Raw genomic sequence first — 45,248 nt, 5'->3', positions numbered from 1 at the left:
TAGTTCACTAGCACACTGTTGAGTTCTCAAGCAACACACCGCAACCCAGCCCGCCCAGCAGGCAAACCAGATCACCGCGTTGTTTCAAGCTTTTTTGTTCCGGAGAGCTACAGTACACCCTGGCGAAACTCGCGCTTCGCGGGGGGGCTGGTTCAGCTCCGGAGGTTTGGGACCACCCACTCTACCACCAGAGGTGGGAGCTTGGTTCGTGTTCCCGGCGGCCGCTCGGTTTCCCTGGCGACTTGGAGAACTTTACATGGCCGAAAACCGGCCCGAACAGGGGGGTCCCCTTTTTGCGCGCCAGCCCCCTGACCTGCACCGACATGCCGCTCAAGCCGACGGAGGCCACGACCGGCCCGAGCACGCCGCAGCAGACCCACCGGCCCCGCTCAAGCCGACCGCTGCCGTCCGTGGGTCGCGAGCACCGTCAACGCCACCAACGCGGCCGCGAGCACCGCCGCGACGTGGATGGGCGCCGGCCCGAACGAAGCCGCCAGCACGAGCACCGCCGTGACCGGGTACCCGATCGCGATCTCCCGGCACTCGTTCGTCGGCCCGATGTGCAGCAGCCACACGCTCAGCAGGAAGACCGCGACCGGGACGGTCACCACCAGCGCCGTGGCCAGGCCGCTGATCGCGCTGTGGTGCGTGTCGTAGTCCACCGCCAGCTCGAGTCCCGTCCCGACTGCAGCAGCCGAAGCGAAGATCAGATAGTGCCCGTACCCCCAGCTCGAGGTGCTCAGCAGCGACGGGTGACGCACGAGCCGCAGGTGCCCCGGCTGGTCGAAGTAGAGCCACCACATCGAGAACACCAGCACGAGCCCCGCCGCGGCGAGCCCGATGAGCGTGCCGACGTGCTCGCCCTCGGACACGCCCTCCTTCACGGCGGTGGTGGCGCTCAGCACCACCTCACCGAGCACGATCAGCGTGAAGAGCCCGTAGCGCTCGGCGATGTGGTGCGGATGCCACGACGTGCCGCCCCGTGACTCGGCGATGCTCGGCACCGCGAGCTCGCAGACCACCAGCACCGCGAACAGGACCACCGCCGTGGTCTGGGGGAAGCCGATCAACGCGTCGGCGACCCACAACACCTGCACGACGGTGATCCCGCCCGCGTACCAAAGCGCCGTCGTGCGGCGTTCCGGATCCGATTTCGCGGCGCGCAGCCACTGCGTCACCATCGCGAGGCGCATGAGCACGTAGCCGACCATCACCACGCGGAAGTCGCCGTTGAACGCGCGGTCCACGCCGGCCGCGACGGTGAGACCGCCGGCGATCTGCACGAGGGTGGCCAGCCGGTAGGGCACGTCGTCGGTGTCGAACGCCGAGGCGAACCAGCTGAAGTTCAGCCAGCCCCACCAGATCGCGAAGAACACCATCGCGTAGCTCAGGATCCCGTGGCCGATGTGCCCTTCGACCAGCTCGTGGTGCAGGTCCGCGCTCGCGGCACCCACCGCGACGACGAAACACAGGTCGAACAGCAGTTCCAGCGGGGTGGACACGCGGTGGTTCTCACCGCTGTCGCGCGACCGCATCGGCCGGTACCACACCCGGATCCGCTGGACCGGAAAAATCCCCTGGGACATCGACGCTCCCCGCACTCACCCGACGAACGCCGTCATCCCAACACGGCCAAAGCGCTCAGGCGAGTACGACTCCCACCACAGGGTGAAAGGGGAGAAATCCGAGGTGAAGGAGGGCGGGCCCGGTTCCCCCTCTTCCGGGCCCGCCCGAATGCCTTCGCCGCACTCCCTCGCCACCCCGGGGCACTGCTCCCGGCGGTCGCCGTACGGTCCCCCGCGGACGCCGACGATCCGTTGCCTGGGAGGTGACCAAGAGTGTCCATTCCGTGGAACTCCGGAACTCTCAGCCGCTCGGCCGATCGACCCATCCCCGGTCGATCGATCGAAATGCCACTGTAGGTAGCCAAAGTGTCGTGCTGAAGGCTCCATAAGGTCTACCTGGTCGCTCTGAGTAGCACCAGGGTCAAACGTAGCGTGTCACTCGGATGGAGCAGCCCCGGATAGCTGAAAGTAGTTCACCAATACTGCTGAGTGAGCGTGATCATCTCACAGTCTGTGAACACCCGCGGCCTGCTCGGCCGCCTCGTGCTCCTCACTGCGAGCCGCCCGGACGCGCCGCGCACGCAGCTCCAGGATCGCCAGCAGCAGCGCGACGCACGTCAGCGCCGCCGAGCAGCACATCGCGATGGTGAGCGAGCGCGGGTAGTCCCGGTCCGACGCCACCACCGCCGATTCGAACACCGAAGCCAGCACCGCCGTGCCGATCGCCGTGCCGATGCGCTGCCCCGTCTGCAACGCACCACCGGCGGCGCCCGCCATGTTCGTGGGCACGCACTCCAGCGTCAGCGTGGTGTTCGGCGAGATCACCATGCCGCCACCGATTCCGCCGAGCAGCAACGGCAGCGCGACCGCCCAGCCCGCGGCCAGCGGCGGCACGAGCTCCACCACCGCCGCGACGACCAGCAGAGCGAAGACCACCAGGCTCAGGCCGGTGACGGACAGTCGCCTCCCGAACCGCGGCACCAGCCGCCCCGCGACGGCGGCCGACACGGCCGAGCCGATCGCGAACGGCGTGACCGACAACCCGGACTGCAACGGCGTGTAGCCGAGGCCCTGCTGGAAAAAGAGGGCGAAGACCAGCCAGACGCCGGCGAACCCGCAGAAGTACAGCGCCCCCACCGCGACGCCGGGCGCGTACCCCGGCGTGCCCGTGAAAAGCCGGATGTCGAGCAACGGCGCCCGGCCGCGCGCCACCACCCGGCGTTCCCACCGCACGAACCCGACGAAGCACACCGCCGCGATCGGGAAGAGCCACCACAGGCGCCGCAGGCCACCCTGCTGCGATTCGACGAGCGGCAGCAGCACCCCCAGCACCGCGATCGCCAGCAGCAGAATACCGGCGACGTCGATCTCGGACCGCAGCCGGATCCCGCGCCCCTCGGTCTTCGGCAGGAGCCGCATCGCGAGCCCGAACGCCAGCGCGCCGACGGGCACGTTCACGTAGAACACCCACCGCCAGCCGCCCGGATCGCCGAACACGGCCAGGATCACGCCGCCGAGCACCGGCCCGACGGCCGTGGAGATCCCGACCACCGCGCCGAACATGCCGAACGCACGGGCGCGTTCGGCGCCGCGGAACAGGTCCTGGATCAGGCCGGTGTTCTGCGGAGTCAGGAAACCCGCGGCACAGCCCTGCGCGAGCCGCGCGATCACCAGCGTCGTCGGGTCCTGCGCCGCGCCGGCCAGCGCGCTCGTGGCGACGAACGCGGCCAGCGCGAAGAGGAACATCCGCCGCCGGCCGAGCGCGTCGCCGAGCCGCCCGCCCGTGACGAGCACCAGGCCGAACGTGAGCGCGTAACCGGACACGACCCACTGGATCGTGCCACTGCCGGTGTTCAGGCCCCGCTGCATCGCAGGCAGGGCCGTGTTGACGATGCTGACGTCGAGCAGGGTCATGAACCCGGCCGTCAACGTGACAGCGAGGGCACGCCACCGGAGCGGGTCCGGAACGTACTCCGTCATCAGGTGTTGGCGGTGATCCCGGGGATGCCCTTGAGCTCACCGATGAGCATCGAGCTGACCTTCACGGGGTAATCGTAGAGCGCGAACACGGTCTGGTTCTTGCCGACGAGTTTCAGATGCACGGGGGTCTCGCCCTTGTGCGCCAGCAGTGTCGACTTGAGCTCGCTCACCACCGACTGGTCGATCTTCTCCGCGGCGGCCAGCAGCATCAGCGGTGGTTCCTCGTCGCCGTTGCCGATCTCGGACAGGTCCAGCGGCACGAGCCCGCCGCCGAACACCGACATCTTGTCCTCGCGCCAGTTGACCCGGCCCTTGACCAGCACCGCGTTGTCCTCGACGAGGTCCGCGGCGAACATCGAGTACGCCTTGGCGAAGAACAGCACCTCGATGGCGGCGTCCATGTCCTCGACCGTGCAGATGGCCCAGGGCTCGCCCTTCTTGTTCACCCGCCGTTCCAGCGAGGTGAGCAGGCCCGAGATCACGACCTCGCCCTCCTTCGGCGGGTCGGCGAGCAGGCCGGCGATCGGCTTGGGCGCGTGCTTGCGCAGGATGCGCTCGGCACCGTCGAGCGGGTGCGCGGACACGTACAGGCCCAGCATCTCCCGCTCGTAGGCGAGCAGCTGCTTGCGCGGGTACTCCTCCTCGCCGAATTTCAGGTGCGCGAGCGGCGACGAGGACGGCGTGGCCTCGGCCGAGTCGTCGTCCCCGCCGAAGGAGCCGAAGAGGTCGAACTGGCCCATGGCCTCCTGGCGCTTGAGCGGCACGACAGCTTCCACCGCGTCCTCGTGCACCTGGATCATCGACAGGCGGGTGTGGCCCATCGTGTCGAACCCGCCGGCCTTGATCAGCGACTCCATGACCCGCTTGTTGCAGGCCACCAGCTCCGACTTGTCGAGGAAGTCGGTGAACGAGGAGTACTTGCCCTTCTCCTCGCGGGTCTTGATGATCGACTCCACCACGTTGGCGCCCACGTTGCGGACGGCACCCAGCCCGAAGCGGATGTCGTTCCCGACGGCCGCGAACCGCAGTGCCGACTCGTTGACGTCCGGCGGCAGCACCTTGATGCCGAGGCGACGGCACTCCGACAGGTAGATGGCCGACTTGTCCTTGTTGTCACCCACCGACGTGAGCAGCGCGGCCATGTACTCCGGCGTGTAGTTCGCCTTGAGGTAGGCCGTCCAGTACGCGATCAGGCCGTACGCGGCCGCGTGGCTCTTGTTGAACGCGTAGCCGGCGAACGGGAGGATCGTGTCCCACAGCGCCTTGACCGCTTCGGGCGAGAAGCCGCCGGGCAGCAGGGGGCTGGCCTTCATGCCCTCTTCGAAGCCCTCGTACTCCTTCTCGAGGACTTCCTTCTTCTTCTTGCCCATGGCCCGGCGCAGCGTGTCCGCTCGGCCCATCGTGTAGCCCGCGACCTTCTGCGCGATCTGCATGATCTGCTCTTGGTACACGATCAGGCCGTAGGTCTCGGAAAGGATCTCGCGCAGCGGGTCTTCGAGCTGCGGGTGGATCGGTGTGACCTTCTGCCGGTTGTTCTTTCGGTCGGCGTAGTCGTTGTGCGCGTTCATGCCCATCGGGCCGGGGCGGTACAGCGCGAGCACCGCGACGATGTCCTCGAACCCGGTCGGCAGCATGCGGCGCAGCAGGTCGCGCATCGCGCCACCGTCGAGCTGGAACACGCCGAGCGTGTCACCGCGGCCCAGGAGCTTGTAGGCCTCGGGGTCGTCGAAGCCGAGACGGTCGAGGTCGATCTCCTCGCCGCGGTTGGCCTTGATGTTGGCCAGCGCGTCGCCGATCACCGTGAGGTTGCGCAGACCCAGGAAGTCCATCTTCAGCAGGCCGATGTTCTCGCACGACGGGTAGTCCCAGCCGGTGATGATCGAACCGTCGTCGCGCTGCCAGACCGGGATCGCGTCGGTGAGCGGCTCGCTCGACATGATCACCGCGCAGGCGTGGACGCCGGCGTTGCGGATCAGGCCTTCGAGTCCGCGGGCGGTGTCGAAGATCGTCTTGCACTCTTCGTCGGTCTCGACGAGGGCGCGGACCTCCGCGGCTTCGGCATAGCGCTCGTGCTTCGAGTCGACGATGCCGGACAGCGGGATGTCCTTGGCCATGATCGGCGGCGGCAGCGCCTTGGAGATCTTGTCCGCGATCGAGTAGCCCGGCTGGCCGAAGTGGACGCGGGCCGAGTCCTTGATCGCCGCCTTGGTCTTAATGGTGCCGAACGTGATCACCTGGGCCACGCGGTCGGCGCCGTACTTCTCCGTGGCGTAGCGGATCATCTCGCCGCGGCGGCGGTCGTCGAAGTCGATGTCGATATCGGGCATCGACATGCGCTCCGGGTTCAGGAACCGCTCGAACAGCAGCTTCTGCGGGATCGGGTCGAGGTTCGTGATGCCGAGCGCGTACGCGACGAGCGCGCCGGCGGCGGAACCACGGCCGGGGCCGACCAGGATGCCGACCTCGCGCGCGTGCTGGATGAGGTCGGCGACGATAAGGAAGTAGGCCGGGAAGCCCTTCTGCTCGATCACGCCCAGCTCGTAGTCGCAGCGGTCCTCGTAGCCGTCGGGCACGCCGTCGGGGAAGCGCCACTTGAGGCCCTCGGCCACCTGGTGGCGCAGCCACGTCGCCTCGGTGTGGCCCTCGGGCACGTCGAAGACCGGCATGCGGTCCTTGTGCGAGTAGACGTCCTCGTACGACTGGACGCGCTCGGCGATCAGCAGCGTGCTGTCGGCCGCGCCCGGGACCTCCTTGTCCCAGTACTGCCGCATCTCCTCGGCCGACTTGAGGAAGTAGCCGTCGCCGTCGAACTTGAACCGGGTCGGGTCGTTGAGCGTCTTGCCCGCCTGCACGCACAGCAGCGCCGAGTGCGTGTCCGCCTGGTCCTTGGTGACGTAGTGCGAGTCGTTGGTCGCGAGCGGCTTGAGGTCGAGCAGCTTGCCGACCTCGAGCAGGCCCTCGCGCACGGACCGCTCGATCGGCAGGCCGTGGTCCATCAGCTCGAGGAAGAAGTTGTCGGCGCCGAAGATGTCCTTGTAGTCCGACGCGGCCTGGATCGCGGCCTCACGCTGGCCCAGCCGCAGGCGGGTCTGCACCTCGCCCGACGGGCACCCGGTGGTGGCGATGATGCCTTCGTGGTTCTCCGCGATCAGCTCGCGGTCCATGCGCGGCTTGCGGTAGTAGCCCTGGATCGAGGCGATCGACGAGAGCTTGAACAGGTTCCGCAGCCCGGTGGCGTTCTCCGCCAGCATCGTCATGTGCGTGTACGCACCGCCACCGGAGACGTCGCCGCCCTCACCGAACTCGTCGGAGCCGCGCTGGCTGGCCTGGCCCCAGAACACCGGCTTCTTGTGGAAGCGGCTCTCCGGCGCGATGTAGGCCTCGATGCCGATGATCGGCTTCAGGCCGTGCTTCTTGGAGGTCTGGTAGAACTCGTCGCCGCCGTACATGTTGCCGTGGTCGGTCATGCCCACCGCGGGCATGCCCAGCCGCGCCGCCTCGGCGAAGAGGGGTCCGATCTTCGCCGCACCGTCGAGCATCGAGTACTCGGTGTGGACGTGCAGGTGGACGAAGGAATCGTTCGACACCAGCGAAAACCTCCCCTAGGCAGACGGCTTCCCGGTTGTTGCTGCGGCGCGGCCCGGGGTCCTCCACCCTAGTCCGCGCTCGCGCTGTGCGGCTCGGTAGGGATCCTCTCTCCTCACCCGCCCGCCGCGCCCGCCGACATGCCGCCCGGGGCCCGACGAAACCTTCGCGGGTGACGCCACGGCGCCACCTTCGCACGCCCCACCGACAGAACCGGCGCGAGTGAACCGGCCCACAGGATTCCGGTGATTCCCCCAGTCCGGGTGCGGGAGTCCTCCACCTGACTTGACACCGGTTCGGCGGAACTTCACGATCTCGTCCCATGAACCTGTCTGACAGCCAGACAGCCGGACAAGGCCCCCGTCGCGTGAGCGCCATGGAGGCTGTGCTGGCCTACCTGCGCCGTGCCATCGAGCGCGGCGAGTACGCCGTGGGCGACAAATTGCCGTCCGAAGCCGCGCTGAGCAAGGAGTTCGAGGTCAGCCGGTCGGTGATCCGCGAGGCGCTGCGCGGGCTGCAGGCACTCGGGCTCACCGTCTCCCGCACCGGCAAGGGCACGTTCGTCACCGCGACCGGCCCGGCCGAGAACCCCACTTTCGGTGGCTATTCGGCCCGCGACCTCATCGAGGTGCGCCGGCACGTCGAAATCCCAGTGGCGGGGTACACGGCCTTGCGCCGCGACGCCGACCACCTCGACCTGCTCGACCACCTCGTCGAACGGATGGAGCTCGAGACCGACAACACGGCGTGGGTGGCGCTCGACTCGCTGTTCCACATCACCATCGCCCAGGCCTCCGGCAACCCGGTGTTCGCCAAGGTCATCGAGGAGATCCGCGACGCGCTGGCCCGCCAGTCGGCCTTCCTCAACCAGCTGGGCGACCGCCGCGCGGAGTCGAACGTGGAGCACCGGCGGATCGTCACGGCGATCACCGAGGGCTCGCAGGAGGAGGCCGTGGCCGCGATGACGGCGCACCTCGCGCGCGTCGAGCAGGCGCTGACCACCATCGTGCGGCCGGGCCGCACGGCGAAGCAGAACAGGAACGACTGAAAACGTGAGTGAACAGACCCTTCCGTCGTCCGGCGAAACGGAGAAGCACGCCGACGCCGGTGACGCCGGCTACAACAAGGCGCTGAAGTCCCGCCACATCTCCATGATCGCGATCGGCGGCGCCATCGGCACCGGCCTGTTCCTCGGCGCGGGCGGCCGGCTCGCGCAGGCCGGGCCGGCGCTGGCGATCGTGTACGCCGTGTGCGGGCTCTTCGCGTTCTTCGTGGTGCGCTCGCTGGGCGAGCTGATCCTGCACCGCCCGTCCTCGGGCGCCTTCGTGTCCTACGCGCGGGAGTTCATGGGCGAGAAGGGCGCATACGTCGCGGGCTGGATGCACTTCCTCAACTGGTCCACGACGGGTATCGCCGACATCACCGCGATCGCGCTGTACGCGCACTTCTGGTCGTTCTTCGCGCCGATCCCGCAGTGGGTGCTGGCGCTGATCGCGCTGGCCGTGGTGCTGACGTTGAACCTGGTCTCGGTGAAGCTGTTCGGCGAGATGGAGTTCTGGTTCGCGATCGTCAAGGTCGCGGCGCTGGTGCTGTTCATGATCATCGGCATCGTGCTGCTCGTGACGCAGCACCCGGTCGACGGCCTCGCGCCGGGCCCGCAGCTGATCGCCGACCACGGCGGGATCTTCCCGGCCGGCGTGCTGCCGATGATCCTCATCGTGCAGGGCGTGGTGTTCGCGTACGCGTCGGTGGAGCTGGTCGGCGTCGCGGCGGGCGAGACGGAGAACCCGCAGAAGATCGTGCCCAAGGCGATCAACTCGATCATGTGGCGCATCGCGGTGTTCTACGTCGGTTCCGTGGTGCTGCTCTCGATGCTCATGCCGTGGAACTCCTACACCGGCGACGAGAGCCCGTTCGTGACGGTGCTCTCGCACCTGGGCGTGCCGGCGGCGGGCAGCGTGATGAACCTCGTGGTGCTCACCGCCGCGATGTCGAGCCTGAACTCGGGCCTGTACTCCACCGGTCGCATCCTGCGGTCGATGTCGGCCGCGGGTTCGGCGCCGAAGTTCACCGGCGTGATGAACCGCAACCAGGTGCCCTACGGCGGCATCCTGCTCACCGCCGCCGTCTGCGTCCTCGGCGTGGGGCTCAACTACGTGGTGCCGAAGGACGCGTTCGAGATCGTGCTGAACTTCGCCGCGATCGGCATCCTCGCCACGTGGGCGATCATCGTGCTCTGCCACCTGCTGTTCGTGCGCAAGGCGAACCGCGGCGAGCTGACGCGGCCTTCGTTCCGGGTGCCGGGCTCGCCGTGGACCGAGCTGACGACGCTGGTGTTCCTCGCCGCCGTGGTGGTGCTGATGGCGTTCGACAAGACCGGCCGGATCACGCTGCTCGCGCTGCCGGTGATCGTCGTGGCGCTGGTGATCGGCTGGTTCTGCGTGCGCAAGCGCATCGACATGAGCGCGTTCGAGAAGGCCGAACAGTGAGTGCCCCCGAACAGCGCGCGCCGCGGCACGTCCCCCTGGTCCACCTCCTGCGCGACGGCATGGTCGAAGGCGTGCACCACGGTTCGGTGATCGCCCTGGCGCCGGACGGGTCCACGCTCTTCGCCGCCGGCGACCCGGACGTCGCGATGTACCCGCGCTCCACGGCGAAGCCGCTTCAGGCCACGGCGATGGCGCGGCTGGGCCTGAAGCTGCCGCCGGCGGGGTTCGCGATCGCCGCGGCCAGCCACTCGGGCGAGCGCCGGCACCTCGACGCCGCGGCCGCCGTGCTGGCCGGCCGAGGCCTCACCGCCGAGGACCTCGGCAACCCGGCCGACTACCCGTTCGACCCGGTCGAGCGCGACGCGTGGGTTGCCGCGGGCCGGCCGCCCGAGCGCCTCGCGCACAACTGCTCCGGCAAGCACGCCGCGATGCTCGCCACCTGCCGGGAGCAGGGCTGGGACCCGCGCACGTACCTCGATCCCGGGCACCCGCTGCAGCTCGCGATCCGGGACACCGTCGAAGACCTCACCGGACAGACCGTGGCGCGCGTGGCCGTGGACGGGTGCGGCGCGCCGCTGTTCGCGCTGTCGCTGCGCGGGCTCGCCCGGGCGGCCTCGCGGCTGGCCACCGCCGCACCCGGCACGCCGGAAAGCCTGGTGGCCCAAGGTATCCGGCAGCACCCGGACCTCGTGGGCGGTACCCGGCGTGACGTCACCGCGGTGATGCGCGCGGTGCCCGGGCTCCTGGCCAAGGACGGGTTCGAGGCCGTGCAGCTCGCCGCGCTGCCCGACGGCACGGCCGTGGCGCTGAAGATCGCCGACGGCGGCGACCGCGCGCGGCCCGCCGTGCTCGCGGCCGCGCTGGAGCTGTGCGGGGTCGACGCCGGTGTGCTCGACCCGTTCACGAGCCCGGCGCTGCGGGTCACCCCGGAACTCGAAGGCCGCCCGCGCGCTGCGTGACCCCGCTCACGCGAGACGGGTAGCTTCGAAGTCGTCCGGCTTGGTGAAAGGGGCAAACCTGTGCTGCAGCGCGTCGCGGACCTCCTGCTCGGTCTTCCGAAGGCGGAGGGCCCGGCCCCCGTCGCCACCAAGGGCCTGCGGATACCCATGCCCGACGGGGTCCACCTCATGGCCGACCGCTACACCCCGGCCGGCCAGCGCTCGGGGCCGGTGGTGCTCGTGCGCACGCCGTACGGGCGCAGCGGGCCGATCGCCGCGCTCTTCGGCAGCGTCTTCGCGCGCCACGGCCTGCAGACGGTGGTGCAGAGCACGCGCGGCACGTTCGGCTCAGAGGGCGAGTTCCGCCCGTTCCACCTCGAACGCGAAGACGGCATCGCCACCGCCGAGTGGCTGCGCGCGCAGCCGTGGTGCGACGGGCGGCTGGCGACGGCGGGCCTGAGCTACCTCGGGCACACGCAGTGGGCGATCGGGCCCTACCTCGACCCGCCGCTCGAAGCGATGGCGCTGGGTGTGACGGCTTCGGAGTTCGTGAGCACGTTCTACCCGGGCGGGGTGCTCGCGGCCGACAACATGGTGTCGTGGTCGGCGATGATCGGCCGGCAGGAGGAACGGTTCGCGGGGCTGCCGAACCCGGTGCAGAAGCGCAAGACGCGCCGCGCCATGGCGCACCTGCCGCTCAAGGCCGCCGACGTGGCCGCGATCGGCAAGCAGGTGCTGTTCCTGCGCGACGTGACCGCCCACGCCGAACCGGACGACGGCTACTGGGCCATGTCCGACCACAGCGCCGAGGTCGCCGGGCTCACCGTGCCCGTCAGCATGGTCACCGGGTGGTACGACCTGTTCATCCAGGGCCAGCTGCGGGACTTCCGCACGCTGCAGGACGCCGGGCGCGCGCCGCGGATCACGATCGGGCCGTGGGCCCACGGCGACCCGGCCAGCCTGCGGATCTCCGTGCAGGACCAGGTCGGGTTCCTGCGTGCGCACCTGCTCGGCGACCGCGCGCAGCTGCAGCGCTCCCCCGTGCGGCTGTACCTGCAGCAGGCGGCGACCTGGCTCGACTTCGACGCGTGGCCGCCCGAGTCCACGGCCACCGACTCACACCTGCGGCCGATCGGCGGTCTCGGCGAGGTGGTCGACGGCGAAGCCCGGCCCACCGCGTTCACCTACGACCCCGCCGACCCGACGCCCGCGGTCGGCGGTCCGCTGCTGACGGGCACGAACAAGCAGCAGGACAACAACGCGGTCGAGGCGCGCGACGACGTGCTCGTGTTCACCGGCGAACCGCTGATCGCCGACCTCGACGTGATCGGCGAGGTGAGCGCGACCGTGTTCGTGCGCACCGAACTGGGCCACGCCGACGTGTACGTGCGGATCTGCGACGTCGACCAGGACGGGCGCTCCCGCAACGTCACCGACGGCATCCTGCGGCTGCGCCCCGGCGCGCCCGAGGCGGACTCCGACGGCATCGTGACGGCGCAGGTTCGGCTCGACCCCACGGCCTACCGGTTCCGCCGCGGCCACCGGCTGCGCGTGCAGGTCGCGGGCGGCGCGTTCCCGCGCTTCGCCCGCAACCACGGCACAGGCGAACCGGTGGCCAGCGCAGTCGACGGCAAGGCGAACCGGTTCGAGATCTTCCACGACGCGGCGCACCCTTCGCGGGTCACGCTGCCGGTCTTCAGCCGCTGAACGCCACCACCCGCTGGTGGGTGGTGAGCCGGCCGTCGTCGTGCAGCACGTGCAGCAGCAGTGACGGCGGCCGCTCGAGGTCGATCGGGCCCCCTTCGTCCCAGCCGCGGTCGGCACCGGGCTCGACGGGCAGCAGCCCCCCGGAGACCACGCCGGGAGCGACGCGCACAGGCACGCCCGCGAACGTCGTGGCGGCGCCGGTGTGGACGTGGCCGCAGAGCAGCGCGAGCACCCGCGGGTGGCGCCGCAGGACCTCGGCGAGGCGGTCTTCGCCGGTCTGGCGGATGGCGTCCACGAGCGGGATGCCGACCTCGACCGGCGGGTGGTGGAAGGCGACGAACGCGGGTCCGTCGTGGGCGGTGAGCGCTTCGTCGAGCCACGTCAGCGTCGCGTCTTCGAGGTAACCGGCGCCCCGGCCGGGGATCGTCGAGTCGCACATGGCCACGAGGACGCCGTTCACGTCGGTGGCGACGTTCACCGGCGCGGCGCTCGCCGGCTCGCCGAGCAGGACCTCGCGGAAGGCCTCGCGCACGTCGTGGTTGCCGGGGCACGTGAGCACGGGCGCGGGGTGTTTGAGCAGCTCGGTCGCGCGGCGGTACTCCTCGGGCAGGCCGTGGTCGGCGAGGTCGCCCGTGACGAACACGGCCTCGATCGGGCGCGCGAGGGCGCGCAGGTAGTCGAGCACCGCGGTGGTGCGCGCGTCGGCGCGGTCGCCGCCGTCGAGATGGATGTCCGACAGGTGCGCGAAGACCTTCATACGTTCAGCTCCGTTCGAGGTATGCCAATGCCTTGACCCAGTTGCGCACGAGCAGCGCGGTCGCGCCGGGCCCGTCGCCGGAGCGCAGCGCGTCGGCGATCGCCCGGTGCTCGGCGATGCTCTCGGCGGCCCGCTCCAGGCCGCCGAAGTACACGGATTCGTAGCGCTTGAGCAGGGGTTTCGTCTGCTCGATCAAGCGCAGCAGATGCGGGTTCGTACAGCGGGAGAGCAACAGCTCGTGCCAGCGATCGTCCACAGCGGACAGATCGGCGCCGGCGGGCAGGGCCGTCATCTCGTCGGCGATGGCGTCGAGCGCGTCCGGCAGCAGAGTCAGGTCCAGCGGCGAGGTCCAGCGCAGGGCGAGCGACTCCAGCTCGGCGACCAGGGGGTAGAGCCGCCGGGCCTCCTCCGGGTCGAGCGGCGCGACGAGGAACCCGCGCCCAGGCGCGGCGACGAGCAGCCCGCGGTCGGCGAGCCCGATGAGCGCCTCCCGCAGCGGCGTGCGGCTCACGCCGAGCTCGCGGGCGAGGTGCACCTCGTTGATGCGGTCGTCCAGCCTGCCGTCGAGCACGCGCGCGGTGATCTCCTCGATGAGCTCACCCCGCAGGAGTCGCTTGGTCATCCGCGCAGTATTGCATACAGACTGGCCCTACTGTATTCAGTTCACATGGTCATCCAGCCCGCCGACGTGGCCCGCGCCCGCGCCGAGACGCCCGGTTGCACCGGCGTCGTCCACTTCAACAACGCCGGTTCGGCGCTCCCGCCGGCCCGCGTCACCGACACGATGGTCGACTACCTGCGAGCCGAAGCGCTGGTCGGTGGCTACGAGGCCGCCGCGGCGGCGGCCGAGCGCACCGAAGCCGTGTACACGTCCGTGGCGAGGCTGATCAACGCCGCGCCCGAGGACATCGCGATCACGGACAACGCGACGCGCTCGTGGCAGGCGGTCTTCTACGCGCTGCGCTTCGGCCCCGGCGAGAGGATCCTGACCTCCCGCGCCGAGTACGCGAGCAACGCGATCGCCTACCTCCAGGTGGCGCGCCGCACCGGAGCACGCGTGGAGGTGGTCGCCGACGACGAGACCGGCCAGCTCGACGTGGCCGACCTGCGCCGCCTGATCGACGACGACGTGAAGCTCATCGCCGTGAGCCACGTGCCGACGCAGTGCGGCCTGGTGAACCCGGCCGAGGAGATCGGCAAGGTCGCGCGCGAGGCCGGGATCCCGTTCCTGCTCGACGCGTGCCAGTCGGCCGGACAGCTCGACCTCGACGTCGAGCTCCTGCAGTGCGACGCACTGTCGGCCACCGGCCGCAAGTACCTGCGCGGGCCGCGCGGCACCGGCTTCCTCTACGTGCACTCGCGGCTGCGCGAGCGGCTGGAGCCGGCGACGCTCGACCTGCACTCGGCCAGCTGGGAGTCGCCGGACGAGTTCGTGGTGGACCCGACGGCGAAACGGTTCGAGGTCTGGGAACGCGACTACGCGGCCGTGCTGGGACTCGGTGCGGCCGTCGACTACGCGCTCGAATGGGGCCTGCCGGCGATCGAGCACCGCGTGACCGAGCTGGGCGCGACACTGCGCGGCCGCCTCGGCGAGCTCGACGGCGTGCGGGTGCACGACGTCGGCGAGCGCAAGTGCGGGCTCGTCGCGTTCAGCCTCGACGGGCTCGGCGCGGAGCAGGTGAAGGTGCGGCTTTCGGCCGCGAAGATCAACACGAGCGTGACCCACGCGACCTCGGCGCAGTACGACTTCACCGCCCGCGGCCTGCCCGACCTCGTCCGCGCGTCCGTGCACTACTACAACACCGACGGCGAGATCGACCTGCTGACGAGCGAGGTGGCGAAGCTGGCCCGGGAGTCACGCTGACGGGCTAGCCGGCGAACCAGCCGGCGACGTCGAGCCGGAAGCCACCGCCGGTCATGGTGCGCAGGTCGGCTTCGAGGGCGCGGACGCGGTCGGCGCCGAGCTCTTTCACCCAGTTCGCACGCAGCGTTTCGAAAATCGCGGCGGAGCGGGCGAGCGAGTCGATGCCGCGCGGGGTGAGCCGCACCAGCTTACGGCGGGCGTCGTCGGGGTCGTCGGCGCGCTCGGCGTACCCGAGCTGCTCCAGGCGGTCGACGGTCTTGCCGGCGGCCTGCTTCGAGACGCCGAGCCGTTTGCCGAGCTCCGAAGCCGTGGCCCCGCGCCCTCCGATGGCCTGCATCGCGAAGCCGAACGCGGGGCGCACGTCGGGGTGACCCTGGCGGGCGAGCTCGGCGTGCAGGTCGTCGATCAGCGTGCGGAAGCCCGCGAACAGCAGCAACGGCAGCTCGAAGCCGGGCGCGTCAGCCATGCCGCTTGCCAAATTCGACAACCAGGTTTACCTTCTGGAATTCGACAACCATGTTGACGACTTTACCCCAGGAGGGTCCCGTGCCGCACTTTCCCGAGCACACCGCCGAGAGCGCCCCGCCGGCCGCCCGCCGCGCACTGGCAGCGACCGAAGCCCAGTTCGGCTCGCTGCCCGCCGCCGTCGCCCGGTTGGCGGCGTCGCCGGAGCTGCTGACCGGGTTCCTCAAGCTGAGTGCGCTGTTCGAAACGACCACGCTGTCGCCGCTGGAACGCGAGACGCTGATCCTGGTGGTCTCCACGCGCAACCGCTGCCACTTCTGCGTCGCACTGCACACCGCGAAGCTGGTGCAGCTCGACGCGCCGGCTTCGCTGATCGCGGCCCTGCGCGCGGCGGAACCGCTGCCGATCCCGAGACTGGAGGCACTGCGCCGGTTCGCCTTGACCACGTTCGCGACGACCGGTGACGTGCCTGCCGCCGACCTCGAGGCGTTCCTCGCCGCCGGCTACACGCCGCGGCAGGCGCTCGAGGTGGTGCTGGGCATCGGCGCGTACACGCTTTCGACGTTCGCCAACCGGCTCGTGGCCGCTCCCCTTCACCCGAGCCTGGCCGAGCACTCGTGGACCGCCGCCTGACCGTCACCGGACCCGGAAGATCACCCGTTTGCCGCAGTCCCCGACGTATCCACGTGGCCCCGCCGGGCCTCCTGCTCCACGTTCACCCGCGACGCGCACCACGCGGCCGGGCCTGTCGAGGGGGCAGGCCCGGCCCCGGGCGTCCACCGTCAGAACGGCGGCGGCTCCGCGCGGCTCGGTGGCTCCACCGAGGTCCACTCCCGGTAGTGCTTGACCGCCTCGCGGCTCGTGTAGGCCGCGGCCAGTACCGCGATGATCCAGCCGGTGACGCCCTGCGGGAGGTCGTAGTCGCCGTTCGGGGCGGTGAGGTAGCCGTAGACGTAGTTGCCGGCGAGGTACAGCAGGCCCATCCACGGCTGGGCGCCGCGGGTCATGATGTTCAGGCAGGTGGCCGAGCCGAGCAGGGTGCCGCCGACGCCGAGGACGGTCCCCACGACGGTGAGGCCGGCGCCGCTGTCGAGCGCGTAGCCGAGCAGCACGAGGCCGATGGCCGTGAGGGAAGCCGGGTGCAGCAGCGCCCGCAGCGCGGATCGGCGCGTCGACCAGTTGGCCAGCATGAGCAGCAGGATCGAGAAGCTCACGACCGCCGGTCCCGCGACGACGTTGAAGCCGCCCGTGGTGAGCTCGTCCGAGGTCGGGCGATCGTCGCCGGACAGCAGCCGGGGCACGATCGCGCCCGCGAAGAGCAGTGCGTCGACGAGCGTGCCGACGAGCCACATCCGGGTGACCTTCATCGGCCGCGGCGGCTCCGGTTCGACCAGGACCGCGATTCCCGCCGCCTGCAACGTGAGGAGCTCGTGGCGTTCCCGGAAGCGCCACGAGTAGTAGCCCGCGGCGGCGAGGACCAGGAGGCTCGTGAAGAGCACCAGGATCGGCCGGGAGAAGTCCACGACCGCCTGCAGGTGTGCGCGCGAGTCGGCGTCGCCGAGGTCGGCGGCCACGACCGCGGTACCGGCGAGCGCGCCGAAGCCCACACCGCCCAGCACCCACGTGACCAGCGTGAAGGGGAACGCGGGCGAGAACCCGGCTCGGCCGCGCCGCAGTGCGTTCTCGACGTAGCGCCGTGACGCCGCCTTCCGCCCGGCCCGGAGCACGACCACCCCGACCACCGCCACGAGCGCCAGCACGAGCACCGGCACCCACGACACGCCCGGCCCGCGCAGCGTCCCCTCCGCGACGACCGCGATGCCCAGGGAAGTGGACATGAGCAGGGCGAAGAACCCGAACGTCCAGCTCACCCGCCGATACGCACGCTGCGCGTCCACCCGTTCCCCCCAGCGCGGACCGGCGCCGCCCGATCACGCTCGAACCAGGGTAGGGCCGCCCCTTCGCCCCGGACGCTCCCCGCACCCGACCGATCGCCAACCGTTACTGATCGACCGAAGCCGACCACCGCAGCACTCCAGGCGCGCAACCACCCACAGACGACCACCCTGGGGATCCGGACGCGAAGCCACCCAAGGCGACCAAAATGGGATGCGGACGCGAAGCGACCCAAGGCGACCACCGTGGGGGTCCGGGGGCGAAGCCCGCCGGGCGGGGTTTGGGGGTTGCACCCCCAAAAGACACCGCGGGGCGACCCGGTTCGCGCTTTCCGCGAACACGGCTCGCCCAGAGAACCGCGTGGGCGCAGCAGGGTTCGAACCTGCGACCGCTCGGGTGTAAACCGAGTGCTCTTCCGCTGAGCTATGCGCCCGGCGGCGGAACTCCGCGTCGGAAGCCGGAGCGGGGTTCCGCCGGAAAGTCAGGCCAGTTCGGCCACGGCCTTCTTCCACGCCGACTGGTCGCGGGCTTCGCCGGGCTGGTTGACCTCGGCGAAGCGGACGATGCCGTCGGTGTCGATGAGGAACGTGCCGCGCAGGGCCATGCCGGCCTTGTCGTTGAAGACGCCGTAGGCCTGGGCGACCGCGCCGTGCGGCCAGAAGTCCGAGAGCAGCGGGAACTGGTAGTTCTGCTGCTCGGCCCACACCTTCAGCGAGAAGACCGCGTCGACGGAGACGCCCAGGATCTGGACGCCCTGGGTGTCGTAGTCGGCGAACTCGTCACGCAGCTGGCACAGCTCGCCGGTGCAGGTCCCGCTGAACGCGAACGGGAAGAAGACCAGCAGCACCGGCTTGTCGCCCTTGAACGACGACAGCGTGACGGGCTGCTTGTTGTAGTCGTTGAGCGTGAAGTCCGGGGCTGGCGTACCGACCTCGACGGCCATGCGGCGAATCCTCTCCGAAAGCGATCACGAAACCTGCGCCGACAACCCTATCGTGTCAGTTGCGCAGGCCCCGGTTCACCGCTGTTTCGCCTTCGAGGACTTCGGCGACACCAGGCGGGTCCCGAGCCAGTCGGCTCCCACGCTGATGTTGGCGGTCTGCGACAGACCGACCTGCGGCACGGCTTCGGCGATCTCACTGGGCTCGACGTGCCCGGGCTGACCCGTCTTGGGCGTCAGCACCCAGATCACGCCGTTCTCGTCCAGCGGACCGCGGGCGTCGACCAGGGCGTCGCCCAGGTCGCCGTCGTCTTCGCGCCACCAGAGCAGCACGACGTCGATGACTTCGTCGGCGTCCTCGTCGAGGAGTTCGGCGCCGATCGCCTCCTCGATCGCCGCGCGGACGTCGTCGTCGACGTCCTCGTCCCAGCCGATCTCCTGGACCACCATGTCCGGCTTGATGCCAAGGCTCTCGGCGACGCCGGCAGTGCCTGCGTCTCCCGCGGCGACCACTGCTTCCACTCCTCCAACTACGACGGAGCGCGGCGGTCGGTGACGCAGGTGAAGCTGCGCCGGCCACCACACTCGGGTACACGGTTGTCGATAGCGAACACTGGCGCGGCGCTGCGCGCAACCGTCCACACCGGATCTTTGACAAGTCGTGTCGCAGCGTGGAGGCCCCCCGGGGTCTTCGGTGACCCCGGGACAGGTGTCTGTGGGCAGTGTCGCACGACCGCTCCGGCAACCCCCGGAAACCTCTCCTCTAGGGTTGTGGAGAAGAAAACGCGCGCGCGATACACCGCACGCGGGGAGTGGTGCACTCGGGGCGACCCTTGTTACCGGACAGTAAAGGTGACGGGAGCCGGGCCGGGGACGACGATGGAAATCGGCGTGCACTCCCGCCCAGCAGCTACAACGGCTACAACCAGCTACAAGGAGACCCCTTGGCCCCGCAGAACGACGGCGCCTCCGGCAAGGAGACCCCGGCACGCGTACGCGTCATCCGTGACGGACTCGCGGCGCACCTGCCCGACATCGACCCGGAGGAGACCGCCGAGTGGCTGGACTCCTTCGACGAGGCGCTGGCCAGGGGTGGCCAGCAGCGCGCGCGTTACCTGATGCTGCGCATCCTGGAGCGCGCCCGCGAGCGCAACGTCGGCGTGCCCGCGCTCACGTCCACGGACTACGTGAACACCATCCCCACGGAGAACGAGCCGTGGTTCCCCGGCGACGAGGAGATCGAGCGCCGCTACCGCCGCTACATCCGCTGGAACGCCGCGATCATGGTGCACCGCGCGCAGCGGCCGGGTGTCGGCGTCGGCGGGCACATCTCGACCTACGCCTCGTCCGCGGCGCTGTACGAGGTGGGCTTCAACCACTTCTTCCGCGGCAAGGACCACTCCGGCGGCGGTGACCAGGTCTTCTTCCAGGGCCACGCCTCCCCGGGCATGTACGCGCGGGCGTTCCTCGAGGGCCGCCTGTCCGAGCAGCAGCTCGACGGCTTCCGCCAGGAGTACAGCCACGCCGGCGAGGGCGGCGGCCTGCCGTCGTACCCGCACCCGCGGCTGATGCCGGACTTCTGGGAGAACCCCACGGTGTCGATGGGCCTCGGCCCGATGAACGCCATCTACCAGGCCCGGTTCAACCGCTACCTGCGCGACCGCGGCATCAAGGACACCAACGACCAGCACGTGTGGGCGTTCCTCGGCGACGGCGAGATGGACGAGCCGGAGTCGCGCGGCCTCATCCACGTGGCCGCGGGCGAGGGCCTCGACAACCTGACCTTCGTGATCAACTGCAACCTGCAGCGGCTCGACGGCCCGGTGCGCGGCAACGGCAAGATCATCCAGGAGCTCGAGTCGTACTTCCGCGGCGCGGGCTGGAACGTGATCAAGGTCATCTGGGGCCGTGAGTGGGACTCGCTGCTGCACGCCGACCGCGACGGCGCCCTGGTCAACCTGATGAACGTGACGCCGGACGGCGACTACCAGACGTACAAGGCGAATGACGGCGCGTACGTGCGCGAGCACTTCTTCGGCCGCGACCCGCGGACGAAGGACCTGGTCAAGGACCTGTCCGACGCCGACATCTGGAACCTCAAGCGCGGTGGCCACGACTACCGCAAGGTGTACGCGGCGTACAAGGCCGCCATGGAGCACCACGGCCAGCCGACGGTGATCCTCGCCCACACCATCAAGGGCTACGGCCTGGGCCCGGCGTTCGAGGGCCGCAACGCCACGCACCAGATGAAGAAGCTCACGCTCGACGACCTCAAGCTGTTCCGCGACGCCCAGCGCATCCCGATCAGCGACGCCGAGCTCGAGCGTGACCCGAAGCTGCCGCCGTACTTCCACCCGGGCCCCGACTCGCCCGAGATCGAGTACATGATCGGCCGCCGCAAGGCGCTGGGCGGCTACCTGCCCGAGCGCCGGCCGAAGCACGCCAAGGCGCTCGTGCTGCCGGGCGACAAGGTCTACGAGGGCATCCGGAAGGGCTCGGGCAAGCAGGAGGTCGCCACCACGATGGCGTTCGTCCGGCTCGTGCGCGAGCTGGCGAAGGACTCGGAGATCGGCAAGCGCGTCGTCCCGATCATCCCGGACGAGGCCCGCACGTTCGGTCTCGACTCGATGTTCCCGACGGCCAAGATCTACAACCCGCACGGCCAGACGTACACCTCGGTCGACGCGAGCCTGATGCTGGCCTACAAGGAGTCCGAGAAGGGCCAGCTGCTGCACGAGGGCATCAACGAGGCGGGTTCCACCGCGTCGTTCACGGCCGTCGGCACCTCGTACGCCACGCACGGCGAGCCGATGATCCCGATCTACATCTTCTACTCGATGTTCGGGTTCCAGCGCACCGGCGACGGCCTGTACGCGGCGGCGGACCAGATGGCGCGCGGCTTCGTGCTCGGCGCCACCGCGGGCCGCACCACGCTGACCGGTGAGGGCCTGCAGCACGCCGACGGGCACTCGCTGCTGCTGTCGGCGACCAACCCGGCGGTCGTGGCCTACGACCCGGCCTACTCGTTCGAGATCGCCCACATCGTCCGTGATGGTCTGCGGCGCATGTACGGCGAGACCGGGCCGCACGGCAACGGCGAGAACATCTTCTACTACCTGACGATCTACAACGAGCCCTACCAGCAGCCCGCCGAGCCGGAGAACCTCGACGTCGACGGCCTGCTCAAGGGCCTCTACAAGTACGCCGACGCCCCGGCGGGCGACGGCCCGGAGGCGCACATCCTCGTCTCGGGCGTCACGATGCCCGACGCGCTCAAGGCCCAGCAGCTGCTGGCCGAGGAGTGGGGCGTGCGCGCGGCGGTGTGGTCGGCCACGTCGTGGACCGAGCTGCGCCGCGAGGCCGTGGAGATCGACCACGACAACCTGCTCCACCCGGCCGACAGCCCCCGCGTGCCGTACGTGACTCAGGCGCTGTCGGGCGTCAACGGGCCGGTCGTGGCGGTGTCGGACTGGATGCGCGCGGTGCCGGACCTGATCCGCCCGTGGGTGCCCACCGACATGCTCACGCTCGGCACCGACGGGTTCGGTTTCTCCGACACCCGCCCGGCCGCCCGGCGCAAGTTCCTCGTGGACGCGCAGTCGATCGTGGTCGGCGCCCTCACGGCGCTCGCCAAGCGCGGCGAGGTGGCGCAGGACAAGGTGACCGAAGCGGTGCGCCGCTACCGCCTCGACGACATCTCGGCCGCCGGCCCGCAGACGTCGGACTCCGGCAACGCGTAAGCCGTGGTCGCCGCAAGACCCTCCGGGCCGGACAATGGCCTGGAGGGTCTTGCTGTTTCGAGGCCCGAGCCCACTAAGCTAGACATCGGATGTATCTCAGTCTTGAGGTACCCAGCGCCTGAGGAAGGGTGATCGAGCGTGACCCAGCGTCGTCTGCCGCGGCCGAGCGAACTGAAGCAGATCCTGCGGCCGAAGCCGATCGTGCTCAACCCGACCGAGCGGCGCCTGTCCAACGCCCACACGATCTCCGACCTGCGGATGATCGGGCGCAAGCGCACGCCGCGCGCCGCGTTCGACTACACCGACGGCGCCGCGGAGCTGGAAGACAGCCTGCTGCGCGCCCGGCAGGCGTACCGGCGCGTGGAGTTCCACCCCAACGTGCTGCGCGGAGTGTCCGATGTGGACACCACGCGGACCGTGCTCGGCAAGACGTCGGCACTGCCGTTCGGCTTCGCACCCACCGGGTTCACGCGCATGATGCAGCACGAGGGCGAGAGCGCCGTGGGCCGTGTGGCGCAGCGCAACGGCATCCCGATGGCCCTCTCGACCATGGCGACGACGTCCATCGAGGACCTCGCCGCGGCGGCCCCGGAGGCGCGCAAGTGGTTCCAGCTCTACGTGTGGCGCGACCACGGCGCCGGTGAAGATCTGATGAATCGCGCGTGGGAGAACGGCTACGACACGCTCCTGCTCACCGTCGACACCCCGGTGGCCGGCGCGCGGATGCGCGACGTGCGCAACGGGCTCACCATCCCGCCGGCGCTCACGCTCAAGACGTTCGCCGACGGCGCGATGCACCCCGCGTGGTGGTTCAACCTGCTCACCACCGAGCCGCTGAACTTCGCGTCGCTGAACCACTTCGACGGCACCGTGGCCGAGCTGCTGGCCCAGCTCTTCGACCCGACACTCGACTTCGACGACCTCGACTGGGTGCGCCGCACCTGGCCCGGCAAGCTCGTAGTCAAGGGCGTGCAGAACGTGGCCGACGCGCGGGACGTGGTGAAACACGGCGCCGACGGCGTGGTCCTGTCCAACCACGGCGGCCGCCAGCTCGACCGCGCGCCGACGCCGCTGGAGCTGCTGCCCGCGGTGCTCGACGAGATCCAGGGCACCGCCGAGGTCTGGGTCGACACCGGCATTCTCTCCGGCGGCGACATCGTGGCCGCGATCGCGCGGGGTGCCGACTTCGTGCTCGTCGGCCGCGCGTTCCTCTACGGCCTGATGGCCGGCGGCGAGCGCGGCGTGCAGCGCTGCGTGGACATCCTGCGCACCGAGATGATCCGGACCATGCAGCTGCTGGGCGTGCGCCGCGTCGAGGACCTGCGGCCTTCGCACGTGACCCTGCGCTGACCTGCTGCCGCCCCGAAGTGGCGTTCGGCGCCCTGAATGCGGCCTGGCGCACAGCGCCTCCATTGAGGGCGGCGGGGGCCCGAATGCCACGTTCGGTGCGCCCAACGCACCCAATGCCCTTTTCCGACATTGGTCCAGACGTGCGACACCGGGTTGACGTACCGGTGGGTCTGTGACGAGTATCTCAGCCACCTCGTGAAAGGCTGTTTCCGCGATCCGGAAACGGCGGTCCCCCCGGGAGGTCGGCGTGTTCGTGCAGGACCTGGCTCCGCTCGGTGGTCTCGGGCTTTCGGCGCTCGTCGCGGTGGTGCCACTGGCCGTGGTGCTGGTGCTGCTGGGAGTGGTCCGGACCAAGGCCCACCACGCCGCGTTGATCGGGCTCGTCGTGGCGCTCGTGGTCGGCATCGCCGCGTACGGGATGCCCGTGGGACAAGCGATCTCCGGTGCGCTGCAAGGGGCGGCGTTCGGGCTGTTCCCGATCCTGTGGATCGTGGTCAACGCGCTGTGGATCTACCGGATCACCGTGCACACGGGGCACTTCGACGTGCTGCGCCGCTCGTTCGGCCGGATCTCCGACGACCCGCGGCTGCAGGCGCTGATCATCGCCTTCTGCTTCGGCGCGCTGATGGAGGCGCTGGCCGGCTTCGGCGCGCCCGTGGCGATCAGCGCGGTGATGCTGGTGGCCGTCGGGTTCGGGCCGGGCAAGGCCGCCGTGGTGGCGCTGGTCGCGAACACCGCGCCGGTGGCGTTCGGCGCGATGGGCACGCCCGTGGTCACGCTCGCGCAGGTGACCGGGCTGCCGCTGGAGCAGGTGTCGTCGATCGTCGGGCGGCAGACGCCGTTGCTGGCCCTGTTCGTGCCGCTGCTGCTGGTGATCATCGTCGACGGGAAGCGCGGCCTGCGCGAGACGTGGGTGCCGGCCCTGGTGTGCGGCATCGCGTTCGGCGTGGTGCAGTTCCTCGCCTCGAACTTCGTCTCCCCGCAGCTGGCCGACATCGGCGCGGCCCTGGCCGGCGCCGCGGCGCTCGTGGCGCTGCCGATGACGCGCCGCCCGGTGCCCGCCGAGGTCCGCGCGCAGGTGCTCACCGGATCCCGCACCGCGACCCTCGACCGGCCGGACGAGCGCGGCGAGGTCGTGCGAGCCTACCTGCCGTACGCGTTGATCATCGTGATCTTCTCGCTCGCCCAGGTGCCGCCGATCAAGAAGCTGCTCGACGCGGCCACGTGGAAGTTCCACTGGCCCGGCCTCGACGTGCACGGCCCGGACGGCAAAGCCGTGTCCGGCAACACGTTCTCGCTGCCGTTCCTCAACACCGGCGGCACGCTCGTGCTCATCGCCGGGCTGCTCACGCTCGTGGCGCTGAAGGTCGCGGCGGGCACGGCCGGGCGGGAGTGGCTGGCGACGGTGCAGGAGCTGCGGTTCGCGATCGTCACCGTGACCGGGGTGCTCGCGCTGGCCTACGTGATGAACCTGTCCGGCCAGACGAGCACCATCGGCACGTTCATCGCCGCGGCCGGCGCGGGGCTCGCGTTCCTCTCCCCCGTGCTCGGCTGGTTCGGCGTCGCCGTCTCGGGTTCGGACACGTCAGCCAACGCGTTGTTCGGCGCGCTGCAGGTCACGGCCGCGCACCAGACGGGCCTGCGCGCGGACCTGCTGGCCGCGGCGAACAGCTCCGGCGGCGTGCTGGGCAAGATGATCTCGCCGCAGAACCTCACCATCGCGTGCGTCGCGGCCAACCTGCCGGGCGAAGAGGGCAAGCTGTTGCGCAAGGTGCTGCCGTGGAGCGTCGGGCTGCTGCTGGTGATGTGCCTGATCGTGTTCGGGCAGAGCACCCCGGTGCTCAGCTGGATGCTGCCGTGACCGCCCGGTGCGCGGCCACGCGTTTGGCCGAGCGGTTCCAGTTCCACCAGCCGTGCACGACCAGCACCGCGAACACCACGTAGATCGCGGCGGAGAAGTACAGGCCCGACGAGATCTGCAGCGGCACGCCGATCGCGTCGACCACCAGCCACACACCCCAGAACTCGACCAGCCCCGCGCCCTGCGCGCCGAAGGCGACGAGCGTGCCGACGAAGATCGCGGCGTCCGGCCAGGGCGCCCACGACGCGTTCAGCGCCTGCAGCACCAGCGCCATCACCACGGTGCCCACGGCGAACGCACCGGCCATCGCCCAGCGCTCGGCGGGGCGGCCCGTGCGCACGACCACGCCGTTGACGGGGTCGGTGCGGCGGCGCCACGCCCACCAGCCGTAGAGCGAGATCGCGAGGATCGCGACCTGCCGGCTGGCCAGGCCGCCCAGGTGCGCGGAAACGTAGACGGAGAACAGCAGGATCGTCGCGCCGACCTGCACGGGCCAGGTCCACAGCGTCCGCCGGTCGGCGAGGAACACGACCGCGAGCGCGAGCACCTGCCCCGCGAGCTCCGCGATCGAGATCCACTGGCCGAACACCGTGACACCGTGCTGCAGCAGGAAGTCCACGTCCGCACCCTTTCTCGTCCCCCGTGTGACTCTGGCGCCAACACCCCGGCCGGGCGCGGGATTCCCCGGGGTGTGAGGCGGGCGACACCGTCCCAGCACGCGGACAGGCCCGGTGCCCTCCCGATGCACCGGGCCTGGCCGAACCGCGCCGGGATCAGCGATCGACGCGGTTGAACCCGACCGGCGGGGTCGGGGTGTCGTTCACGGCCTGGTGGCCGTTTCCCGGCTGAACGGGCTGCGTGCGGGTCTGCGCGGTCTGCGTCTGTGCCGTCTGCGTGGTCTGGGCCTGCGTGGTCTGGGCCTGCGGCCGGCCGCCGACCTGGCGCTGACCACCGCCGTTGCCCGAGCTCAGCTGGCCCTGCAGGCTGGTGAGCCAGCCGCCCCAGCGGTCCTGGGCGGGCTTGATGAGACCGCCGCCGAAGCCGACCACGATCACCCCGCCGATGGTCGCCAGCACCGTGATGAGCACCGGGCCGGTGATGGCGGTGGCGATGTTGACCTGGCCCAGCGCGGCGATGATGCCGAACGCCATGATCAGCCAGTAGGCGACGGTGCCGAGCAGCCGGCCCGCCGGCCGCGTGGACATCGCCGAGGTCACGACGTCGCGCACGACCTTCGCGATGGCCGCCGCCACGACGATCAGCACCAGCGCCACCACGATCCGCGGCAGGAACGCGATGATGTCGTTGAGCAGCTGGCTGACCGGATTCGACTCACCGAACACGCCGAAGGCCAGCTGCAGCGCGATCAGCAGAATGAAGTAGTAGACCAGTTTCACGAGGATGCCGGTGGCGTCGACATTCGCCTGCTTCATCATTCCGGTCAGCCCCGTCTTCTCGACGAGCCGAGAGAATCCGAGTTTTCCGAGCACCAGTGACAGCGCTTTGGACACCGCTTTCGCGATCAGCCAGCCGATCAGCAGGATGATCAGAAAACCGACGAGTTTCGGGACGAACGTGGCCACCAGATTCCAGGCCTGTCCGAGTCCGTCCTTGAGTTGCTCACCCACGCTGGCTCCCTTCGTCGTGGATTCCCGGCTGCGGGCCGTTGCAGCGGGTCGATGATCAGGTACCCAGCCAGCGGGAGTGCGTTGCACCACGATCGAGTGAGACGACTGGCGCCGGAAGATCAATCACGGCCATACTTGTACTACCGGTGGGGACCGGGGAGACGAGGCCGTCCGGCGCAGCGTAAACCGCAAGCGCCGGGCGGCCTCGAGCATTTGCGGGGTATTACACCGGGCGTATTCAGCGGGTGTTCGCGTCGTCGCCCTGTGAATACGCTTCAGGTTTCGCCGGACCCTTCAGGGCTTTCGGCACCCGTCAAGGTTTCGGCGGCCTTCAGGTCGCAGAGCGACGACACGTGTTCACCGAACGGACACTCAGGCCGCGCGCAGCGCGTCGCGCAGTTTCACCTTCGCACCGGTGCGCATCACGGCGTTGCGGTAGATCCGCGCGGCCAGCCAGATCAAAAGCGGAATCAGCAGCACCACGAGTCCCACCGACACCACCGCTTCCCACACGGGCACGCCGCCCATGGCGAGCCGCATCGGCATCAGCGTCGGCGCGAAGACCGGGATCACGGAAAGGATCTCGGCGAACTTGTTCGACGGGTCCGAGGGCAGCACCGAGATGCCCACCACGTACCCGGCGATCACCAGCATCAGCGCCGGCGACACGGCGCCGCTCACGTCCTCCTGCCGCGACACGAGCGCGCCGAGCGCGGCGAACACGATCGAATACATGAAGAACCCGAGCAGGTACCACACCACCAGCCAGATGACGGTGCCGACGGCCGCGGACACCGAGATGGTGAGCACCCCCGTCCCCAGGCCCGCACCGATGCCGACGACGCCGATCAGGAGCATCTGGATCAACCCGACCGTGCCGATGCCGAGCACCTTGCCCGCCATCAGCTGCCACGGCTTGATGGTGGACAGCAGCAGCTCGACCACGCGCGAGGTCTTCTCCTCGACCACGCCCTGCGCCACGGACTGGCCGTTGAGCAGAAGCGACATGTAGATGAGGATGCCCGCGATGATGCCGAGCACGAGCTGCTGGCTGTCGTAGTCGTACGGCTTCTCCAGCGGCGGCAGCTCGTCGACGCTCGCGCTCGCGACGGCGGCGTCCACCTTCGCCGGATCCCCGTGCTGCGCGAGGATCTCCGAGTTCTGCGCGACGCGGCCCGCGAGCACGGTGAGCACGTTCTTGAGGTTCCCGTCGAGGTCCTTCTCGACCTGCACGTGGACCCGGTCCGCGCCCTGGACCAGCAGCGCGTCGATCGAACCGTCCTTCAGCTTCGCGATCCCGGCCTGCTCGTCGGCGATGGGCTGCGTGGCGATGTCCTGCCCCACGGAATTCCCGATCGCCGTCAGCGGCGCCGACAGCGGTGCCGCCGCCGGCACGTAGCCGAGGGTCGCGTCGGGACCGCTGCTGCCGCCCACGAGCTTCAGCACCACGATCCCGGCGACGATGAGGACGAGCAGCACGAGCGTGCTGATCCGGTAGGCCTTCGACCTCAGCCGCGTGCTGATCTCGCGCGAGGCGACCAGGCCGACTCCGGACAGCGGGCTCATGCGGACGTCGGGCGTGCTCATGCCGCCGCCTCCTCGTGGTGGTGCTCGGTGACGACGGAACGGAACAGATCGGTGAGCGACGGGAGCTTCCGCGCGAACTCGCGCACCGGCCCGCTCGCCAGCGCCGCGCGCAGCACGACCTGGTCGTCGGCACCGTCGGCCAGCTCGAGCTCGGTCACCGCACCGTCGCGGCCCAGCACCGTGACGCCGGGCAGGTTCACGGCCCAGCCGTCGGCCGCCTGGGGCGCGTCGACGAGCAGCCGCACGGCGCCGCCGGCCCGCAGCTGCGAGACGGTGCCCATCGCCTCCATCCGTCCACTGCGGACGATCCCGATGCGGTCGCACAGGCGCTCCACCAGATCCAGCTGGTGGCTGGAGAACACGACGGGCACGCCGTCGGCCGCCTTCTCCTTGAGCACCTTGCTCATCACGTCGACCGCGACCGGGTCCAGGCCTGAGAACGGTTCGTCCAGCACGAGGATGCGCGGTTCGTGCACCAGCGCGGCCGCGAGCTGCACACGCTGCTGGTTGCCGAGGCTGAGCTTCTCCACCTCGTCGTCACGGCGGGCGGCCACACCGAGGCGTTCGGTCCAGCGCTCGGTCGACGCCTTCGCGTCGGCCGCCGACATCCCGTGCAGCCGCGCGAGGTACGTCAGCTGCTCACCCACTTTCATCTTCGGGTACAAACCACGCTCTTCCGGCATGTACCCGATGTGCCGCCGGGTCTCGTGCGTGATCGGCGACCCCGCGAAGCGCACCTGGCCCGCGTCCGCGCTGAGCACCCCGAGCGCGATGCGCATCGTGGTGGTCTTGCCCGCGCCGTTGCTGCCGACGAAGCCGAACAGCTCGCCGGGGCGCACGTCGAAAGTCATCTGCTCCAGTGCCACGACGGTGCCGTAGCGTTTGGAGATCGCATCGATCTCCAGTCCGGGCTCTGGCATCGGCCCTTTCCCCCTTGTTGTCGGATTGCGGTGACGTACATCACCGACTACGGATCGTAGAGATCCCGCCGGACGGTGCCTAGCGCCCCCGGTTGCGTGTCCGCCGCCGAAAGTTGCCGATCGAATGTCCAACTAGGATTCCAGCGGAGGATCGGAACGAATGGCAGAGACGACGGGGCGCCGGGTCCCCAAGCACCACGGGCTGTCGGCGAAGACGCTGCGCTCGCTCGACCACGCCTCGGGGCGGCTCGCGAGCGCGAGCGTCGCGGTGATGGAACGCCGGCTGGTGTGGTTCGGGCGGCTGCCCGCCGACCAGCGCGCCAGCGTGCTGCTGATCACGCAGGCGGGGGCGGCGGGGTTCGTCGACTGGCTGCGCGACTCGAAGGAAGCGCTCAAGCTCACCACCGAGGCGTTCCGCGACGCGCCCGCCGAGCTCTCGCGCTACATCAGCCTGCGCCAGGCCGTGAGCATGGTGCGGCTCGCGATCGAGCAGTTCGAGGAGCAGCTGCCCGAGTTCGCCGCGAACGAGACCGAACGCGCGGCGCTGATCGAGGGAATCCTGCGCTACGGCAGGGAGATCGCGTTCGCCGCGGCCAACTCCTACGCGGCGGCGGCCGAGGCGCGCGGCGCGTGGGACGCGCGGCTGGAAGCGCTCGTCGTCGACGGCATCGTGCGTGGCGACGCCGAGGAAGCCGTGCTCTCGCGCGCGGCCGCGCTCGGCTGGGACCCCGCCTCGGCCGCGACCGTGATCGTGGGCAATCCGCCTTCGGAGGACCCGCCGACGGTGGTTTTCGAGGTCCGCAGCCGCGCGGCCCGCGTCGGCCGGCCCGTGCTGCTGTCGGTGCAGGGCTCACGGCTGGTGATCGTGATCGGCGGCCCGACCGAAGGCGGCGTGAAGGAACGCGAAACGCTCTCGCGGATGTCCGCGGTGTTCGCCGACGGGCCGGTGGTCGCCGGTCCCACCGTGCCGTCGCTCGCCGAGGCGCACCACAGCGCGGCCGAGGCGCTTTCGGGCCTGCGTGCGGTGGTCGGCTGGCCGGGCGCGCCGCGACCCGTCCGCTCCGACGACCTGCTGCCCGAGCGCGCGCTGTCGGGTGATCCCGAGGCCGAGCGCCTGCTCGTGGAGCTCGTCGCGCGGCCGCTGGAGGAGGCGGGACCCGCGTTGCAGCGCACGGTGGAGACCTACCTCGAGAGCGGTGGCGTGCTCGAACGGTGCGCGCAAACGTTGTTCGTGCACCCCAACACCGTGCGGTACCGGCTGCGCAAGGCGGCCGAGCTCACCGGCCGCAACCCCACCGAGCCGCGCGACGCGTTCGTGCTCCGGGCCGCGCTCACCGTCGGCCGGCTGGCCCGCGCGCGCGGCCTCTGGTGACGCCGGTGCCGGCCCCGGCGGTGACTCGGCGTGACCGGTCGGCGCGCGGCACCGGTCCCGTGACAGACTTCACGGCAAGCGATGGTTGAATCCCACAAGGCATTTGGGTTAAGGGCAAGGTTCCACCGCGCGTCTTTGGAGGTTTCCTCCAATAACCCCGCACGGACTTGGTGACCGCCCGCATCTGGGTGCGCACCCCTGCCCGTGGTGTCATAGACGACGTGACAGCAGCAGTCCTCTCCCCCGGCCAGGGCTCACAGGCCCCCGGCATGCTCTCCCCTTGGCTCGAGGCCGACGGTGCACGCGCGCGCGTCGAGGAGTGGTCCGCCCGCGCCGGGCTCGACCTCGTCCGCCTCGGCACGGAAGGCGACGCCGAGGAGATCCAGGACACCGCGGTCGCGCAGCCGCTGATCGTCGCGCTCTCGCTGCTCTCGTTCGAGCGCCTGCAGCAGGTGGCGCCGGTGGCCGACGACGCGCCGGTGGCCGGACACTCCGTGGGCGAGCTCGCCGCCGCCGCGATCGCCGGGGTGCTGACCCCGGCCGACGCCGTGGCGCTGGCCGCGGTGCGCGGCGCCGAGATGGCCAAGGCCTGCGCGCTGGAGCCGACGTCGATGGCGGCCGTGATGCTCGGTGACCCCGAGCAGGTCGTCGCGTGGCTCGAAGAGCGCGGGCTGGCCGCGGCCAACCGCAACGGCGCCGGCCAGATCGTCGCCTCGGGCGCGGCCGACGCCATCGAGCGGATCGTCGCCGAACCCCTGGAGGGCACGAAGATCCGTGCGCTCAAGGTCGCGGGAGCCTTCCACACGCCGTACATGGCGCCGGCGGAAGAAGCCCTTCGCGAGCACGCCGCCGGCCTCACCCCGGCCGACCCCACGCGCCCGCTGCTGTCGAACGCCGACGGCACCGTGGTCACCAGCGGCACCGAGTACCTGCAGCGGCTCATCGCGCAGGTCACCCGGCCCGTGCGCTGGGACCTCACGATGGACGGCCTCGTGTCGCTCGGCGTGAGCAGCACCATCGAACTCGCGCCCGCGGGCACGCTGACCGGCCTGGTCAAGCGCCAGCTCAAGGGCGTCGTCACCACAACCACCGCGCTGAAGACGCCGGCCGAGCTGGCGAAGCTGCGCGAGGAGGACGCCCAGTGACCGACCGTCCCAGCCTGCGCCAGAGCACGGGCCCCACCAGCACCCGGATCCTCGGCGTCGGCAGCCACCAGCCGGAGAGGGTCGTGACCAACGACGACCTCTCGCAGCTCATGGAAACGAACGACCAGTGGATCCGCGAGCGCGTGGGTATCATCGAGCGCCGCTTCGGGGACAAGGACGAGCTGCTCGTCGACTTCGCCGTCGCCGCCGGCACCGCCGCGCTGGAAGACGCGGGCGTCGACCCGTCCGAAGTGGACACGGTCATCCTGCCGAACTGCACGATGCCCACGCCCATCCCGAACGCGGCCGGCCAGGTCGCCGCTCGGCTCGGCATCCCGAGCCCCGGCGCCTTCGACCTCAACGCCGCCTGCGCCGGCTTCTGTTACGGCCTCGGCGTGGCGTCGGACCTGATCCGCGCCGGCTCCGCGAAGAAGGTACTCGTGATCGGCGCCGAGAAGCTCACCGACGTGGTGGACCCGACCGACCGCGCCAACGCGATCATCTTCGCCGACGGCGCGGGCGCCGCGGTGGTCGGCGGCGCCGACGAGCCGGGCATCGGCCCGGTCGTGTGGGGCAGCGCGGGTGACCTCGTGGACCTGATCTACATGCGCGACGAGAAGTGGATCTACCAGGAGGGCCAGTCGGTCTTCCGGTGGGCGACCACGAAGATCGCGCCGATCGCGATGCGCGCGCTGGAGGCCGCGGGGCTGCAGCCGTCCGATGTGGACGTCCTGATCCCCCACCAGGCCAACCTGCGCATCGTCGAGTCGATCGCGAAGAAGCTGCGCGCCGCCGGCGCGCGCGAGGACATGATCGTGGCCGACGACATCAAGTACTCCGGCAACACGTCGTCGGCGTCGATCCCCCTGGCGCTGGACCACATGCGCAAGGCGGGTACCGCGAAGCCGGGCGACGTCGTGCTGGCGATCGGTTTCGGCGCCGGGCTCTCGTATGCCGGGCAGGCCTTCGTCTGCCCCTGATGGATACTTCCCTCGTGGGCGCTGTGCCCGCGAGGTGGACCTGTAGAAGAACCGAGAAGGGAACAACTCCAATGGCTGACAACGCTGAGATCCTCGCCGGCCTCGCCGAGATCGTCGAAGAGGTGGCCGGTGTGGCTCAGGACGACGTCACCGCCGAGAAGTCGTTCGTGGACGACCTGGACATCGACTCGCTGTCGATGGTCGAGATCGCCGTGCAGGCCGAGGACAAGTTCGGCGTCAAGATCCCGGACGACGAGCTCGCCAACCTGAAGACCGTGGGCGACGCGGTGAACTACGTGTCCGCCAACTCGAAGTAAGTCCTCTTCGTACCCGGGCCGGGGATGCTCCCCGGTCCGGAGCCGAGACCTTGGGGAGACTCCCATGAGCAACATCGACGTCGTGATCACCGGTATGGGGGCGACCACGCCCCTCGGCGGGGACGTCGCGTCCACCTGGGACGGCCTGCTGTCCGGCCGCAGCGGCATCCGCCCGCTGACCGCGGACTGGGTCGAGGAACTCGGCCTGCCCGTGAAGATCGGGGCGACGCTGGCCGTCGATCCGTCCGAGGTCCTGCCACGGGTCCAGGCCCGCCGGCTGGACCGGTGCGAGCAGGTGGCGATCATCGCCGCCCGCCAGGCCTGGGCCGACGCGGGGTTCGCCGAGCAGACCGACGAGCACACCGACGTCGAGCCGGAACGCCTCGGCGTGTCGATCGGCACCGGTGTCGGTGGCCCGATGACACTGCTGAGCCAGAACGACCTGTTGCACCAGCAGGGGCTCCGCAAGGTGTCGCCGCTCACCGTGCCGATGCTGATGCCCAACGGGCCGGCGGCGCACGTGAGCATCGACCTCAAGGCGCGGGCGGGGGTCCACTCCCCCGCTTCGGCCTGCGCCTCCGGCGCCGAGGGCATCGCCACCGGCTACGAGATGATCCGGTCCGGCCGGGCCGACGTCGTGGTCGCCGGCGGGACCGAGGCGTGCATCCACCCGATCACCCTCGCGGGCTTCGCCCAGGCGCGCACGGTGTCGACCCGCAACGACGACCCGGCGGCCGCGTCCCGGCCGTTCGACGCCAGCCGCGACGGCTTCGTGCTCGGCGAAGGCGCCGGGGTGGTCGTGCTGGAACGGGCCGACCTCGCCCGGGAGCGCGGCGCGCGGATCTACGCGAAGCTGGCCGGCTACGGCATCACGTCCGACGCCTACCACATCACGGGCAACCACCCGGAGGGCATCGGGCAGATCGCGGCGATGCGCGCGGCCATGAGCATGGCCGGCGTGTCCCCGGCGGACGTCGGGCACGTCAACGCGCACGCGACGTCCACTGTGGTCGGTGACATCGGCGAGGCGGCGGCGATCCTCAAGGCCGTGGGCGACCACGCCGTGGTCACCGCTCCGAAGGGCGCGCTCGGCCACCTCGTCGGCGGTGCCGGCGCGGTCGAGGGCATCGCCACGATCCTCGCGCTCTACGAAGGCGTGGTGCCCGCCACGCTGAACCTCACCGACCTCGACCCGAAGGTGCAGCTCGACGTCGTGTCGGGCGAGAACCGCAAGGTCGAGCTCACCGCGGCGCTCAGCAACTCGTTCGGCTTCGGCGGCCACAACACCGCCCTGCTGTTCACGCCGGCCGCCTGATCGGTTCCACCACAACGAATCAGGGCCCCTCCCGTCGTGGGAGGGGCCCTGATTCGTTGTCCGGGGTGGGTTGGTTCAGCACTTTTCCTGTTCGGGCAAGGTCCCGGGGGTGATGGTGTCGATCTTGTACCCGCCGCCTTCGAGGATCATCGGCAGCACCAGGCGCCAGCGGATGCAGCCCTCCTTGAGCCCTTGCGGCGCCTCGTTGGACGACTGCGTGCTGGTGAAACCCACGAGCACCCGCAGCGACGACCCGGCGCCGGGTTCGATGCGGTACAGCAGGATGCTGCCGTCCTTCGTGGACCGGTAGTCACTCGTCCACTGCGTGCGGGGGTTGTCCGCGAGCCGAGTCTTGCTGACCGAGCGCGCCCATTGGTCGTAGTCGCGGTGGTTGATGCCGTCGAAGTAGTCCTGCAGCACGGTGCGCACGGCTTCGCCCTCGGGGTGCCGGGCGGCGTCGTCGGTGACCTTGACGTCACCGGGGCCGGGCTGGTCCTTCTCGTCCACCGGCGTCGGCGTTGTGGGGACGATGGAGCCGGTGGTGTCGACGACCGGGCGGCGGTACAGCTCACGCGCGAGCAGGCCACCGCCGACGGTGATCGACAACACCACGACGAGGACGGGTACCAGCCACCGCTGGCGGGCGGGTGCGGGCGGACGAGCGGTCACCCCCGAGAGGGTACCCACCCGCCCGCGGGCATCACCCGACCTGGTGCAGCCACGTGACGGGAGCGCCGTCGCCGGCGTGGCGGTAGGGCTCGAGCGCCTCGTCCCAGCTCGCCGCGAGCAGCTCGTCCAGCTTGTGTGCCAGCGACTCCCCGCCACGGGTCATGCTCACGAGGGCGCGCAGCTGGTCCTCACCCACCACGATGTCGCCGTTGGCGCTGGTACGGCCGTGCCACAGGCCCAGTCCGGGTGCGAAACAGAACCGTTCGCCGTCGACGCCGGCACTGGGTTCCTCGGTGACCTCGAAGCGCAGCATCGGCCACGCCTTGAGCGCCGAGGCCAGTTTGCCCGCGGTACCGGAAGGCGCGCGCCAGCCGCACTCGGCACGCAGCTGTCCGGGACTGGCGGGCTGCGCCGTCCACTTCAGCTCGACTCGGGCCCCGAGGGTGCCCGAAATAGCCCACTCGACGTGCGGACACACCGCAGACGGCGACGAGTGGACGTACACCACACCTCGGGTGTTGCCACGGGTGCTCACTGCTGACCTCCGCTTGCTCGACGAGGGACGTCTTCCCCTACGACCTCTCGAGCTTCGCTTCGGCTTGTGGGCCTTCCGTGCCACTCCCCGATCTGTGTAGCACATTCTGCACCCCAACCGTGCCGTTTGGCCACACGAACACCACAAGTCGCACGCGAATCCCCCTTGAGGAGGGAGGCTCGCCGACGCGTCCGCGTCTAGCACGGATCTGCGGGGTCGGCACGCTAGCGTGGGCCGCGAAACGGACGAGGTGAGGAGGGTTTCGGTGCGACTGGTCCGCCTCGGGCAGCAGCCGTCGCGCGTCGCCGAGGATGTGCGGGCGGCGCTGGCCTCCCTCGGCCGCGGCAGCACCGTGATCGGTGGCGTGGCCCTGATCGGCGCCCGCCCGGCCGGCGGCGAGCGCGCCGTCGAGGCCGTGGTGGTGCTGCCGAAGGGTGTGCTCATCGTGATCGGCGTCGACCTCCCCGACCCCGCGCTGCGCCTCGAAGCGCCCCTCGGCGGCCCGTGGAAGGCCGACGGCTGGCCGCTGGTCCACGGTGACGACGCCGTCAACCCCGCCACGGAAGCCCTGGATCTCTCCGCCGAGTGCGAACGCCGCATCGCCGAGCTGGCGCCGGGTTCCGGCCCGGTGGGCACGATCGTGGCGGTCGGTCCGTACGTCGAGACGGTCGACCAGCCGCCCGCGGACCTCGCCGGACCGGTGCGCGTGCTGCACCCGACGCCCACGACCATGCTGGCGGCGACGGTGTCGCTGGCCACGGCGCGGAGCCCGCGGTCGCTGGACCAGGCGCGGGCGCTGATCAGTGCGCTGGCACCGGACGCGCCGGCGATGTCGGACGAGGTGCTGCTGGGTGAGGGGTTCGTCCGGTACACGGACGATCCGCCGGTTCCTGTCGTGGTGCCTGTTCCTGTTGCCGCTCCTGCTTCCGGCGTGTCGAAGCCTGCGGAGCGCACGCGCATCACGTCGGTGCCGCCGCCACCTCCGGTCATCCCCACCACCCGGCCGGTGCCGCACGTCGCCGCGCCTTCCCTGGCGGGCGTCCCGGCCGAGGGACCGGCTTTCCCGGGTTCGTCCACTTCGGCCACTTCGCCGGCGGCTGTTCCCGACCAGGCGAGCCACTTGGCCACCGCACCCACCGAGTCGACGGTGGTGGCGGGTTCGTCCACTTCAGCCGCTGTTCCAGACCAGGCCGCCGCACCCACCGAGGCGATGGCAGCACCGGGTTCGTCCACTTCGGCCGCTTCGCCCTTCCCCTCGGCCGTTCCCCCGGCCGCGGCGGAAGCCACCGGCACCGAGCCGGACCAGGCGATCCACCTCGCCGAGGCCCCGACGGAGTCCACCGCCGCGCCGACCTTCCCGGGCGCCTCGGCCGACTCCGCCGCGGACTCGGTGTCGGCTGCGCCGGCCGGCAACCCGACCTTCCCCGGTGCGGCGGGTACGGCTGGTTCACCAGCCGCCGCGGACCACGTCACCGAGCCTGAGCAGGCGATTCCCCTCGCCGACGGGCCGACCGAGTCCACCGCGGCACCGAGCTTCCCCGGCGCGGAGGCGAACGGTCCGTCCACTTCGGGCGGTGGCCGGGATGGTTCGCTGGAGTCGGCGGTGACGGAGAAGATGACGTCGCCGAAGCAGAGTGGGCCCAAGCAGGGTGGGCAACGGCCGGCCGCGCAGCGAGCGGTGCCCGCGCCGAGACCGGTCTCGCCGGGGAATGGCCACGGCGGGTCGGCTACTCCCCTTGCCACGCCCGAGGGAAAGCCGCCGATCTCCGGCGGCGGTAAGCCTCCTGCCGGTCCTGGTGGAACGTCTCCCGGCGCTACTGGCGGGCAGTCGCCTATCGCTTCTGGTGGGACCTCGCCTGGCTTCGCTGGTGGCAAGCCTCCTGTCGTTCCGGCCGGACAGTCTTCTGTCGCTGCCGGAGGTAACGCCGCGGCCGGTCCGGGCGGCAAGCCCGCCGTGGTCGGCACCAACGCCGGACCGGGTGGCGCTCGGCAGGGTGCCGTGGCGAACGGAGCGGGCGCGTCGAGGGCCGTGTCGTCGGCGCCGTCGGCTTCCGGGTCGGTGGAGGTGCCCGCGGGCGGCGGTGCGCCGCCGCGGGAGAAAGAGCAGTCGCGGACCGTGCGGTGGGTGCCGGTGGCCGCGATCGGCTTGCTGGCGATCTTGCTGGTGACGGCGATCGTGGTGGCGGCGACCGGTGGTGGCGGGGGCGGCGAGGCCGCTTCGGCACCGAGTTCGAGCGCGCGGCCGGCGCCGCCGCCCGCGGCCGTGAACAGTGCGCCCGCCAGCAGTGCGGCGCCGAGCCTGTCGTTCGAAGCGCGGGCGAGCAGTTCGGACCAGCGGTGCGCGTCGCACGCGTTCGGCGACGTGCAGGCCAGCCTGCAGCAGACGAGCTGCTCCGCCGTCAGCCGCGCCAGCTACACGGCCCTGGTCGACGGGCGCGCCGCCGCGGTGACGATGGCCCTGGTCCAGTTCCCCGACGCCGCCCAGGCCACCCACTTCAAACAGGTCGCCGATACCCCGGGCGGCGGCGGCATCCTCGACGTCGCCACCGAGACCGGCAAATGGCCAGGCCCGCCCCCGCAGTTCGACAATGCCGCCTACGCCAGCAAACTCGACGGCAACGGCGTCCGGCTGGTTCAGGTCGTGTGGCAGTCCGGTCCGTCCACTCCGGACGACCCCGGCCTCACCCGCGCCGCCCAGGGCGCCCTCGCGCTCGCCATGCCCGCCTGACCGCAACCGAGCGCTGCCGACCCGTCGCGAGCAGCGCCCGACACACCGCGTTGTGCCGGGCGCTGCTTCCCGCAGACGCCCCGCGCCGGCCGTGCCTGCGTCCGCGGCCGAACCCCGCACGCAGCGAACCGCCGACCGACCGCGGCGCCGGGCAATCGCACACAGCCGCCGAAGCACGGCCCACCGCGAAACCCGCAGCGCCCGTCGCGCCGACCACGCCTGCCGACCGACCTCCGACCCCGCACGTAGCGCCGTCGCACAGCGAACCGCCGACACACAGCGCCGCCGGGCGATCGCGGGCGGCCGCCGAAGCACGACAGACCCGCGAAATCCGCGACCCACCCCCGTTCGCCTGCCCGTAGCGAGCTGCGATAACCCGCGGCAGCCTTGAAAAAACAGCGGGTCCCCGGCAACCACCGGGGACCCGCCACCAAAAACCGTCGCCTACAGGCCGTAGGCCTCCAGCAGCCGCAGCCAGACCTCGCTGATCGTGGGGAACGCGGGGACCGCGTGCCACAGGCGGTCGAGGGGGACTTCGCCCACGACGGCGATCGTGGCGGAGTGCAGCATTTCGGCGACGTCCTGGCCGGCGAAGGTGACGCCCAGGATCACGCCGCGGTCGGGGTCGACGACCATGCGGGCCTTGCCGGTGTAGCCGTCGGCGAACAGTGCCGAGCCGGCGACCGCGATGTCGATGTCGACGACGCGGTCGGCCGAGCCCTCGCGGGCCTCGGTGAGGCCGACGGACGCCACCTCGGGGTCGGTGAAGATGACCTGCGGCACGGCGTGGTGGTCTGCGGTCGCGCTGTAGCGGCTCCACGGCGCGGTGGAGATGTCCTCGCCGCGGCCGCGCGCGGCGACGCTGTCGCCGGCCACGCGGGCGGCGTACTTGCCCTGGTGGGTCAGCAGCGCGCGACCCGTCACGTCGCCGGCGGCGTAGAGCCAGCCACCGTCCACGGCGGACACGCGGCCGCTCTCGTCGACCTCGAGCGGGCCTTCCGTGGGCAGGCCGAGGAGCTCCAGCCCGACGTTGCCGGTCGCGGGCACGCGGCCCGTGGCCAGCAGCAGCTCGTCGACCACCAGGTCCTCGCCGCCGGTGAGCTTGAGCGAAGCACCGCCGCCGTCCACAGCGGACACCTCGTCGATGCCCGAGCCGGTGTGCACGATCACGCCGTCGGCGCGCAGGCCCGCGAGCACCAGGTCGCCCGCGAACTCCGGCAGCCGCGGCAGCGGGCGCTTGCCCGTGATGATCAGGTGCACCTGCGCGCCCAGACGCGCCCACGCCTGCGCCATCTCCACGCCGACGACGCCACCGCCCAGCACGCCCAGCCGCGCGGGCACGGCCGACGAGGACGTCGCGTCGCGCGAGCCCCACGGCTTGATCGTGTCGAGGCCCGGGATCGGCGGGTGGTGCGGCACGCTGCCGGTACAGACGATCACGCCGTGGCGCGCGGTGAGCACCTGCCCGTCGGACAGCGTCACCTCCCGTTCACCGGAAATCCGCCCGTGGCCCCGGATCGGCTCGACGCCGACGCCGCGCGCCCAGTCCAGCTGGCCGTGGTCCTGCCCCTGCGGGTCGTCGCGGCCGGTGAACCAGTCCCGGCGGGCGAGCACCTGCGCCGGGTCGAGCGCGTCGCCGACCACCACCCCCGGCATGCGCTTCGCCGCGGCGAGCAGGTTCCCCGGACGCAGCAACGCCTTGCTCGGGATGCACGCCCAGTACGAGCACTCACCGCCGAACAACTCGTGCTCGATGAGCGCCACCGTGAACCCACCCTTGGCGGCACGTTCCGCGGCGACTTCACCGACCGGGCCGGCCCCGATCACCACGACGTCGAAAGTCTGTCCTGACATGGGTTCAGCGCACACCACCGCGCGGCTTCACGCAAGCCAGCCGTTATCCTCTTCCGCGAGCTGCAAGAAATCGGCGACACCGGGTGACCGGGTCGTCGCCGTGCCGATTGCACGCACGACCACGATCGAGCACGGAGGGCTTTCGCATGGCCAAGAACACCGCCGTCCACGTGTTGGACGACCTCACCGGCGAACCCGCCGCCGAGACGGTGGGCTTCGGCCTCGACGGGCTCGACTACGAGATCGACCTCTCCGCCCACAACGCCGCGGCACTGCGGGAAATCTTCGACCCGTACGTGGCGAACGGCCGCCGGACGGGGGGCCGCAAGCAGCGGCCGCGGATGGTGGCCGGGGCGAAAGCCGTGGAACCACAGGAAGTTCCGGCGAAGGCCAAGCCCGCCAAGCGCACCGCGGCGGCGGTGAAGATGCCCGCCCGCCCGGCCGAGCCGGCGCCGAAGCCCACGCGGGCCAAGAAGGCCCAGCCGGTGAAAAACGCGGCCGCGGAACCGAAAGCCGTGGTGAAGACCACCGAGCCGAAGCCGGCCCGACGTCCGGTGAAGAAGATCCCCGCCGTCACGTTCTCCGCCGGCGAGTAGCGCTCACCGGCGCTGGTTGCCCTCGGCGTGCCAGCCGTCGTAGTGGTAGCGCGTGTCCAGCAACACGCGCTGCCGCTCGAGCTCTGCGTCCGTCGGCGGCCGCGGCACGAGCGGGCCGAGCAGCCCCGCGGCGGCGGCGCGCACCACCGACTCCGCCTCGCCTTCGGCCGGGCGCACGCCGTGGTCGGCCAAGGAAGCGACCTTGCTGCGGTGCGAGTCGAGCGGCTTGGGGTCCGGCGGCGGCCCGGTGAGGTACGCCCCGACGCGCGCGGCGTCGGTGTCGATCAGCAGCGTCGAGTGCGCCAGCAGCCCGTTCTTGGTCCGGAACACCGCGAACCCGCACAGCTTCGCGTCGCCCACGAACAGGCCGCGCTCACCGAGACGCGGCGGCAGGCCGAGCTTCTCGACGGCCGCCGACATCACCAGCCCGAGCATCTCCAGCGGCCGGTCGGCCGGGCCCGGCAGCACGAGCGTGACGTTGAGGTTGCCCGGGTCGTGGAACACCGTGCCGCCGCCGCTGGCCCGGCGCAGCACGGGCACGCCGTCGCGCTCGCACTCGGCCACGCGCACCTCGCGCGCCACCTTCTGCCCGCGGCCGACGACCACGCTCACGGGGTTGCGCCACAGCCACAGCACCGGGGCTGCCGGGCCTTCCCGCAGCAGCGCCTCGTCGAACGCCAGGTTCTCCGTCGGGTCGCTGAACTCCGCACGCACGTCCGACCCGGTGTCCACAGCGCTCCTCCGCGACCTCGCCCGCCGAAGATCCGGCGTCCCCGAAGAACAGGCTGGTCAACGAAATCGTAGCTCCCGGGCGTCGGCCCGCGGCTAGGCGGACGGACGCCAGTGCGGCACGCCGACGAGGATCATCCGCAGGCGCTTGCGGGCCAGCTCCAACGTGCGTTCGTCGGCTTCGCGGTCGCCGTGGCGGACGTCGAGCAGGTCGACGACCGTGGCGAGCATGGCCGTGACGATGAGGTCGGCCAGCGCGTGGAGGTCTTCGGTGGGCCACTCGCGCAGGTGGTCGAAGCGGGCGAGGTCGATGGCCAGGTCGCTGGAGAACAGCCGCAGCTCCACGCCGATGGCGCGCGCCACCGGGCCGGTGCCGGCGTAGCGCTCGCGGGTGACGAAGCGGAAGTGGTCCTCGTGCGCTCGCACGTGCTCGTACAGCGTGCGCACGGACGCGTCGATCCTGCCGCGGTGGCTCACGGGCTCGGTGCGAGCGGAGCGGATCATGCCGCGCAACGTCCGCGTGGTCTCCTCGACCAGCGCGACGCCGAGCTCGTCCATCGAGGTGAAGTGCCGGTAGAACGCGGTGGGCACGATGCCCGCGCGCTTGGTGACCTCCCGCAGCGACAGGCTGCCGAACCCGCGGTCGGCGAGCAGCTCCAACGCCGCGTCGAGCAACGCCTGGCGGGTGCGCTGCTTGCGCTCCTGCCGGCTCACCGCCGCCGGCATCTCCGCTTCGGACACGTCCGGCAGCGTACTGACGCCTTCGGGATGGTCCACGTCACATCACCTCGCTCCCGCGTTGACAGCCACCCGGGCCGTGCCCCCACACTAGTGAGTGTACAGATGTGCACTCAAATCCGGAGGGCGTGATGACAGCACTGCTTCCGCAGCGCCTGCGCGGGCTCGCCTCGCTCGCCGAGGCCCTGCTCACCCCGCACGGCGCCGACCGCTACCTGGAACTGCTCGACCCGATGCTGGTCCGGCGCGAGATCCGCGGGCGCGTCGTGGACGTCCGGCACCAGACACCGGACACGGTCACGTTCACCGTCCGCCCGAGCCGCGCCTGGCAGGGCTTCGAAGCCGGGCAGTACGTGCGCCTGACCGTGGAGATCGACGGAGTCCGGCGCACCCGCTGCTACTCGCCGTGCGGGCCGGGTGGCGGCGACCTCGAGTTCACCGTGAAGGCCGATCCGCAGGGCCTCGTATCGCGCCACCTGCACGCCACCACCCGCGTCGGGACGGTCTTCGGGCTCTCCGCCGCGGACGGGGAGTTCACGCTGCCCTCGCCGCGGCCGGAGCGGATCGTGCTGGTCAGCGGCGGCAGTGGCATCACGCCGGTGCTCGCGATGGCGCGCCGGCTCGTCGCCGAGGGGCACCGCGGCGAGGTCGTGTTCCTGCACTACTCCAACACCGCCGACGACGCGCTCTACCGCACCGAGCTGGCCGGGCTCGCCGAGCGCCACCCCGGGTTCCGGGTGGTCCACGCGCACACCCACGGCCGGGGCGGCGACCTGCGCGGGTTCTTCTCGAAGCAGCACCTGGAGCGGGCCGCGCCGTGGTTCCGCGACGCCGAGACCTTCGTCTGTGGTCCGAAGCCGCTCATGGACTCGGCCCGCGAACTGTTCGAGGCCGAAGGACTCGGTGAACGACTGCACACCGAAGAGTTCACGGCACCACCGCTCGCCTTCGACGCGAGCGCGGCCGAGGGCACCGTGCGGTTCGCGCGCAGCGGCCGGGAATGCGCCAACTCGGGCAAGCCGCTGCTGGAGCAGGCCGAGGACGCGGGCCTGTCGCCGGAGCACGGGTGCCGCATGGGCATCTGCTTCTCCTGTACCCAGGTGAAGACCGCCGGGCGCGTGCGCAACGCCCGCACCGGCGAGGTCTCCGGCGAAGAGGACGAAGAGATCCAGCTCTGCATCAGCGTCCCGGTCGGGGACGTCGAGATCAACGCCTGAGAGGCGTCGCGAGCACACCAGGCCCCGCCCGATCGCGACGCCGACCGGGTGCGGGTGTCCCGCAAGACACAGGAGGTACGCCATGACCGGGCTTCAGGACCGCCTCACACCCGAGCAGATCGAGGAGTTCGGCCGCGAGCTCGACGCGCTGCGCCAACGGGTCGTCGACGACCTCGGCGAGGCCGACGTCGAGTACATCCGCACGATCATCAAGACGCAGCGCGGGCTGGAGGTCGCCGGGCGAGGACTGCTGTTCGCCGGGTTCCTGCCGCCCGCGTGGGTCGCCGGCGTCGCGGCGCTGTCGCTGGCCAAGATCCTCGACAACATGGAGATCGGCCACAACGTGATGCACGGCCAGTACGACTGGACGCGCATCCCCGAGCTGAGCTCGCAGCGCTTCGAGTGGGACAACGTCGCGCCCGCCGAGAACTGGCGGCATTCCCACAACTACCTGCACCACACGTTCACGAACATCCTGGACAAGGACCGTGACATCGGTTACGGCATCCTGCGGATGGACGCGGCCCAGAAGTGGCACCCGTACTACCTCGGCAACCCCGTGTACGCGACGCTGCTGGCCCTGCTGTTCCAGTGGGGCGTGATGCTGCACGACCTCGAAATCGAGCGGGTTTTCAAGGGCGAGCGCACGTGGGCCGAGAACGTGCCGGTGCTGCGCAAGATCGTGCGCAAGGCCGCGCGCCAGATCGGCAAGGACTACGTCCTCTTCCCGCTGCTGACCGGTCCGCTCGCGCCGCTGACGCTGGTCGGCAACGCGAGTGCGAACCTCGTGCGCAACCTGTGGGCGTTCGCGATCATCTTCTGCGGCCACTTCCCCGCCGACGTCGAGAGCTTCACCCAGGAAGAGACCGATTTCGAGTCGCGGGGCCAGTGGTACCTGCGCCAGATCCTCGGCTCGGCCAACATCACCGGCGGCCCGCTGTTCCACATCCTTTCGGGGAACCTCTCGCACCAGATCGAGCACCACCTGTTCCCCGACATCCCGGCGCGGCGCTACCCCCAGATCGCGGCCGAGGTCCGCGAGATCTGCGAGCGCTACGGCCTGCCCTACAACACCGGGCCGCTGCGCAAGCAGCTGTGGTCGGTGGCCAAGAAGATCGTGAAGCTGGCGCTTCCCGGAACGCCTTCGGGCGGCCCGGAGGTTACGGTGGATCCCGACCGGCAACTCCGAGCAGCCTGAGGAACCTCACATGGTGGGTCAGTTCGAAAGCGGCAAGGACACGGTGCAGGAGCTCACGGAATCCGCGGCCACGCACATCGGGGCGATCGCGACGATCATCACCGGCGCCGTGCGCGACATCGCGCGCGAAACCGGCAGCTGGCTCACCGACGTGATCGAGATGCGCGAAGCCTCGCAACGAGCCCGCGAGGACAACGCTCGTGACCACGGCGCTCGCGCAGCCGAGCCGCGTCCCGAAGAAGACTGACGCTCCGGGCCGGGCGGGGGAAATCCCCCACCCGGTCCAGGGCGAACCCGGTGGTCGGCCGGCCGCGGGGCAGGCAGACTTCGGGGCATGACTTCCCGAGCCGCGGACGCACGCACGCCGCGGCGCGGGTGGTGGCCCGGCCCGCTGCGGCAGACACGGGCGGAAGCGGCGTGGCTGGTGGTGGCCGGAGTGCTCTCGCCGGCCGCGCTCGTCGTCGTGCTCGCCGGGCTCGCGGTCGGCGTCGCCTTGAGCCCGCTCGGACTGGGACTGCTGGTGCTCGCGGGGGTCGTGCGCGGGATGCGGCTGCTCGGGGGCCTGCACCGGCGGCTGGCGGGT

General features: G+C 70.8%; 38 protein-coding genes and 1 tRNA gene (1 of these 39 cut by a window edge). 20 read left to right on the top strand and 19 right to left on the bottom strand.

The features are described from left to right. Positions 1-389 precede the first annotated feature (389 nt). From AB0K15_RS34820 to dnaE, 3 genes are all read right to left on the bottom strand, one after another. Positions 390-1,586 (bottom strand): low temperature requirement protein A, encoded by a 1,197-nt coding sequence (locus AB0K15_RS34820; protein ID WP_364060302.1) that lies wholly within the window; start codon positions 1,584-1,586, stop codon positions 390-392. Positions 1,587-2,069: 483 nt separating this feature from the next. Then, positions 2,070-3,545 carry an MFS transporter gene (locus tag AB0K15_RS34815; RefSeq protein ID WP_364060300.1) on the bottom strand — a complete coding sequence of 492 codons (1,476 nt, stop codon included), beginning with the start codon at positions 3,543-3,545 and terminating at the stop codon, positions 2,070-2,072. Continuing rightward, positions 3,545-7,132, bottom strand: coding sequence for a DNA polymerase III subunit alpha (gene dnaE, locus AB0K15_RS34810; RefSeq protein ID WP_364060297.1), 3,588 nt, complete (start codon positions 7,130-7,132; stop codon positions 3,545-3,547). The genes AB0K15_RS34815 and dnaE overlap by 1 nt, the downstream gene beginning before the upstream one ends. 374 nt (positions 7,133-7,506) lie before the next feature. On the opposite strand from dnaE, the gene AB0K15_RS34805 reads away from it, so the two are divergent. The 4 genes from AB0K15_RS34805 to AB0K15_RS34790 are packed head-to-tail and all read left to right on the top strand — an operon-like array spanning position 7,507 to position 12,264. Further along, positions 7,507-8,178 (top strand): FadR/GntR family transcriptional regulator, encoded by a 672-nt coding sequence (locus tag AB0K15_RS34805; RefSeq protein ID WP_364060294.1) that lies wholly within the window; start codon positions 7,507-7,509, stop codon positions 8,176-8,178. A 4-nt stretch (positions 8,179-8,182) separates the two neighbouring features. After that, positions 8,183-9,619 carry an amino acid permease gene (locus AB0K15_RS34800; RefSeq protein ID WP_364060292.1) on the top strand — a complete coding sequence of 479 codons (1,437 nt, stop codon included), beginning with the start codon at positions 8,183-8,185 and terminating at the stop codon, positions 9,617-9,619. Beyond that, entirely contained in the window at positions 9,616-10,578 is a 963-nt protein-coding gene (locus AB0K15_RS34795; RefSeq protein WP_364060289.1) for an asparaginase, read from the top strand. Before AB0K15_RS34800 ends, AB0K15_RS34795 begins: the two co-directional genes overlap by 4 nt. A 60-nt stretch (positions 10,579-10,638) precedes the next feature. Further along, entirely contained in the window at positions 10,639-12,264 is a 1,626-nt protein-coding gene (locus AB0K15_RS34790) for a CocE/NonD family hydrolase (protein WP_364060286.1), read from the top strand. Here the strand turns inward: AB0K15_RS34790 and AB0K15_RS34785 are convergent. Together AB0K15_RS34785 and AB0K15_RS34780 are read right to left on the bottom strand one after the other, a co-directional pair. Further along, complete coding sequence (locus AB0K15_RS34785) at positions 12,254-13,021, bottom strand: metallophosphoesterase (protein WP_364060283.1); 768 nt, start codon at positions 13,019-13,021, stop codon at positions 12,254-12,256. The genes AB0K15_RS34790 and AB0K15_RS34785 overlap by 11 nt on opposite strands. Before the next feature lie 4 nt (positions 13,022-13,025). Continuing rightward, on the bottom strand, positions 13,026-13,643 hold the full coding sequence (locus tag AB0K15_RS34780) for a GntR family transcriptional regulator (protein ID WP_364060280.1): 618 nt from the start codon (positions 13,641-13,643) through the stop codon (positions 13,026-13,028). Between the two features lie 45 nt (positions 13,644-13,688). Here AB0K15_RS34780 and AB0K15_RS34775 point away from each other — a divergent pair, with 45 nt between their 5' ends. Beyond that, positions 13,689-14,885: an aminotransferase class V-fold PLP-dependent enzyme gene (locus AB0K15_RS34775; RefSeq protein WP_364060277.1), complete on the top strand. Its 1,197-nt coding sequence runs from the start codon at positions 13,689-13,691 to the stop codon at positions 14,883-14,885. A gap of 4 nt (positions 14,886-14,889) precedes the next feature. Here AB0K15_RS34775 and AB0K15_RS34770 read toward each other — a convergent pair whose 3' ends face one another. After that, the gene (locus tag AB0K15_RS34770) at positions 14,890-15,351 is read right to left on the bottom strand and encodes a MarR family transcriptional regulator (protein ID WP_364060274.1); all 462 of its coding nucleotides are present in this window, start codon (positions 15,349-15,351) and stop codon (positions 14,890-14,892) included. An 80-nt stretch (positions 15,352-15,431) separates the two neighbouring features. On the opposite strand from AB0K15_RS34770, the gene AB0K15_RS34765 reads away from it, so the two are divergent. Next, positions 15,432-15,983, top strand: coding sequence for a carboxymuconolactone decarboxylase family protein (locus AB0K15_RS34765; RefSeq protein ID WP_364060271.1), 552 nt, complete (start codon positions 15,432-15,434; stop codon positions 15,981-15,983). A gap of 149 nt (positions 15,984-16,132) precedes the next feature. Here AB0K15_RS34765 and AB0K15_RS34760 read toward each other — a convergent pair whose 3' ends face one another. From AB0K15_RS34760 to AB0K15_RS34745, 4 genes are all read right to left on the bottom strand, one after another. Then, positions 16,133-17,248, bottom strand: a complete 1,116-nt coding sequence (locus AB0K15_RS34760; RefSeq protein ID WP_364060268.1) for a hypothetical protein — start codon at positions 17,246-17,248, stop codon at positions 16,133-16,135. Positions 17,249-17,607: 359 nt separating this feature from the next. Then, a tRNA-Val gene (locus AB0K15_RS34755) sits at positions 17,608-17,679 on the bottom strand. 48 nt (positions 17,680-17,727) lie between these two features. After that, positions 17,728-18,189 carry a peroxiredoxin gene (locus AB0K15_RS34750; protein WP_220237891.1) on the bottom strand — a complete coding sequence of 154 codons (462 nt, stop codon included), beginning with the start codon at positions 18,187-18,189 and terminating at the stop codon, positions 17,728-17,730. A gap of 75 nt (positions 18,190-18,264) precedes the next feature. Next, a complete protein-coding gene (locus AB0K15_RS34745) occupies positions 18,265-18,699 on the bottom strand; it encodes a DUF3052 domain-containing protein (protein WP_285969388.1) in 435 nt (144 codons plus the stop codon). 431 nt (positions 18,700-19,130) lie between these two features. Here AB0K15_RS34745 and aceE point away from each other — a divergent pair, with 431 nt between their 5' ends. From aceE to AB0K15_RS34730, 3 genes are all read left to right on the top strand, one after another. Continuing rightward, positions 19,131-21,926, top strand: a complete 2,796-nt coding sequence (gene aceE, locus AB0K15_RS34740; protein WP_364060264.1) for a pyruvate dehydrogenase (acetyl-transferring), homodimeric type — start codon at positions 19,131-19,133, stop codon at positions 21,924-21,926. 138 nt (positions 21,927-22,064) lie between these two features. Beyond that, the gene (locus tag AB0K15_RS34735) at positions 22,065-23,276 is read left to right on the top strand and encodes an alpha-hydroxy acid oxidase (RefSeq protein ID WP_364060261.1); all 1,212 of its coding nucleotides are present in this window, start codon (positions 22,065-22,067) and stop codon (positions 23,274-23,276) included. Between the two features lie 247 nt (positions 23,277-23,523). Next, positions 23,524-25,137, top strand: a complete 1,614-nt coding sequence (locus tag AB0K15_RS34730; protein WP_364060258.1) for an L-lactate permease — start codon at positions 23,524-23,526, stop codon at positions 25,135-25,137. Here the strand turns inward: AB0K15_RS34730 and AB0K15_RS34725 are convergent. The 4 genes from AB0K15_RS34725 to AB0K15_RS34710 form a co-directional block, all read right to left on the bottom strand. Beyond that, positions 25,118-25,756, bottom strand: coding sequence for a nicotinamide mononucleotide transporter family protein (locus AB0K15_RS34725; RefSeq protein ID WP_364060255.1), 639 nt, complete (start codon positions 25,754-25,756; stop codon positions 25,118-25,120). The genes AB0K15_RS34730 and AB0K15_RS34725 overlap by 20 nt on opposite strands. A gap of 154 nt (positions 25,757-25,910) precedes the next feature. Beyond that, on the bottom strand, positions 25,911-26,765 hold the full coding sequence (locus AB0K15_RS34720; RefSeq protein WP_364060252.1) for a hypothetical protein: 855 nt from the start codon (positions 26,763-26,765) through the stop codon (positions 25,911-25,913). 372 nt (positions 26,766-27,137) lie between these two features. Beyond that, positions 27,138-28,352 (bottom strand): ABC transporter permease, encoded by a 1,215-nt coding sequence (locus tag AB0K15_RS34715; protein WP_364060249.1) that lies wholly within the window; start codon positions 28,350-28,352, stop codon positions 27,138-27,140. Beyond that, on the bottom strand, positions 28,349-29,272 hold the full coding sequence (locus AB0K15_RS34710; RefSeq protein ID WP_364060246.1) for an ATP-binding cassette domain-containing protein: 924 nt from the start codon (positions 29,270-29,272) through the stop codon (positions 28,349-28,351). Before AB0K15_RS34710 ends, AB0K15_RS34715 begins: the two co-directional genes overlap by 4 nt. A gap of 160 nt (positions 29,273-29,432) precedes the next feature. Here AB0K15_RS34710 and AB0K15_RS34705 point away from each other — a divergent pair, with 160 nt between their 5' ends. The 5 genes from AB0K15_RS34705 to AB0K15_RS34685 all read left to right on the top strand — a co-directional run bounded on the left by AB0K15_RS34705 (position 29,433) and on the right by AB0K15_RS34685 (position 34,401). Next, positions 29,433-30,644 carry a helix-turn-helix domain-containing protein gene (locus tag AB0K15_RS34705; protein WP_364060244.1) on the top strand — a complete coding sequence of 404 codons (1,212 nt, stop codon included), beginning with the start codon at positions 29,433-29,435 and terminating at the stop codon, positions 30,642-30,644. Between the two features lie 221 nt (positions 30,645-30,865). Further along, positions 30,866-31,789, top strand: coding sequence for an ACP S-malonyltransferase (locus tag AB0K15_RS34700; RefSeq protein WP_364060241.1), 924 nt, complete (start codon positions 30,866-30,868; stop codon positions 31,787-31,789). After that, positions 31,786-32,769 (top strand): beta-ketoacyl-ACP synthase III, encoded by a 984-nt coding sequence (locus tag AB0K15_RS34695; RefSeq protein WP_364060239.1) that lies wholly within the window; start codon positions 31,786-31,788, stop codon positions 32,767-32,769. The genes AB0K15_RS34700 and AB0K15_RS34695 overlap by 4 nt, the downstream gene beginning before the upstream one ends. A gap of 71 nt (positions 32,770-32,840) precedes the next feature. Then, positions 32,841-33,086: an acyl carrier protein gene (locus tag AB0K15_RS34690; protein WP_004559006.1), complete on the top strand. Its 246-nt coding sequence runs from the start codon at positions 32,841-32,843 to the stop codon at positions 33,084-33,086. A 64-nt stretch (positions 33,087-33,150) separates the two neighbouring features. Continuing rightward, the gene (locus tag AB0K15_RS34685) at positions 33,151-34,401 is read left to right on the top strand and encodes a beta-ketoacyl-[acyl-carrier-protein] synthase family protein (RefSeq protein ID WP_364060236.1); all 1,251 of its coding nucleotides are present in this window, start codon (positions 33,151-33,153) and stop codon (positions 34,399-34,401) included. 75 nt (positions 34,402-34,476) lie between these two features. On the opposite strand, the gene AB0K15_RS34680 is transcribed toward AB0K15_RS34685, so the two are convergent. Further along, a complete protein-coding gene (locus AB0K15_RS34680) occupies positions 34,477-35,070 on the bottom strand; it encodes a hypothetical protein (RefSeq protein WP_364060233.1) in 594 nt (197 codons plus the stop codon). 31 nt (positions 35,071-35,101) lie between these two features. Further along, entirely contained in the window at positions 35,102-35,605 is a 504-nt protein-coding gene (locus AB0K15_RS34675) for a DUF3145 domain-containing protein (protein ID WP_285969400.1), read from the bottom strand. Between the two features lie 265 nt (positions 35,606-35,870). Between AB0K15_RS34675 and AB0K15_RS34670 the strand changes: the two genes are divergently transcribed. After that, positions 35,871-38,333, top strand: coding sequence for a hypothetical protein (locus AB0K15_RS34670; RefSeq protein ID WP_364060230.1), 2,463 nt, complete (start codon positions 35,871-35,873; stop codon positions 38,331-38,333). A 444-nt stretch (positions 38,334-38,777) separates the two neighbouring features. Here the strand turns inward: AB0K15_RS34670 and AB0K15_RS34665 are convergent, their stop codons facing one another. Beyond that, entirely contained in the window at positions 38,778-40,187 is a 1,410-nt protein-coding gene (locus AB0K15_RS34665) for an NAD(P)/FAD-dependent oxidoreductase (RefSeq protein ID WP_364060227.1), read from the bottom strand. Positions 40,188-40,333: 146 nt separating this feature from the next. On the opposite strand from AB0K15_RS34665, the gene AB0K15_RS34660 reads away from it, so the two are divergent. Next, positions 40,334-40,783 (top strand): histone-like nucleoid-structuring protein Lsr2, encoded by a 450-nt coding sequence (locus AB0K15_RS34660; protein ID WP_364060224.1) that lies wholly within the window; start codon positions 40,334-40,336, stop codon positions 40,781-40,783. 3 nt (positions 40,784-40,786) lie between these two features. On the opposite strand, the gene AB0K15_RS34655 is transcribed toward AB0K15_RS34660, so the two are convergent. Together AB0K15_RS34655 and AB0K15_RS34650 are read right to left on the bottom strand one after the other, a co-directional pair. Next, positions 40,787-41,515, bottom strand: a complete 729-nt coding sequence (locus AB0K15_RS34655) for a lipoate--protein ligase family protein (RefSeq protein WP_364060222.1) — start codon at positions 41,513-41,515, stop codon at positions 40,787-40,789. Positions 41,516-41,608: 93 nt separating this feature from the next. Beyond that, entirely contained in the window at positions 41,609-42,238 is a 630-nt protein-coding gene (locus AB0K15_RS34650) for a TetR family transcriptional regulator (RefSeq protein ID WP_364060319.1), read from the bottom strand. 143 nt (positions 42,239-42,381) lie between these two features. On the opposite strand from AB0K15_RS34650, the gene AB0K15_RS34645 reads away from it, so the two are divergent. From AB0K15_RS34645 to AB0K15_RS34630, 4 genes are all read left to right on the top strand, one after another. Further along, positions 42,382-43,467 carry a ferredoxin reductase gene (locus AB0K15_RS34645; protein ID WP_364060219.1) on the top strand — a complete coding sequence of 362 codons (1,086 nt, stop codon included), beginning with the start codon at positions 42,382-42,384 and terminating at the stop codon, positions 43,465-43,467. An 82-nt stretch (positions 43,468-43,549) separates the two neighbouring features. Continuing rightward, positions 43,550-44,665 (top strand): acyl-CoA desaturase, encoded by a 1,116-nt coding sequence (locus AB0K15_RS34640; protein ID WP_364060216.1) that lies wholly within the window; start codon positions 43,550-43,552, stop codon positions 44,663-44,665. A gap of 10 nt (positions 44,666-44,675) precedes the next feature. Beyond that, positions 44,676-44,912, top strand: a complete 237-nt coding sequence (locus tag AB0K15_RS34635; RefSeq protein WP_364060213.1) for a hypothetical protein — start codon at positions 44,676-44,678, stop codon at positions 44,910-44,912. Between the two features lie 87 nt (positions 44,913-44,999). Then, positions 45,000-45,248: the 5' portion of a sensor domain-containing protein gene (locus AB0K15_RS34630; protein ID WP_364060210.1), read on the top strand. The gene runs 1,023 nt beyond the window's last position; 249 of the gene's 1,272 nt are visible here — the first part of the coding sequence; the start codon lies at positions 45,000-45,002; its stop codon lies beyond the right edge, outside the window.

The sequence above is a fragment of the Amycolatopsis sp. NPDC049253 genome, assembly GCF_040678995.1.
Classification (GTDB): Bacteria; Actinomycetota; Actinomycetes; order Mycobacteriales; family Pseudonocardiaceae; genus Amycolatopsis.
This window is presented reverse-complemented; position numbering and strand designations above follow the sequence as displayed.

Coding starts and splice junctions, on each gene's coding strand:
- AB0K15_RS34715 (WP_364060249.1), bottom strand. CDS start 28,352: ATGAGCACGCCCGACGTCCGCATGAGCCCGCTGTCCGGAGTCGGCCTG.
- AB0K15_RS34635 (WP_364060213.1), top strand. CDS start 44,676: ATGGTGGGTCAGTTCGAAAGCGGCAAGGACACGGTGCAGGAGCTCACG.
- AB0K15_RS34815 (WP_364060300.1), bottom strand. CDS start 3,545: ATGACGGAGTACGTTCCGGACCCGCTCCGGTGGCGTGCCCTCGCTGTC.
- AB0K15_RS34705 (WP_364060244.1), top strand. CDS start 29,433: ATGGCAGAGACGACGGGGCGCCGGGTCCCCAAGCACCACGGGCTGTCG.
- AB0K15_RS34805 (WP_364060294.1), top strand. CDS start 7,507: ATGGAGGCTGTGCTGGCCTACCTGCGCCGTGCCATCGAGCGCGGCGAG.
- AB0K15_RS34640 (WP_364060216.1), top strand. CDS start 43,550: ATGACCGGGCTTCAGGACCGCCTCACACCCGAGCAGATCGAGGAGTTC.
- AB0K15_RS34645 (WP_364060219.1), top strand. CDS start 42,382: ATGACAGCACTGCTTCCGCAGCGCCTGCGCGGGCTCGCCTCGCTCGCC.
- AB0K15_RS34660 (WP_364060224.1), top strand. CDS start 40,334: ATGGCCAAGAACACCGCCGTCCACGTGTTGGACGACCTCACCGGCGAA.
- AB0K15_RS34685 (WP_364060236.1), top strand. CDS start 33,151: ATGAGCAACATCGACGTCGTGATCACCGGTATGGGGGCGACCACGCCC.
- AB0K15_RS34710 (WP_364060246.1), bottom strand. CDS start 29,272: ATGCCAGAGCCCGGACTGGAGATCGATGCGATCTCCAAACGCTACGGC.
- AB0K15_RS34650 (WP_364060319.1), bottom strand. CDS start 42,238: ATGCCGGCGGCGGTGAGCCGGCAGGAGCGCAAGCAGCGCACCCGCCAG.
- AB0K15_RS34690 (WP_004559006.1), top strand. CDS start 32,841: ATGGCTGACAACGCTGAGATCCTCGCCGGCCTCGCCGAGATCGTCGAA.
- AB0K15_RS34665 (WP_364060227.1), bottom strand. CDS start 40,187: ATGTCAGGACAGACTTTCGACGTCGTGGTGATCGGGGCCGGCCCGGTC.
- AB0K15_RS34780 (WP_364060280.1), bottom strand. CDS start 13,643: ATGACCAAGCGACTCCTGCGGGGTGAGCTCATCGAGGAGATCACCGCG.
- AB0K15_RS34820 (WP_364060302.1), bottom strand. CDS start 1,586: ATGTCCCAGGGGATTTTTCCGGTCCAGCGGATCCGGGTGTGGTACCGG.
- AB0K15_RS34750 (WP_220237891.1), bottom strand. CDS start 18,189: ATGGCCGTCGAGGTCGGTACGCCAGCCCCGGACTTCACGCTCAACGAC.
- AB0K15_RS34785 (WP_364060283.1), bottom strand. CDS start 13,021: ATGAAGGTCTTCGCGCACCTGTCGGACATCCATCTCGACGGCGGCGAC.
- AB0K15_RS34770 (WP_364060274.1), bottom strand. CDS start 15,351: ATGGCTGACGCGCCCGGCTTCGAGCTGCCGTTGCTGCTGTTCGCGGGC.
- AB0K15_RS34775 (WP_364060277.1), top strand. CDS start 13,689: ATGGTCATCCAGCCCGCCGACGTGGCCCGCGCCCGCGCCGAGACGCCC.